This window comes from Proteiniphilum sp. X52, from assembly GCF_003712195.1.
Lineage (GTDB): Bacteria > Bacteroidota > Bacteroidia > Bacteroidales > Dysgonomonadaceae > Proteiniphilum.
This window is the reverse complement of record NZ_RDSD01000011.1, coordinates 1-57,671: the sequence shown is the minus strand read 5'-3', so window position 1 is coordinate 57,671 and position 57,671 is coordinate 1. Positions and strand designations below refer to the sequence as shown.

Here is a 57,671-nt window from a genome sequence, read left to right as displayed (position 1 = left end):
ATTGGTCACGTAAGCCCTTAAGAACAGGGTGCTTATATCGGCGATTTTAAAGAGGGGAGTGCCCATTGTAGCCAGTTCTCCTGCCTCCGCGTACCGGTTTAATACCGTGCCGGAGATGGGAGAGCTGATTCGTGTTTTCTCCAGTTGATCGTCCAGTTGAGCCACTTGGATATCCACGGTCGAGCTCTGTGCCGATATATTCTCACTGCTTTTCCGGAGGGTGGACGTTTGCGCCGAGAGTTGGTTCCGGAGCACCTCCATTTGGGCCTCGATGTCATCCAACTGTTTCCGGTTGGCGGCGTTGGCCGCGATCAGTCGTTCCATACGGACTTTCTCCCGTTCCAAGGTTTTTATCTGTTCTTGGATGGCCGCGGTCTGCTTCCGGATGTCGGGTTGCTGTGCACGAATCCCCTTCGCGTTGGCGAGAAGGCTCATCTTCTGGAGATAGAGCTGGGTGCTATCTATCCGGCCGACTATCTGGCCCGCTTGCAGTTGTTCCCCCTCGTTCACGTTCAATTCCAGTATGCGACCGGTTGCTTGTGACGACACGATGATTTCCGTGGCTTCAAACGATCCGGTGGCCTCGTAATCTTCGTCGCCATTGCTGCAAGAGAGGATGAACAGGGACGAGGATGCCATAATTGTCAGTAACAGGTGACGATTTGTCTTCATGCGATTTTTATTTCTATTCTTCATTTGATTCTGTTTCAGGGTTGATTCGTGGTGTGTTTGAGCGCGTAGACTGCCATGAGGTATTGAATTTCATGCAGTGTTTTGGCTTGCTTGGCTGCTTCTTCGGCATTGATCTCCTTCATCAGGTCGGAGACGGTTAAGGTGCCATTTTCCACCTTCACCTCGGCTGCTTCGCGTATCAATGTCTGGTGGCGAATAATCTCGTCATCGTCTTGCATCGTCTTTTTATACCGTTCAATCTCTGCCTGCTGTTGCGGTATCCGGACGGATAAGTTGTGCAGGAACGTTTCTCTTTGTATGTCCACCGATTGCTTTTGAAGGTCGATTTTCTTTCTATCGTTGCCCAGCGTGTATAGATTTCCAAAGTTCCATGAAAGGCGTATCCCGCCTAAGAAGTAAGCGGAAAAATCATTGTCGAACATGTTGAGTCCCGGTTTCCCGTAGCCGGCTTGCGCGAAGGCACCCAGTTTGGGCATGTTTCTTGCCTTCAACAGCGATTTTTGTATTTCAACCGCTGCCTGCTGTGCGTTAAACACCTTCAATTCGGGACGATTAATCACGGGAGAAATCAGCCCGTCATCGGGAGACGGTTTCACGAAAACCATGCTTTGGTCGAGCGATTCTCCTGCCAGTGTCGACAACATACGAATATACGCTTCCAACATGGATTCCAACTGAATACGTTTCTGTCCTGCTTTCAGTTGCTCTACCTTTACCGCGCTCAGATCGGCCTCGTTGGCCAGCCCGTTTTGCATGTAGGCGAGCACGTTGCGGTAGTTGCGTTGCAATTCATTCTCCAATATAGCCTGTTGCTGCAGGTTTTCCTTCATCAGCAGGATGCCGAAATAGAGGTTGTTTACCCGCTCCCGCAAGGCGTAGATCTCCGTCTCCAGCTCCCGTTTTTCCAGTTCCGCGTGAGCTTGCCGGCTCTTTTTGCCGGCAGAAATATTGCCCCCGTCCCAAATAAGCTGATTCAGTTCGGCGATGACCCGGTATTGATCCTGATCGGGTACCGGTATTTCAATGGACGGCATTCCTTCCGGGAAATCCAGGTCAATATGGGGTACGTCGGACTGCCATGTGGCCTGCATGGTGATGGATCCTTGCGGAAGATACGCTTTGTTGGCATTCACGATGTTGTAATTTTTTATTTTCTCGATGATGCCGTACCGGGCAATGGCAGGGTAATTGGCTTCCGCTTTCTGCTGTATTTCATCCAGCGTGACGATCTGCCCCACCGCGACCGTACTAAGCATCCAGATCATCCCTGCGAGTAACAAAAATGTTTTTAATCTCATACTTTCCATCATTCTTCTTCAGATAGCCTTTTTGTTTGTCCTGTCAGAGCTTTATCAATATGTTCAATATTCCGTTCTTTTTCTGCCAGTTCGAAATATTTTTTTGTTTCCCTGACTATTTCTCTTGTAGTTATTATCTTCATCTTTTTAATTTTTATCTCTGTACAAATGTGTGTACATTTTTTGATATGGCCAAATTATTCTCAATTCCATTCCGGTGTGGAATTGAGTTATGCAAAAATTAAGTGTCTGTATGGTTAAAGTTGATTAAATCTTATCTGTCGTTTTCTTTGGCTCCCGGTAAAAAGTAAAACCGCTGCAAGTCAATTGATTTGCAGCGGTTTTTAGTACACCCGGCGGGAATCGAACCCACATCGTCGGAACCGGAATCCGATATTCTATCCATTGAACTACGGGTGCGGGATTAACCTATTGCCTGAAAGCAGCGTTTTCCCATTTCAAAACAATGGTGTCGGCCTTGATGAAAGGCTTTATTTCTTCGATCTGATCATCGGTCAAAAGTGTTTTGTAATTGAATGTCAGTGTTAAATCGCTTCCGTTTTCACTGAACGCGGCCGAGATCGGATAAATATGGTGCAAAGATACTGCATATTTATAATTTTCCATCTCTTTTTTGGAAGAATCAAAGAAAATTTCTGAAGAAATTTCCGGCAGGAATCTGTCATTTTCAATTTTTCTCCATTCTGTTGTATAGAAAGAGATATGACTATCACAGGCTTCCGTGCAGACAGTCTTGATTATACATACAATGGAGGAGTCTCCCTCTATCGAAAGCAATTTCAATTGAGTGGTCCCGGCATCTGATGTTTTTATCTTCAAATAGTGGCTACTTTGCGTTAATTTCTTGATTTCACCCAATGGATAAGGGACTGTTGTCACGCCTGAGTCGACCAGTAACAGGGTTTTACTACTTTCCGCCACTCCCGGGAGAAGCTCTGATGGCATTGATTTGAATAACTCTCCGACATGCTGACTTACAGCATGCGTGGAAATGGAGAGCAAAAGTATCCATATAAAATTTCGCATAATCATATTATTCAATCTAATTCAATCTTTCTCAATTTGATCAGTGAACCTGATTCAGATGAGGCGCATGATAGGCCCCGACTTTTGAAATGTTGGCAATGTCGCGTGTTTCAGAAATAGTTACACGTAGTTTTGGGACGGAGACATCGTCGAACCTAAGCAGTCGTTTATAGCCGATGGTGGTGCCCTTGGCCAATTCCACCCATTCGTCGTTTATCCACCCTTCCACGGTGAATTCTTCCACACGTTGTCCTTTCCGGATATCTTCCCGGAGCATCACCGTATTGATTGTTTCCCCGGGTATCACATTGTATTCCCGACTTGCTCCCGTGGGGGCTTTCCATTCTATATTGCCATTTGTGAGTTTTTCGTTTTCAAAAGTCTGAGTGATATAGTCGCCGAATTGCTTGAGCCGCTCGGTGTCTGTCTCGTGTAATCTGCCTCGTTTATCCGGTGGAATATTCAACAGGAGTACCGAGTTCATCCCGACCGACCGGAAATAGATATCCACCAACTGGGGCAATGTTTTTACCGCCTGATCCTCTTCCGGATGATGGAACCAGCCCGGACGAATGGATACATCTACCTCGGAAGGATACCAATAGACTGTTTTTGCTTCGGCTATAAGCCGGCTGCTACCTAAATCGTCCGTAGTAGGGGAGATACCCAACCGTATATTTTCATTGATAATGGCGTCATTGATATTCGGCTGCAGTGGTGTGACGCTCCATTCAGTCTCCCTGCCCAATCCCTCTTCATTGCCAACCCAACGCGCATCGTTACCCATAATTGCTTTCACAGCCTTGGGCTGAAGACTGTCGACCACCTGATAGAAATTCGCCCAGTCGTATCTTTGCACTTTGCTGTCATGTTCGTCGCCATGAGCGCCGTCGAACCATACTTCGTGGATTTCACCGTAGTTTGCAAGCAATTCAACCAGTTGTTGGGTGAATAGCGCGTTATATCGCGGAGAATCGGCATGACTTTCGGCATTTCTGTCCCAAGGCGAGAGGTAAATACCGAATTTCATATTGTGACGGTCACATGCTTCCTTCACCTCTTTTACCACATCCCCAAAACCGTTTCTCCAGGGTGAGGAAGCCACCGAGTGACTGGTAGTCCGGGTAGGCCAAAGACAAAAACCGTCGTGATGCTTCGCCGTGAGAATGAGCATTTTAAAACCTGCTCCCTGTAGTGTGTTAACCCATTGTTCTGCATCAAAAGCGGTGGGGTTGAACAGTGCCGGATCTTCGGTTCCATCTCCCCATTCTTTCCCGGTAAAGGTGTTCATCCCAAAATGAATGAAGGCGGCTAACTCCATCCGCTGCCATTCATACTGGCTCTGTGTGGGAACGACGTATGCTGAGAGTTTGGCTTTCTGGTCGGAAGTAAGCAAATCGGGGAAAGCCAGTTTCTTCTCGAAATAGGTGTTGGCTCTCTGGTTACACCCCGAGAGTGTTGCGAGATACACCAACAAAGCGGTAAAAAGGATCTTTCTCATTTGCTGTCTTGATAAAATTCCATTTTAAAGAAAAACCTGTTGGGTTATCTTTTGGGGTTGTTCTCCCCTCTCTCCACACAACAGACAAACAAAGTTACTATTTTTGACAGAATATCAAAGAAGAAAGCCACCCTTTTGGGGTGGCCGCGCTTCAATTTCAACTTCACTCTCCGATTAGTTCACACCGGGAGTGGCCTCTTCAATCACTTGTTCCAGGGTGTCGGCGGCGGCTGCTTCAGCAGCTTCGATAGCTGCCCGGATACTGTCGGCCTGAACTTTGGCGATGCTGTCTAATCTGGCTGCTTCAGCGATACTGTCTTGCGTTGCCTTTTCAGCATTTTTTTGAGCATTGTTGCAAGAAATGAACCCCAACGTTGCCATAGTAGCAACTAATACAATTACTTTTTTCATTTTTTAGTGGTTTTAAACGATAAATATTGATGCTTTATCAAAAACGAAGCAAAATTACCTCAAAAACATGTTACAGAACATGTTTTGATGAAAAATTACAGTTAAATAATATTAAGTGTTTGTGGATCTTGATGATCTGAAAACAAGAAACCGGATTCCCTGCTGTTTATCACTGGTAGAGGAAGCGTTTGATGGTTTTCTTGGGTGTTTTTTCAAACTCGGTTTCCACTATTTCTATGGCACTGATCTGCTCATACTGGGCTACCGATTGATTGAGTATTCCCTTATTTTCCTCCATGATCTCTTTGAGTTTCTCTTCCGGGATATTGTTTTCCTTCATGGCGGGAATATCGGGCCAGACCATCGCGACGAGCTTTGTGTCGCGCATTATGACTAAACTTTCGGCGATGTATGGGAGGTTGTTCAACTGCGATTCAATCTCTTCGGGATAAATATTCTGCCCATTCGCTGAAAGGATCATGGTTTTGATCCTTCCTTTGATAAAAAGCCGCCTTCCCTTCATGATACCCTGGTCACCGGTTTTAAGCCAGCCGTCGGCTGTGAAGGCTGCCGCTGTCGCTTCGGGATTTTTATAATAGCCTTTCATCACATTTTCACCTCTGACCTGGATTTCTCCCGGAATATTTTCAGGATCGGGTGAATCAATACGTGCTTCCATGATCTTGTCCAATACCGAACCGCAGGATGTGGGTACGAAGTCGTAATGATGATCGTAAGAAATAAGCGGGGCACATTCAGTCATGCCATAGCCGACGGTGAAAGGGAATTTTATCTTATGGAAGAAAGCTTCCACTTCAGCATTGAGTGCTGCCCCACCGATGATTACTTCCCTGAAGTTTCCTCCCAATGATTTTGTCAACGAACTTTTTATTTTATTATGTATAAGTTTATTGATCCCAGGGATTTTTAAAAGCATCTTGACAGCCGGTTTTTCTATTACCGGCAGGATCCGTTTCTTGTATATCTTTTCAAAGACAAGAGGTACCGTGATGATAAGGTGTGGCTTCACCTCGTTCAGTGCAACGATAAGGTTTTGGGGGGTAGGGGAGATGCCCAGCAATGTGTTGTGGACACCCGCGGAAAGTGCATAGAGAAAGTCGAATGCGCAACCATACACATGGGCCATTGGTAAAAATGCCAGATTGCGGTCACCGGCAAAAAGCAGATTTAATTTTTTGCTGTAAGTGACGTTCCCCGCAAAATTATTTGCCGTAATCATCACCCCTTTAATGAATCCCGTTGTTCCGGATGTGTAATTAAGGCAAGCTACTTCTTCATTGCTTACGTCTGCATACCGGATATCGTCGCGTGAGAAATCGTCCGCATAGGTGCGATAAAATAGTTCTTCGAGTTTCGTCGCCTTTTCGGTTGTACTTTCATCATTACTTTTCAGAAGAGAGTATAAAGAGGATAATTCAAATACCGGCATCTTCAGATTATCCTTGTTGATGGATTTCCAGATAACCTCACTGATAAAAACCAGTTTTGAATCGGAATGATCGATAATATGTTCTATGCTCTCCGGATTGAATTCGTGTAAAATAGGGACAATCACCGCGCCGTAAGTGATAGTAGCCATAAAAACAATTGACCAGGAAGAGTGGTTTTTACCGATCAGCGAGATCTTGTCACCCTTTTCAATCTGTAATTCCGAGAAGAGAAGGTGAAGTTTGGCTATTTCACGGGCCAGTTGACCATAGGTGTATGAATTGCCGCCTTTATAATCAGTCAGTGCGGGCAGATCCCAGTTCTTTTTGAAACTCTCTTCGTATATTTTGATGAAGTTTTGTTCAATCATGATTGCCCATTATTGCTAAATATGAGCAAAAGTAATAGCTAAAAATGTATTATCAAAGAAAAAAAGGCTGTAAATTAGGAGTAAAATTGTAATTTTGTCCCTTCACTTATTCACAGTTAATTTATTGTCGCGCGAATTGTTTCTCCCATGGATTTGTTTTCCAGGAGAAGCGATATGAATATGACAAATCAGATATGATTGATAGGACTATTTTTCAAGATAAAACAGCCGCCTATTATACCTTGGGCTGCAAATTGAATTTTGCGGAGACCTCCGCCATAGGGCGGCAGTTGTTCAATTCCGGTGTGCGTCGTGCCCGGAAGGGGCAGCAAGCCGACATTTGCGTGATCAACACCTGTTCCGTCACTGAATTGGCCGATAAGAAAGGACGTCAGGCTATCCGGAAGGCGATTCAGGAGAACCCTTCGGCATTTGTGGTCGTCACGGGGTGTTACGCCCAGTTGAAACCCGAAGAGGTGGCCGGCATAGAAGGTGTGGACTTGGTATTGGGCGCAGAGCAAAAGCTCGACGTGGTGAAATATCTCGATGATCTGAAGAAAAAAGAGAAAGGGGAGGTTGTCACATCAAAGACACACCGCATCCGCTCGTTCGTCCCTTCCGTTTCCGCGGACGATCGTACCCGTTATTTTTTGAAGGTACAGGACGGATGTGACTATTTCTGTTCCTTTTGCACTATTCCTTTTGCGAGAGGCAGAAGCCGTAACGGTTCGATTGCTGATCTGGTAAGGCAGGCCGAACAGGTTGTGCGGGAAGGAGGTAGGGAGATTGTACTGACGGGAGTGAATATCGGCGATTTCGGACATACCACCAAAGAATCCTTTCTGGATCTTCTTAAAGAACTCGATCAGGTGGAAGGTGTGGAGCGTTACCGCATCTCGTCTATTGAGCCCAATTTGCTTTCGGATGAGATCATCGATTTTGTGGCCGGATCGCATCGTTTTGCTCCTCATTTCCACATGCCGTTGCAATCAGGAAGCGATGCCGTACTGAGTCTGATGAAGCGGAGGTATGATACATCACTGTTCCGTCATAAAGTGGAGAAGATCAAACAGATCCTTCCCCACGCTTTTATCGGAGTGGATGTGATTGTGGGGGTAAGGGGCGAAACCGATGATTATTTTGCAGAGGGAGAATCATTTATCCGTTCCATCGATTTCTCGCAACTGCATGTCTTTACCTATTCCGAACGTCCCGGCACGGCAGCGCTAAATATCGACTACGCAGTGGATCCGAGAACAAAACATATGCGCAGCAAAACCTTGTTGGATTTTTCTGACGTGCGCCTGAAGGAGTTTTACCTGTCGCAGCAGGGAAGCCGGAAAAAAGTATTGTTCGAGCACACAAGACGGGGTAAGAAAATGCATGGGTTTACCGAAAATTATGTGAAATTGTATGCCGATTATGACGCGTCGCTTGTGAACAGGGTTACAGAAGTGGAAGTGGGCGCGTATGACGAGGAAGAAATGGCAATGAAAGCGATTTTTTAATGGATGACGAAGCAAGTAAAAAGGGAATCGGAGCCTTACTGTTATATGCGGTAACTTATCTGCACGCACTGTTACCGTTTAGGGTGCTGTATATCCTCTCCGATATCCTATATCTGTGTGCGTATTATGTGGTAAGATACAGGAGGAAAATTGTAAGGAAAAATCTCAAGAATGCTTTTCCGGAGAAACCCATAAAGCGTATTGAGGAGATCGAGAGAAAATTCTATCGTCACCTGTGCGACTATTACGTGGAAACTATCAAAACTCTTCGTATTAGCGATGAGGAAGCACGAAAACGGATGAAGTTCGAAAATCCGGAGATAATTGACCGGCTGACTTCTGATGGAAAATCCTGCGTGATGAGCCTCGGCCATTATGGCAATTGGGAATGGGTTCCCTCCATCGGGTTGCATCTGACGTCGGATGTAATGTTGGGATTGGTTTACAAAAAGCTGCACTCCAATGCTTTTAATTATCTTTTCCTAAAGACGAGAAGCCACTTCCATCCCACACCCATCGAGATGCGAAGTGTTATGCGGCAGATGATCCGCACTCAGAATCAGGGGAAAACAATGGTAATCGGTTTCCTTAATGACCAGAGGCCATCACCGAGTCAAGATAAATATTGGACTACTTTCATGAATCAGCAGACTCCTGTGCAAACCGGCATGGAAAAGATAGCCCGGCGTCTGGGAAACTCTATTGTTTACTTGGACATGGAAAAAGTGAAAAGAGGACATTATGTTGGTAAATTTTTTGTCATCACACCCGACGCAAGTCAAGAGGCGGAAAACACTATCATGGAACGGTACATGAGGAAACTGGAAGAGACCATCATGAGGGAGCCGGCCTATTACTTATGGTCGCATGACCGCTGGAAATTTAAGAAACCTAATTAAGGTGGGAAAGTGGGATGCTGGGAAAGTGGTGTGCCCGGGTGAGATTCACTTTTTGTTTTTAGTTTTACTGTCATTGGTAATTGGTAATTTTTAATTAATGAAAACTTCTGTCGTCATATTGAACTGGAACGGGAGAAAATTGCTGGAGCAGTTTCTTCCTTCCGTGCTGGCGCATTCACTCAACGAGGAGTGCGATGTGATTGTGGCTGATAACCATTCAAGTGACGATTCACTGGAATTTCTCCGGACTCATTATCCCGACCTGCCGGTGATTGTGCTGGACAAAAATTGGGGATTCGCGGAGGGTTATAATAAGGCATTGCAACAAGTGGATTCCGAATATGTAGTATTACTTAATTCTGATGTGGAAACCACGCCGGATTGGGTGCGGCCTCTGGTATCCTATATGGATGCTCATCCCGAAGTGGCGGCGGCACAGCCGAAAATACTTGCTTACAATAATAAAAACCGGTTTGAATATGCCGGTGCCTCAGGAGGGTTTATTGATCGATATGGTTATCCTTTTTGCAGAGGGAGGATCCTGCATGTGGTGGAAGAAGACCGAGGACAGTATGATACCGCGATACCGGTTTTCTGGGCGACGGGAGCATGCCTTTGCATCAGGAGGAAAGATTACGCGGAAGCCGGAGGCTTGGATGGACGTTTCTTTGCGCATATGGAGGAAATAGACCTCTGCTGGCGGTTGAACGCGCGGGGCAGGCGGGTGATGTGTGTGCCTGAATCGGTAGTGTATCATGTAGGCGGGGCATCACTGAACCAGGATAATCCGAAAAAAATGTATCTGAATTTCCGCAATAACCTGCTGATGATCTATAAAAATATACCCCAACGGATATATCATTCCACGTTTACGATGCGACTTTTCTTTGATATCCTTGCTTGTTCGCGACTTTTACTGAATGCCAATATCCAAAGCGCGCGGGCGGTGATCGACGCGTATAGGGATTTCCTGAGGATGCGGCCTTCCTTCAGGCCGGCACGTCGTGAGAATCTGCGGAAAGCAGTCAAGGAGGTTATTCCCACACAATACCGGAAAAGCATTTTGATGGATTTTTATTTCAGGGGGAAAAAAACGTATGCATCCCTTTTTGAAGAAGGAAAATAGATTATGAACAAGGAAATAGACTATAGAGCCCGCCGCGGTGAGAGAAATTTTTATATCGGGTCGTCCTCGAAAATAGTATTACTCGAAGTGAAAACTGAGTGTGATCATCCGTTGGACGGCTTTCGACAGTGAATTGGCATATTTCCGGAGATCATCATCTTTCAGGTCATTCCTTTCCTTTTCCAGCATATCTACCAACCCGAAGCTGAATTTTAACTCTGGAGCCAGTTTAAAAAAAGGCAGATAAAAATCACACCCCACGCCGAACTCAATTCCTGCATCATAGGCTTTTAACAGTACAGCGCGGTTTTTAATAGAAGCCAGTTCCAGACTGCCATATCCTCCCACAAGGAGATACGGACGGAAATTATTGATCCTCTCGGCAGAGATTTTCAGATGTAACGGCAGAGTGATATAGTTGTTACGAATATGAGTGGCGAATTCTTCGCCTGATGATTGTTCCCTGAATACAAATTTTTTATCGCCCAGATAAAGCGAGGGTATGACCCGGAGATTCATGAACCTGTTGACGTACATATCCCCGATGATGCCGATTGTAAATCCTGGCGAATAAGCAGGGATTTCGGAAAACCAAACCTGGCCGTTTTCATTGATGAAACCCGATTGGGTGAGTATCAGGTCTTGCGTATGTAATCCCAGCGTAAACCCCATATGAAATAGCCGCTGATCGGCGTAGGGGCGGTGTTGCAACTTACGCTGCTGGCTATGAAGATTACCTGAAATCAGGATCAACAGAAGAAAATATGTCGTTTTTTTGATCATGCTCATATTAAACGTTTTTCTCTACCGGTTATTGTGTCTTGAATAGGTTGTGCCGGATTTTATCGGGATATGATGGACCTGATGAAGGGGAAATTTATACAGATTCTAAATAACGGACAATATTTTACACCTCTTTTGTATTAGAAAAAAACTGATTATCTTTGCATCAATATAAACGAATTACAATAACTAATTTTTTACTATTATTATGGCTTACGTGATTGACGATAGTTGCATTGCCTGTGGAACATGTATCGACGAATGTCCTGTTGAGGCGATCTCGGAAGGTGATATTTATGTAATTGACCCGGAGGTGTGTACCGACTGCGGTTCTTGCGCAGAAGTATGTCCCACAGAATCAATTCATCCGGAATAAATATAAACCGGGTATTTTTGATAAAAGAGTCGAACAGCTGTTGTCCGGCTTTTTTTTGTGCCTTGAAGCAAGGGGTGCCGGAGAGCAAAACAACCACAAAAAAAACGCCTCCGTGATTGAAGGCGTTTTCCGTCATTGTTATAACCACAACGGTGTATTAACCGTTTACTTTTGCCATGTGGGCAACCAAGTCGAGGACTTTGTTGGAATAACCCCACTCGTTGTCATACCAGCTGATTACCTTTACGAAAGTCGGACTTAACTGGATACCTGCCTTTTCATCGAAGATAGAAGTGCGCGCATCACCGATGAAGTCGCTCGATACCACATCTTCGTTGGTATATCCGAGAATGCCTTTCAGTTCGCCTTCAGAAGCTTCTTTCATAGCAGCGCAGATCTCTGCGTAAGTGGTTTCTTTTGCCAGACGTACAGTCAGGTCAACCACCGAAACGTTCAGAGTGGGAACGCGCATTGACATGCCGGTTAATTTACCGTTCAGTTCGGGAATTACTTTACCTACTGCTTTGGCAGCTCCTGTAGAAGAAGGGATGATGTTGGCAGATGCGGCGCGTCCACCCCTCCAGTCTTTTGCGGAAGGACCGTCCACGGTCTTCTGTGTGGCAGTGGTGGAGTGCACGGTAGTCATCAATCCTTCAAGTACGCCGAATTTGTCGTTCAACACCTTTGTGACGGGTGCGAGACAGTTGGTGGTGCAAGAAGCGTTAGAAACGAATTGTTCGCCTTTGGTGTAGGTATTTTCGTTTACTCCGACCACATACATACGGGTATCGTCTTTCGAAGGAGCAGACATCACCACATATTTCGCGCCGGCGTCAATGTGTCCCTGCGCTTTGTCCTTGGAAAGGAACAAACCGGTAGATTCAACTACGTATTCTGCACCTATGGCATCCCATTTCAGGTCGGCCGGGTTTCTTTCAGCAGATACGCGGATGGTGTTTCCGTTTACTACCAGGTTACCCTCTTTCACATCGATCGATCCGGTGAACTGACCATGGATGGTGTCGTATTTTAACATATAAGCGATGTAGTCAACATCGAGCAAGTCGTTGATACCCACGATCTGGATATCATTTCTGTTTTGTGCGGCACGGAATACCAGGCGTCCGATGCGGCCAAATCCGTTAATACCTACTTTAATCATAACTTTATTGAATTTTATTTGTTAAAAGAGTTCTTGTTAATCGTTGTTATTGTTATCTCTTTAGGCCTCATACCGGCTGTCATACCTTTCTTGAGCCTGTCCATCCTGATGAAGAACGTCCCTAAAAACCATCTTTTTAACAGGCTTACAAAAATAGCATATTTTTTCGGTTTGATAAAATTATTTGGGACAAAAAACTGAAAATTGGCACTATCCGATAAGCGGGCAGGGGCAAAGACCTGCCACTTTGGAGAAATATTTCTTGTACAGCCAGTCAGTTTCTTGAACAGGCATTTACCTGTGACGATACTCCTCAAACCAGTCGTGAAAATTCCTGATACCGGTCTCAACCGATGTGCGGGGTTTGTATCCAAACTTCTGTTCGAGTAATGATGTATCGGCATACGTAGATACCACATCTCCGGGTTGCATATCCGCCATCTCCTTGACAGCTTTCTTTCCGGTGGTTTTTTCGATAATGCGGATGAAATCCATCAGTTGTATGGGCGAGGCACAGCCCATGTTATATACAACATTGGGAACCTTGGCTTGCGGAGGAGCGGACATGATTTTGAGAACTCCTTCCACAATATCGTCGATATAGGTGAAATCACGTTGCATTTCCCCGTTATTGAAAACCTTGATAGGCCTTCCTTCCGTAATGGCCGATATAAACAACCATGGTGCCATGTCGGGACGTCCCCAGGGGCCATAGACCGTAAAAAAACGGATACCGGTTGCAGCTATTCCATAAAGTTTGCTGTAGGAATAGGCCAACAACTCGTTTGCTTTTTTAGTAGCCGCATACAGGCTTACGGGATGATCGGTCTGGGCCGATTCCTTGTAGGGAGAGGGAGTGTCGTCTCCGTAGATGCTGCTGGAACTGGCATAAAGCAAATGCCGGACCGGATAAGAACGGCATGCCTCCAGCAGGTGCGTAAAACCCACTATATTGGAATGGATGTATGAAAGAGGATTTTCAAGGGAGTATCTGACCCCGGCCTGTGCGGCGAAATGGAGGACATGTGTGAATTGTCCTTCACGGAAGAGAGTGAGAAGTCCTTTGGCATCAGTCAGCTCAAGCCGGATAAAACGGTAGGTCGGGTATTTATCGCTCTGTACCCATTCGCCCTCTTTTATTTTCTCCTGTGGTATGCCTGTTTCGGCCAGACGGGCATATTTTAGTTGTGTGTCATAATAAGCGTTGATGTTGTCGAGACCGGCCACATCATATCCCTGCCGGACTAATTGGCGCGCGACGTGAAAACCAATAAATCCGGCAGTGCCGGTAACCAATATTTTCATCTTCATCAGATTATAAAACAACAATGAGATAAGGGCCGGTTTTGTGTTGCTCTTTGTCGGATATGACAGATTGAATATGACTGTCATTCAATACTGCTTTTTCGGGTAGCAGTAAGAGTTGTCCGGAGAATGTATTTTTCAGTATATCTTCTTCGGATGCGACTATAACTTCTTTTCCAAGAAAAACATCCATACTTCCGGGCCGTGAAATCTTATATACATAATATTGGCAAGAGCCTTTCTCCTCCGCAATCCGCATAGCTTCCCTGCATAACGTTTTCCATCCCATATAAGGATTCAACTGAGGCAAGGCTAATCCGGCGATAAATATAGTGAATAAAAGGGAGAAAGTCATCACGCGGATAGATTTACGGAGCGCTTTTTTCCGGAAAAGAAGATATAAAACCATGAGTCCGCCCAGGGAGATGACAGTAGCCGCCGCATACACCAGCGGTACGGCGATATAAGAGAGTTCGTCGACTCCCTTTATATAATAAACAGCCGGCAGCACTACTGCGAAAAGGACGGCAGGCACTGCTATCGAAAGCCGTAACCAGATGTTTTTCTCATCGAATTTATCGAGTAACATGGCCGGCAGATAGATCAGAAAGGGTATCGCGGGAAGCAGGTAGACTGCCAACTTGGAACTGATCAGCGATAGCATGACGAAAGTCGTCAGGATAATAGTAAGAAAAAACTTTTCGGTCTCGGTTTCGATTTTTTTGCGAACCACTCCGGCAATGATTAGTCCCACGCATAAAAACATCCAGGGAGCCAGCAAGTACCAGATAGCAATAGCATAGTAATAGAACGGAGATCTATGGTGAAAAGCATTCACTCCTCTTCCCACTGTTTGATGTATTAACAGGTTATTGAGATAGGCATCTCCTCCTTCCACATAAACCCCGGCAAACCAGATACCACATCCCAGCAGTAGAACCAGCCAGCTTTTCCATCCCCAGTATTGGTGCCATGTACGGATTTTACCCCGATAGAGAAGAAATATCAGGGTGGAGAGCAACGGAACCAATAGGCCGACAGGGCCTTTTGAAAAAAGAGCCAGAAAGACGTAGAGCGGAAAAAGATAAGCATCCCGTTTCTTTCCCTCCCCCCGGTATAACTTAAAAAAAGTGTAGAGTGAAAGGGTGATAAACATCACCATCAGCATATCCATACGAATAGTAATGGTAAGAGCCAGAAAGAAACCGCCGGTCATCAGCATCAGCAAACCATCGGGTGGGTAGGCAAAAGATCTTTCTTTCCTCATCCATTTCTCCATAACCATCAGCACTACCAATGCGGGCAAAAACGATAAAAGCGACAGAAACCACATTTGGTGGGTGCCGAGCAATGATTTCCCTGCCATCATCAGCCAGAAGCTGAGAGGCGGCTTATCTGCATAGATCTCACCATCCAGCGTGAAAGTAAAAAAGTTGCCATTACGCAAAGCTTCATCAATAATGCTCAGGTAACGTAACTCATTGTTAGGGGTATAGTCCCGTAAAACCATAACCGGGAGCAGCGCTATAAACCAAAAGAGATAGAGGTACTTAGTTTTCATCCGAGTGGTCAATTTCTAATTTCCAATTCTCAATTTCCAATTCTCGTGCGAAGCACATATTGCCGAGGACTCTTTAACTACACTTCCGATTTCTTTTCTTCAAACATCATTCACATTGACTCTACACGCCCCAAGTTGGCGGGATTATTCATATTGGCACATTCGTTTTAGTCTGTAAGCCGATCATGATGTTACGTACATAAGCAATAAAACCTACCGATTGTCCCAGTATGAGGACGGGGTCTTGGCGAATGATCCCGTAAGCGACGATAGTACCTGATCCCAACAGGCTGATAATCCAGAAACCGATTGGCAGTACGGACCGGTGAAGATGGGCCGAATAGATCCATTGATAGATGAAACGGAATGTAAAGAGCACCTGACCGGCTGAACCGAAGATCAGTAACCAGATAGGTATATCCTTCTGCCGGAAAAAGAGGGTGGTAAAAGCATTCATGTCGCGCATCAGTAATACAAACGCTATCACCGGTGTCAACAGGAGGATGGCTTTCAGTCCGACATGTATTCGTTTCCAAATTCCCTGCATATTGAGGTTCCACAGATAGATATAATATGCAATGAATTGCCCGAATATAATGGCAAAATCGTTTCTGAGTACCCCGTAAATGAAAAGCAGGTAGGAACCGAAAATGCTCAGGATCCAAAATATAGGGGGCGAGATTATCTTCTTTGCTTTCTCGGTTACAATCCACTGGTAAAGTATTCGTGCCGAGAAGAAAATCTGGGCTAAAAAGCCAATTCCGTAAATCCAGATGGTTGCTCCCTGCATAGATCAATCTAAATTGGTTCCGCTGATTTGGTAATTGATATAGCGTTTTTTCATCCACCGGTAAGCAAAACAGTCGATAAAAGGGCCGGTAAGCCGGTTCCACAGATGATATTTCGATTTTCCCGCTATCCGGGGATAGTGGCGTACCGGGATTTGTTGTATCCTGCCGTTTTGCAACAGGATGAGCGCCGGAAGGAAGCGGTGCATTCCGTTGAACATTGGTACACGTTTGGCGCACCCGGTATGCAATACTTTTAGCGGACAGCCGGTATCAGAGACGCCGTCACCGGTCATCATCCGCCGGTATCCGTTGGCTATTTTTGATTGCAGGTTCTTGAAGAACGAGTCTTTGCGGTTAGCACGTATACCTGTCACCAATTCATACTCGGCCAGATGAGGGAGTAGCAGGTTGAAATCGTCGGCGTCAGTCTGCATGTCGGCATCCATATAGCCCACGAATTCTGAAAAGCAGTAATCGAATCCGGCTTTTAAAGCAGCACTCAGTCCACCATTTTTTTTCATGTCAAGATAGAAAAAATGGGGGTTCCGTTCGCAGATAGTATGTATTTTTTCCCGGCTGCCGTCGGTCGAACCGTCGTTGACAAACAGCACACAAGCAGGATAGAGCGAGTGAGGTAAGAAGTTTTGTAGTTTTTCTTCTAACCGGCGGATGCTCTCCGCTTCATTGTAAATCGGGATAATAATGGTAAAAATGTATTGATTTGTTTGGTTTCTTTCCATTTCTGCATCGATGATCAACTTCAAAAGAAGACAACATTTCAACTGATGGATTGGGCATCAAATGGAGCTGATTGTCTCCCGCGACAAAAGTAATAAAATTATTCAGATTTCAATTAATCCCCTCCCACCATTTGCTGAAAACCTGTGTGGTGTCGTTCAGATTGACAACTTCGCCGATCCTGGGAGTTACCAGTGGTATCCGGTCTCCTTGCTCATTCATTTCGGTGATGGTTTTTAACGGCTCGTCCCAGGGATGGTGAGATAATTTGAATTTAGAAGAATGGACGGGAAACAAGCGTTTTGCTTTTAGGTCTTTTGCTGCCTGTAATCCCTCCTCGGGCATTAGATGGATGGCCCGCCACGCCTGATTATACTGGCCGTTCTCCAGGATAGCCAGATCAAATCCACCGAATTTTTCCCCGATTTCAGCAAAATGGGCGTCATATCCGCCGTCGCCCCCGAGATATAATTTTAACTCTTTGGTTTGTAGAATAAATGCCAGCCAAAGAGTATTGTTCCTTGAAAAACTCCTGCCTGAAAAATGGCGTGCCGGTGCAGTATACAGGGTGATATTATCGGAAATGAACACACTTTCGTTCCAATCTTTCTCGGTAATCTTTCCCGGGTCGAATTTCCAGTACTCGAAATGCGCGCCTACACCCAGACCGCAGACAATGTGCCCGACCGTGGGTTTCAATGTCATTATTGTCGGATAATCAAGGTGGTCGTAATGATCATGAGTGATAAGCAGATAATCAATTTCAGGCATGTCATCGGCCGAATATACATCTGTCCCATTGAATGATTTATTGGAATTAGGTACCGGCGAAGCATTGCCGCTAAAAACCGGATCGATCAGAAACCGCTTTCCGTTGAGTTGGATAAAATAAGAGGAATGGCCGAACCATACCAGCACATTTTCATCGAGTGGCAGGTTTTTCAAATCTGTCTTCAGGGACGGGATCTGGTCAACCGGTTTTGTACGTGGAGCTTTCTTAAAAAGGAAATTGAAAAAGACCTTCGCAGGCGATTGATCCCCGCTGAAATTGGGTGTATGGCGGATATTGCGGAATTGTCCATCTTGGTAATTCGGGGATTGTTGTAATTGCTCGAGTCGTTCCCCGCTTGGAGCTTTGCCGAACTTCGGTTGCCGGATATAGAAAAATATCGTAATGCCCAACAGCAATACGATGCTTACAATGACTATCATTATTCTTTTTATCAATTTCATGTGGTAAAGTCGCTATTGTCCATCAAAGGTCTCGCTTTTTTAAAGAAAAATGGAGCGGAAAACTGTTGATACTCTTTGGTTCCCATTCCGTAGAGGGTGATCTTTCCTTCGCCGTTACTATATGGATTCCAAAGCACCCACTCTTTGCCGACGGTGAAGTGCGCATGCGGGGTGGAAATTTGTTGTATGAGTCTTCATATCTGTGCCTTGTTAGAGTCATCTATAATTTATTATAACAAAAAAAGGATTGAATGTTTCCTCCCTTTTACATAGATGTCCGTTAGCCTCGGCGAGTGGGAGTTATTGATATGATCTCATTGTAATTCAATTACAAGCATTGCTGTAGCTGCGGCTATGCCAAAACTGAGCAAGGTTCCGATCAAAATATATTCTGTTAATTTTCTGTCTTTTGATTCCCTTAAGTCCCCAAAACGGAAAACCGATTTCGCAGCCAGTAAAAATCCGATAGCTCCCCAATTACCGGTTAATATAAATGTGAAGACAAATAATCGCTCCAATATACGGATATACTTTCCCGCACTGGCCAGGGATGCGTCGTTATTGTCGTCCAACGATTTTGACCAGTTGGACATGAGAACCTGTATGATTATACTGCTTACTACCGTTAAAAAGAGTATTGCTGTAATGTAAATCCATACGTTTACATTATCGAACCATGCATGAAAATTGAAACTTGATCCGCTTTATGATCAGGGCTTTTTGGAGTGCTTCTTCCGGATGATCAATCTCTATCTGAAAAAAATCACCCCACACCAACTCCCATTGCTCGGGAGCCTTTCCCCATGTGCTCAACAGTTTCTTCAGGGGTGACTGCCATTTCTCCTGATCTGTCAGCTTCCTTGACGCGATGATATCTCCTTTTATAACTGCTATCATGTGCTGGTTGTTATAATTGAAGTGGCAAAGTTAAATATAATATTGCACATTATCGCAATGTGAAGTATTATTGCATGTTTAAGCAATAATGCGGGGTATTGCATAAATCCGCGATAATTTGAATTATCGCGGATGTTGTGACGGAAATATATGTTGTCATTTGATGTGTGCGTTTCAAAAATCCCTCATTGGCTGTTGTCTGCCGATGAGGGATCCAATCTTTAGTGAATGGTTGTTTCAGAGATTCAACGATTCCCTGTCAAATTTTTCATACCGGGGTGGGGATGGAGTATAGTGATCATCATCCCATAGGTTACTGGTGATCATGAGGTCGGCGCTGTACCGGTTGCAGGCTATAGGTATATTATGCACCCGGCACTGGCGAAGCAACATCATGATATCTGCTTCGTGGGGTTGCGGATTGAGGTCGTCTATCAGAAAAACGGCCAGGTCTATCTCCTTGCGAACCACCATGGCGGCAATCTCCGCATCGCCCCCCATCGGCCCTGAATTCATGATGGTGAATTCAGGATAGACTCCTTTTTCGTACAAAGCATCCCGCACCAGTGTGCCGGTGGTGCCGGTGCAAACGAGGTGATGCTTCGACAAAAAATCGGCATTAAAAACCACCCATTCCACCATATCGGCTTTGCGGTGGTCATGCGCCACCAAAGCTATTGTTAGTTTTCGTTTCATATTTGAAAGAGTTTTAGAATCAAGAGCCAAGAACCAAGATCCAAGAATCAAGAACCAGGATAATGTTTAATTGCGTTTCTCATCACCGCATCATCAAATCGGTGAATCATCCCATATTATATCCCTAGTTCCTCCCGAATAGCGCTGATCTTCTTGTTTGCCGCCTCTTCCGCTTCTTCCAGGGCTTCTCTCGTTTTTGCCGGTTCACCCTTCACTTCAATATAGAATTTGATCTTTGGTTCTGTGCCTGAAGGACGGATAGAGAGTTTTGTGCCTTCTTCTGTGAAGAATTGCAGCACGTTGGAGGTAGTTGGCATCTCCAGTGAAATATGTTCACCGTGAAGATGATCCACAGCCTCCAGTTTTGCGAAATCCTTCGCCAGGGTAACCGGGGATCCGCCCAGTGAAGTCAGAGGATTCACCCGGAAATTCTTCATCATAGCTTCTATCTCCTCGGCACCTTCCTTGCCTTTGCGTACCAGGGAGATACCCACTTCTTTGGAATAGCCGTATTCCAGATAGATATCCTGCAATAGTTCGTACATACTCTTCCCGTTGTCACGTGCCCATGCTGCTATCTCCGCGAACAGGGTGCAGGCCGATATGGAGTCTTTGTCGCGTACGAAGTCGCCGGCCAGAAAGCCGTAGCTTTCTTCTCCTCCTCCGATATATTTTTTTATTCCTTCGTTCTGGCGGATGATCTCGGCGATCCATTTGAAACCGGTGTAGCAATCGAAGAGCTCAATACCCCTCTTATCGGCAATTTCTTTTACCAGTTCGGTGGTGACGATTGTCTTTACTACATATTCCTTACCTGTAAGTAGTTGCAGTTCATCGCGACGGGTCATCAGGTAATAGAGGCAGATCAGCATCGTCTGGTTACCGTTGACTAAGATGAAATCCCCTTTATTGTCGCGGATAGCCGCACCGATACGGTCTGCGTCGGGATCGGTCGCCATCACCAGATCGGCATCGATTTCCATGGCCTTTTTGATGGCCAGGTCGAGTGCTGCCGGTTCTTCCGGGTTGGGGGACACCACAGTCGGGAAATCTCCGCTTATCACATCCTGTTCAGGAACGGAGATGATATTGGTGAAGCCTACCGCTCTCAAAGCGTCGGGCACGAGCGTGCTTCCGGCTCCATGGATCGGCGTGTAGACAATCTTCAGGTCGTTATGGCGGGTAATGGCCTGGGGCGAGAGCACCAGTTTTTTTACCTCTTCGATAAACGCTTTGTCCATATCCTTTCCAATAATCTCGATCAGCTCTTTGTTTCCCTCAAAACGGATATCATCTACCGATTTAATACGGTTCACTTCGGCGATGATATTTTTGTCGTGCGGGGCAAGCACCTGCGCGCCATCGTTCCAATAAGCTTTATAACCGTTGTATTCCTTGGGATTGTGTGAAGCGGTGATCATAATTCCGCTCTGGCATCCCAGCCTTCTGATAGCGAAAGACACTTCAGGGGTGGGACGCAGATTCTCAAAAAGATATACTTTAATGCCGTTCGCGCTGAAGATATCAGCTGAGATTTCAGCAAATTTACGGCTGTTATTACGGCAGTCGTGACCGATTACTACCTTGATCTCATCCAGGTCGCCAAATTCTTTTTTGAGGTAATTTGAAAGCCCTTGTGTGGCAGAACCTACCGTATAGATGTTCATTCGGTTACTGCCGGCACCCATGATGCCGCGCAGACCGCCGGTGCCGAATTCAAGATCCTTATAGAAAGCATCGATCAGTTTCGTTTTATCGTCGCTGTCGAGCATTTGTTGTACCTCTTCTTTCGTCTCAGCGTCGTAATTTCCTTTAATCCAAGATATAGCCTTGTCGGTGACTTGGGCTAATAATGTTTCTTCTTCCATGTTAAAACAGTCTTAATTTTTGTTTATTGAATAGGATGTACTTTGTATTTTTCGCCAGTCTGGTCGACTATCTTTCTGTAATATTCGTTCGAATATCCCGGGCGTAAAGGAGAAGCCGGTTTCCCGTATGGGTTGCGTTTAAATTGTCCGTTCTCCTCTCTTTTGATTACACCGTCCACATATTTCACCATAAGATATTCACCCAGTTTTTTCCATTCTGTTACCCCCTCTTTCACAAGGCTGTTGGTGTATTGTGTAAGATACTGAACAGCTTGTGAGGGAGATTGTTCACGAAGCCGTGCCGCTTCCTGTTCCACTTCGGGTTGTGCGGTTCGGAATTGGTTTTCGAGCTTCGATTGCACTTTTTTCATATCTACGCTCATATCGCTGTAACGGGTGTACGCCATATTGGAGACCCAATTGTGAATCCAGAAAGCGGATGTCCATGAGAAAGTCAGCAGGTCTCCATTACCCGCGGTCATTTCGGGAGGTGTTTCTGTGTGGCCGCAATAGAACGGATAGTACACCGTTTGTGCCGCATCGTCGATACCGAACCAAAGGATTCCACCTATTTCATCAGGCAGCCAGGAACGCATCTGTGCCACGAATGAGAAGGCTGTTTGCTGTGTGGCGATAGGGCGTTCGTTGCAATATTCCACGGAATCGACCTCAAAAGAGAGCGGACTCCAACGGTAGGGCGAGTTGAAGGGGCCCGCACCTACATCGAAGCGCCAATCGAGTTCGGTTCCTTCGTAGTGGTCGCGCATCATCTCCTGGATATCCTGTGCGCTCAACTTTCTGTCGGGTTTGATATAGAGCGGCATGGGATCCGTGGTTTTTCCCTGCGCGTAGGTGACGTACCGGGCCATATCCTTGTTCACTTTGTTGAAAAACGACCATACCCGCGCTTCACAGTAGCGGAGCGCGCCGAAATCAAGAGGAGCGTATGCTTTGGCAAAACTGAAATCGGTATCGTTACCTTCAAAATATCCTTTCTCACGGGCGAAGGAGATCACATCCGGAGAGTAGATGCAATTGTCGGGATCGTTCAAGGGGAATTGCTGGATGCGTGCCTGGTTGGCATGAGCTGACACACAATCGTCAGGGATGCGCACAGCCACCCAGACAGCCCCTTTGTTGCCGGGGCCTTTGCCGATCATCTCCATCACCCACACCTCTTCGGGGTCTGCTATTGAGAACGATTCGCCCGAACTGTGATAGCCATGTTCATTTACCAGTCCGGTCATCACGCTAATGGCTTCCCGGGCGTTTTTGGCACGCTGTAGCGTAATATAAATAAGGCTTCCGTAATCCATAATGCCTGTGGAATCGGACAGTTCGCTCCGTCCACCGAAAGTTGTCTCGCCAATGGCCAACTGGTGCTCGTTCATATTACCTATCACATTGTAGGTCTGTAATGCCTGAGGTATTTCTCCCAGATACTTTCCTGTATCCCACTCGTATACTTTGAGCATTTCTCCCGGACTATATTGTCTTGCGGGCCAGTGATACAGTTCTCCATACAGCGCGTAGGAATCGGCAGCATAGGAGATCAGTGTGGATCCGTCTGTGGAAGCTTTCTTCCCTACCAGCAAATTGGTACAGGGAAAGGAGCCAAGGGTTACGCACAACAACGCAATGACGGTAATAACTTTCTTCATATGATTATTTTATTTTTTTATTTCGGTATATCGAACTCGCTTTTAATCGTGTTCTTGTGTGAGAACAATTATCATGCTCGGTTCATACTTTTTTTTAATTTCTTAACTTGAGCGTAAAGGTACTTTATTTTGTTCAATTTCCCCAAAAGGTAGAATGGATATTTTATATTTATTTCGCTGCAATGGTTCGCACAATTCGAAAAAAGAAGCTATTTTTGTAGTGCTTAAAAGTTGTGTAACAATGAATAAAAATACAAAGAAATTCGGATCAGGAAGAATTCTGGGACTTACTGTCTATCAGATTATCATTCTTCTTGTGCTGATCGCGATGCTCTTTTTCTTCAGTGACAGTAGTGTTACCAAAAGAATGAAATATGAGGCTCAAATAAAAGACCTTGAATCCCAGATCGAATTTTACCGGGAACAGACAGAGACAGATACGGAAAAGCTGAATGAGCTTCAATCCAATAAAGAAGACCTTGAGAAATTTGCGCGGGAAAATTATCTCATGAAAAAGGAAAATGAAGAGATTTTTATCATTAAAGAAAATAAGTAAGAAGGGATTAAGGTGAATAATCAAAAAAAAGTAATATATTTGTAAGACCATAATCGGGTTCTGGTTGATATTTTACAAATAATTAGCGCATATACAATGCATCGCGTAAAAGATATTCTATTTTGGATTTCCGGTATTTTGATTTTATTATCAGCGGTATTCTATCTTTTCACACCTGCTGTGGCACCTTGGATAATGGCTTTGTCCGTGGCAGTTTTCTCTGCCATCACTTTCACAAACCCCTATCCGGGAAAAAGTATACGTGGTAAGAGGTTGTTTAATTTTCAGCTGTTTTCATGCATATCGATGATTGTGGCGACTTTTCTGATGTTCAGGGGACGTAATGAGTGGGTACTGGCAATGATCATAGCAGCAATATTTCTGCTCTATGCGGCTGTTATGATACCCCGGGAGTTGGAAAAGGAGAAAAATAAACTATAAAATCCCGGTATGTTGCATGTAATATTCTTCTATGGATAATGTAAACAGGAATATACTCGTTATTGACGACAATCTGACTGTTTGTCTGATGCTGAAATCTTGGTTAGTAAAGAAAGGGTTCAGCGTGGAAACAGCCATCAATGTTTTGGAAGCAAAGCAGAAGGTGAAGGAGCAACCGTTTGATTTGATCCTGAGCGATATAAGGATGCCCGATGCCGACGGCTTCAGTTTTCTTGCCTGGGTAAAGAAATATGATTCGGATATACTGGTGATCATGATGACCGGTTATGCTGACATAGAGTCGGCAGTCGAGTCGATGAAATCGGGCGCGGTAGATTATATTTCCAAGCCGATCGAACCGGAGCAACTTTTCAAAAAAATCGATGAAGCCATTCTTCGTCAGGAACGGATGTTGAAACAAAAAGGCTTTTCCGATGATTTCATCAAGTTCCCGGGTGCGGAATACAAGCAACTCTACAAACAACTCGACCATATTATAGAAAATGACCAACACCGGTTAATCCTTGGTGACCGGGGGACAGGAAAACTCTCTGCAGTAAAATATATCTACGAAAAAGGCACCCACTTGCCGAAACCATTGGTAATTCTCGATAATGATAAATCTGCCGATGTGGTAAATTCCTACCGTAAATTGTCTGATAGAAGTGATCACAAGTCACCCCTTATGCGGAAATTTCTTGAAGCAAAAGGGGGGCTGCTGTACATACGGCAAATAGCCTATCTCGATATCAACCAGCAGGATGAGTTGTTGAACATCCTCACCAGACAAAAAAAAGACGATGATTTTACCCAAGTGATCATGAGTTCGGAGATGCGGAAAGAGGAATTGCAGAAGCGCCTTATTCCAAAACTTTATAATCTGGTGATACAGGATTGTATCGTGTTGCCTACCCTGAAAGATAAAAAAGAGGTAATCATCTTCCTTGCCAATCATTTTCTCCGGTTTGCCAACGCTACACTCGACAAACAGATAGACACCATTGATCCGGCCGTGCTGGACCGGCTGGCCGGTTATGCTTGGCCGGAGAATATACAGGAATTGAAGAACTGTATCATAAAAGCCGCCTTGCTTACCGACGAGACAACCATTCCTCCATCCATTATTCCGGAGTTGTTCGGAAAGGGAGCAAAAAATAATAACCGCTCGCAACTATTGAACCCAATACAGGGCCTTCGCAAGGAATATTACGAAAAAGAAAAGATCATGGAGGCACTGGAACTGGCCAAAGGTAATAAAACTATGGCAGCCTCCATACTGAATATTGACAGGAAAACACTTTATAACAAGATGAAGCTGTATAACGTCATTATCAACAACTGAAGAACAATATGCGCTCATTACCTGAAAATAGAAAACAAAGTTCATTAAAGATCAAATTTACCGTTATTATCGGATATCTGCTGGTGGTGGCAGTCATGGCCTTAGGTCTTGTTTCTCTCTATAATAATCTGGTGAAATATTCCAATACCCGGATCAAAGGCGAAGAGATGCCGGAATTACTGATTGTGGGAAACACGCTTTCCATGCTTTATGAGATTGAGAGCGGGCAAAACCTGATGAACGCGGAAAACGCGGAACAGTATTTCCAGAAGTACGATTCTATAACTCCCAAGATCAGAACCAACCTTGATGAGTTGAAACAGGTGGCGGCCGATTCATCACGCATAGAGAAGTTGGATACCATACAATTGTTGGTGGACAGGAAAAGGGAAAACCTCCAGGAAATCGCTGTGTTGCTCGATTCCTTCCGCCGTGCTCCGAGAATCGTGATGCAATACGAAAGCAGTTATGTGCCGCTGAAATTGAATCAGGAGATAACCGATTATTTGGAGAGTAAGAATCTGAACAGCGCGGATGCCAATAAAAGTGACACAAGTGTGGTGGCCGGTAACCGGAGAGGTTTTATGGATCGTGTACGGGACGTATTTGTAGCCCGTGTCGACTCCACCGTGGTGATTGAAAAGAGGTCGATTGTTTCGGATCACGAGCTTAAACTGATCGTGGATACTATTGTCAACAAGGTGCGTTATTCGGAGAGGCTCGATCTGGAGCGGCAAAGACAATTTCAATTAGCCTATCTTGCCCGTCAGGAGTTGATGAGCCAGACCAACCAGATGCTTACTTCACGTATTGACGAATTGTTGAAGGGAATTGAACAAGAGGAGTTAGAAAGGTCGCTTCAGCTCCTTAAGGCGAAAGAACAGACTATCGCCGGCTCTCAACGTACCATGTTTATCGCTTTCTGTCTGGCGTTGCTTATCGCATTTGTTTTCGCCATACTCTTTCTGGTGGATATTAACAAAAGCCAGCGCTATAGAAGACAACTGGAAGCGTCTAATAAACGTATTTCCGATTTACTCGCCTCACGTGAAAAACTGATGCTCACCATATCGCACGATATCAAGGCGCCCATGAGTTCAATCCTCGGATTCATCGAGTTGATGGATATGCGCGGCGATCGGAAAAACGAGGCTTACCTTAACAATATGAAAAACTCGGGAGAACAAATCCTGGAGCTTGCATCCGCATTGCTGGACTATCATAAGTTGGAAGAAGGAAGCTGGCAGTTGAAGGAGTCGAATTTCAGCCTGTACGGTCTTATAGAAAATACGGCTTCAGGCTTCGGGCCGCTGGCTTCAAGGAAAGGCCTGGAATACCGTGTTGAAAATAATCTGCCTGAACAATTGGTTGTGTATGGTGATCTCTATATGATACGCCAGATTATGAATAATATTATCTCCAATGCGGTAAAATACACGTCGGAGGGTAGTGTCCGGGTCAGGGCCTGGTTAAAGGACGATGACTCCCTGAAACGTCTTCTGTTTTCAGTCACCGATACCGGTGAGGGAATCGATGACGCTGATCAACAGATTATCTTTCAGGAATTCAAGCAACTGGACAACCCTCTCGGTGAGGAGGGAAGTGGTCTGGGGTTGGCTATCACCAAAGGGTTTATTGAGGCATTGAATGGGACTATCCGTCTCAATTCCCGCAAAGGGGAAGGAGCTGAATTCATTGTGGAGATTCCTCTCAAAGATGCAAAAGGAGAGATACAGGTTGAAAGCGGTGGCAAGCCTGAGATACGCCAACAGGACCTTGAAGGTGTTTCTGTGCTTCTTGTGGATGATGACCCTGTTCAGTTGGCGATGACTTCGGAGATGCTTGCCAAGAAGAACATAAAGAGCGTGACGCAAATTAACCCCGATAAGGTGTTACCGCTTCTTCAATCGTCTTCCTTTGATATCCTGTTTATGGATATTCAGATGCCCGGGACCGACGGATTGACACTGGTGGAAAAGATTCGTCGTTTAGGGAGCGAGCAGGTGAAAAATATGCCTGTAATAGGGTTATCCGCCAGATCGGATATATCGAAAGAAAAGATGCAGTCTGCCGGATTTACCGATTTTCTTTTTAAACCGTTCACTTCCGACAGGTTATACAGTATTATCCGGCACTATGTGGGGAATGGAAATCCCGAAGAGGAGGACTTTATGCCGGAAGAAAACCAATCTTTCGACGAAGAAAAGGGAGCCAGGGCGTTGATCGAATTCGTGAGTGAAGACAAACAGGCTTCCGCGGCCATTTTGCAATTGTTTATCAATGAAACGGGAGAGTGTCGCGTTCAACTGGAAGAAGCTTTCCTGAAAAAAGAGAAAAAGGCCGCTCAGGGAATCATTCACAAGATATTGCCCCTGTTCCGGTTAATGGGAAATAAGCCCTTGATTGACCTGATGGTGAAATTGGAAAAAGGGGAGATCCTATCGGAAAATGAGGAATCTTTTGTGCTGAATAAAATCGAAGAACACCTCGAAGAGGCAACAACTCTCAGAAAAGAGATCGACGAAAAGTAAAATGAAGCTGGATCCGAAGATCGAAAAATATAAGCGCTATCTTCTGCTGGAGAAAGGATTGTCGGCCAATAGCATTGATGCCTACATGACCGATCTGGAGAAATTGCTTGATTTCATGGAAAACAAAGAGATCGATATAAAATCGGTTCAGACCGCTCATCTGGAAGAGTTTCTTTCCGAACTGCATGATAAGGACATTTCGCCCCGCTCCATAGCCCGTGTCATTTCGGGCTTGAAATCATTTTTCCGCTTTGTTTTGCTGGACAAGATCCGGAGGGATGATCCCGCCGAATTGCTGGAAGCACCCAAGATCGGCCTGAAGCTTCCGGTGGTTTTGTCAGTGGAGGAGATCGACGCGTTACTGGCAGCCATAGATGTGTCGTCAGCCGAAGGCACCCGAAACTACGCTATTATTGAAACATTGTACAGCTGCGGACTTCGTATATCAGAACTGACCAGCCTCCGCTTTTCGAATCTCTTTTTCAACGAAGGTTTTATCCGTGTGGAGGGAAAGGGAGGTAAACAGCGGCTGGTACCCATTTCCGATGTGGCCATACAGAAGATCCGTGACTGGCTTTACTATCGGAATCAGATTCCCATCCAGAAAGGAAATGAAGATATTCTCTTTGTCAGCTCACGTGGCAAAGCCATCTCCCGGGTCACGGTTTTTTATTATATCAAGCGGTATGCCGAAGAAGTGGGTTTGCAAAAAAAGATCAGCCCGCACGTTTTTCGTCATTCGTTTGCCACCCATCTGCTCGAGAGAGGCGCCAATATAAGGGTGATCCAGGAGATGTTGGGTCATGAGAAGATCACTACTACCGAGATCTATACTCATATCGACCGGCATTTTCTCCGACAGGAGATCATCGAACATCATCCGAGAAGTTGATGAGAATAATATGTCAATGAGAATAATGTATAATGTAATAATGTGGAATGGAGGGAAGGTTATTTTGTTAATTGAAAATTGAAAATGAAAACTAAATCATGAAATTTTGAAATATTGAATCTTGAATTTGGAATCCTGAATTTTGAACAGGTGTCGAAAATTTATCGGGAAAAGAGTCGATGCAGCGGGATAATTTTATATATTTGCTGAAAAATCAATAAACAAATGCAACGCTCCTGAGATACGAGTTCACACACACAGATATCAACAACGCTTGTGTCATGATTCTTGGCTCTTGGGTCTAATTTTTAATCATATGAAGTTTGTAGTATCAAGCGCCGCACTGTTGAGTCACTTGCAGGCCATAAGCAGAGTTATTAATTCCAAGAACACATTGCCTATTCTCGACTGCTTTTTGCTCGATCTGAAAGGTAACACACTCTCACTTACCGCAGCCGACAACGAAACCCGGTTGGAGACAACGGTGGAGGTGAATAGCGCGGAAGGTGAAGGAAACCTGGCCATCAATGCCCGGAACCTGCTCGACCCTTTGCGTGAATTGCCCGACCAGCCGCTCACGTTCGATATCAACGACGAAACACTGGAAATATTTCTCTATTATCATAACGGGAAATACAATTTTGTAGGCCTGAAAGGGGATGAATATCCGGAGCCGAAGCCGCTTAAAGATTCATTTATTACATTGACCGTGGAGGCCGATACACTCTTTTCAGGTATCAACCGGACCGTCTTTGCCACCGCCGACGATGAATTGCGTCCGGTGATGAACGGTATCTATTTTGATATTACAACCGACGACCTTACTTTCGTGGCTTCCGACGGGCACAAACTGGTTCGTGTGACCACTACTGAGACCAGGGGCGAAGGACGTTCATCATTTATCCTGCCAAAAAAGCCGGCGAACCTGCTCAAATCACTTCTTCCGAAAGAATCCGGCATGGTGGAGATTAAGTTCGATGAGAACAACGCTTATATCACCATGTCATCTTACAAGATGGTATGCCGCTTTGTGGAGGGGCGTTACCCCAATTATAACTCGGTAATCCCGCAGAACAATCCCAACACGTTTACACTGGATCGCCTGACACTACTCAACGCGCTCAAACGCGTGGCTGTATTCTCCAATCCGGCCAGCAACCTGGTGAAATTCCAACTCTCGGAAGATAAAATCGTGATTACCGCCCAGGATATCGATTTCCTGACCACTGCGGAAGAAACCATACCCTGCACTTACGAGGGGAATGTGATGAACATCGGATTTAAAGCCTCTTTCCTGATTGATATCCTTGATAATATACCCTCCTCGGATGTGCGCATAGAACTTTCCGATCCGTCACGGGCCGGGTTGATCCTTCCTGTCGAGAAAGAGGAAAACGAGGATATGCTGACGCTGTTGATGCCGATGATGTTGAATGACTAACGATAATCTGATGAAGTTAAATCTTAAGAATCCTCTGGTCTTCTTCGATTTGGAGACGACCGGGATTAACATCATACACGACCGCATTGTGGAGATATCATTCTTGAAAGTGTATCCCAACGGCAAGGAGGAGGTCAAATCACGCCGCATCAATCCCGAAAAGCCTATCCCTCCACAGGCTACCGCTATTCACGGCATCACCGATGATGACGTGAAAGATTGCCCTACTTTCAAACAGGTAGCACGGTCATTGGCCGACCAACTCGAAGGATGTGATCTGGCCGGCTTCAACTCGAGCCGGTTCGATGTGCCGCTGCTGGCGGAAGAATTCCTTCGCGCCGGCGTGGATTTCGATATGAGCAAACGTAAATTTATAGATGTGCAGATCATCTTCCATAAAAAAGAACAGCGTACCCTGGAAGCAGCTTATGCTTTTTATTGCAATAAAAAATTAGATAATGCGCATTCTGCCGAGGCTGATACCATAGCGACCTACGAAGTGTTGAAATCGCAACTCGACCGCTATCCCGATCTGGAAAATGATATTGAAAAGTTGTCGAAGGAGTATTCGAGTTTCAACAGTAATGTGGACTTTGCCGGACGATTTATCTATGACGAGAAAGGAGTGGAAGTTTTTAACTTCGGGAAACACAAGGGAAAACCGGTGGCAGAGGTACTCAAAAACGAACCGAGTTATTACGCATGGATGATGGATGGCGATTTTCCGCTCAATACCAAACAGGCGCTTACTAAAATCAGACTTCGTGGGATGAATGGTTAAACGTGCTGTTTGCACATTAAAATACTTCCCTATGATCTTAAAGAATGCCGTTTTATTTTTAATTGTCAGTCTGGGATTATTGACGTCCGGTTGTACGACCTACTATTATTCCACCGTTCAGTCGTACGAAAAGGAGTTACTGCGGAACCAGGATGGTTCGTTTCGTACCTCTCGTAATGATTTATCTGTAAACTATTCATTCAAGGATTTGGGCGGGAAAGTAGTGTATGAAATCCATAATGAGTCGGAGGATCCGGTTTTTGTAGATTGGTCGCGCTCAGTGATTATTGCTGAAGACTATGCTGTGCAGTTGAGAGATAATAACGCACGCTTTCACGGCGATGTAAGTACCACGACCTTTCATTTCTCAAATACCAATTACAGTGCTTCTTCGGGAAGTATTTCCGGGCGAGTTGTGTTACCTCAGAGTGATCTGTTTGTTCCTCCTCATTCTAAAGTTGTTTATTCGCCTATGGCGTTGTCGCGCATTTTGAATCTGGATATTCCTGCATATCTGTATCGGAAGCGGGACATAGGTCTCTCATCTGTTCGTTTTATCAATTTTACCGAAGAAGATACACCTTTAAAATTTCGAAGCTATTTAACCATTGTCAATGACAGGGATAAAAGTCAGACTGTTTTTGAAGATGTATTTTTTATTTCGGAAATAATAAAAACAGGTAGTAAAAACGACCTCTTATCCCGTGATGTTCAACAACGAGGTGACATATTTTATATAGAGATAGTCAATCGGAATGCTGTTACTGCCGGCTGGATTGTGGCAGGTGCAGCCGCTGTAGGAGGGTTAATCCTGCTTGCGCCGCACATGCCGGTGGAAGAACCCTCTACACCCGCGTTCTAAATTAATTGCTTCTTAATCTATAAACTTCGGATGCCCCGTTTTTTTATCACACTTTCCTATAACGGAAAAAATTATGTGGGTTGGCAAATCCAACCTAACGGAATGAGTGTGCAGCAGACGCTTCAGGATGCACTCTCTGTTATTTTAAGGAAAGAAGTGATGGTGGTAGGTGCCGGTAGGACCGATGCCGGTGTGCATGCCCGTGAAATGGTGGCCCATTTCGATTGGCAGGGAGATATTTTTTCTCCGGATGATCTGGTATACAGACTCAATAATTTCCTTCCGAAAGATATTTCCCTTTCCGCTATACGACAGGTGCGCCCCGACGCGCATGCCCGTTTCAGTGCTGTCTCACGCACTTATAAATACTATGTGACGACGGTGAAAGATCCGTTTCTCCATGAATATACTTACCGGTTGTTTTTTCAGCCTGACCTCGAAGTGATGAACACCCTCTGCGAAGTATTGAAGGAGTATAAAGACTTCACCAGTTTCAGTAAACTGCATACAGATGTGAAGACCAACAACTGCCGGATTGAATATGCCCGGTGGGAAAAAAAAGAAGAGTTGTACCAGTTTACCATTCGGGCCGATCGTTTTCTTAGGAATATGGTACGCGCTATTGTGGGAACACTGTTGCAAGCGGGTAGGGGACAGCTTGATGAGCAGGGGTTGCGACGCATTATTGAAGCCGGAAATCGCAATGTGGCAGGAGACTCTGCACCGGGACACGCCCTTTTCCTGGAAAAAGTGATCTATCCCGATGATATCTGGTTGTGATCCACTATATACTTTTTTAACGCATACCAGAAAAAGTCATGCCGGGTAAAACGCCCGGTGGCGCACCTGGTGATTGCCAGTTGCATATTGAGTTCAGGTCGCCCGCCCACAAAAAACGCAGCGAACCGCGAAGTCCGCTGCGTTTATTTTAGTATGCACTTCCCCTTTCGTGAGGAGTCGCTTTCTTAACAATCAATCATTCATTGAAATAAGGAATTCTTCATTGCTTGAAGTACGTCTCAGACGGGTCAGCAGGAATTCCATCGCTTCCACCGAGTTCATATCCGACAGGAAGTTGCGGAGTACCCACATCCGGCTAAGTGTTTCCTGAGACAGGAGCAGATCATCACGACGTGTGCTCGACGCAATGATATCCACAGAGGGGAATACCCGTTTGTTGGAGAGTTTCCGGTCGAGCTGCAACTCCATGTTACCGGTACCCTTGAACTCTTCGAAGATCACGTCGTCCATCTTGGAGCCGGTTTCGGTAAGTGCTGTGGCGATAATGGTGAGCGAACCGCCGTGTTCGATATTACGGGCGGCACCGAAGAAACGTTTCGGTTTATGCAATGCATTGGCGTCCACACCTCCTGAGAGTACTTTTCCCGAAGCCGGCTGTACGGTGTTATAAGCACGTGCCAGACGGGTAATGGAGTCGAGCAGTATCACCACGTCGTGTCCGCATTCCACCAGACGGCGTGCTTTGTTCAACACGATCTCGGCGATCTTTACATGACGGTCTGCCGGTTCATCGAAGGTAGAAGCGATCACTTCCGCATTTACGCTCCGTTCCATGTCGGTCACCTCTTCTGGCCGTTCGTCGATCAGCAATATGATCATATACACTTCCGGATGGTTGTCGGCAATGGCGTTGGCAATATCCTTCAAAAGCATTGTTTTTCCGGTCTTGGGTTGCGCTACGATCAGACCGCGCTGTCCTTTTCCGATAGGGGAGAACATGTCGACCACCCGACAGGAAAGATTATCGTTATGACCTTTGGTCAGGTTGAACTTTTCGTTGGGGAAGAGCGGCTTCAGATGATCGAAAGGCACACGGTCGCGTACATCATCCGGATTGCGTCCGTTGATATTGTCCACCTTTACCAGCGGGAAGAATTTTTCTCCCTCTTTCGGAGGACGGATAGGACCCTCCACCACATCGCCTGTTTTCAGTCCAAAGAGACGGATCTGCGACTGAGACACATAAATATCGTCGGGCGACGACATATAATTATAGTCGGAAGAGCGCAGGAATCCATAACCGTCCGGCATGATCTCCAGTACACCGGAGGCATTCAGTATGCCGTCGAAATCGTAACCAGGATCTTTTTCTTTGGCTTGCGGGCCTTGCGCCTGAACCTGGGGTTGCGCCTGAACCTGTTGTGTCTGCGACTGTTTGCCCTGCTGGGCGGCCGGCTGTTTGGGTTGCAGTGGCGAAGGTGATATAAGATCCATCATGGAAAGTTTGCCGCCGGAGATGGGAGGCTCTTTCACGGGCATGTCCGTTTTTTCTTCGGGCGCCTCTTCGGCCACTACCGGGGGTAAGGTGACGGGGGCAGGCGTACTCTTTTCCTCATTCCGGCGCTTGGAAGAACGGAAGACCAATTGGAGGGGTTTTCCGGGTGCCTTTGGAGTTGTCGCTTCCTCGGTTTTTTTCTCTGGGGTGTCGGCTTTTGTTTCGGAAGTCTCCACACTCTTTTCCGGAACTGTTGGGTTGGTTGCCGGTTTAGTTTCTGGCTGAGCGCTTGGTATACTATTTTGGGTCGCCGGCCCCTTTTCTTCGCTAGCAGCGGACTCTTTCCGCGCTAATTTGGGCTTCTCCGCACCCTGCGCGGGCTGTGATTGACTTTGAGGTTTCGTCTTGTCTTCTATTTTTTTCTCAGCCTCCTTTTCTTTGGGTTCCTCTTTCCTGTTGACAGTTTTATTTCTCTGGTTATTTGTTTTATTGTCGGAACCTCTCCTCGCTGTGTGAGCCTGTGGGTTTCCACCGTCTACACTCAGTTTCTTTGTTTCGGCAATTGCCTGTTCATCAAGAATTTTATAAATGAGTTCTTCTTTCTTGTATGCATCGGGGCGTCTTATGCCCATCTCTTTGGCAAGAACCCGTAATTCTGTGGTGAGCTTTTCATTAAGCTCAATAATGTTATAAGCCATGTAGGTGTATGAAATTCGTTATGGTTTTTGAATAAATATTGTTGTTGATAATATATGCTGTTGTGAGTGCTTTTTCCACTAAGTGGGAGCGGAGCAAATTTGGTTGCTTTGCCAAACGCTGAAATAGTCGAAAGCATTTGAAATAGTACAATAAAAACTGAAAATGACTAAGTTTACTTGACTATGTCGAGCACAGAAAAAGTCTAATAAGAAAAAGTCTAATGTTATTGAACAGCAGTTATGAGTAAAAATGCTGTTATAAGATTCGAGGACAAAGATAGTCTTTTTTTTGGAAACCGTAAACTAAGTTCGCAGTTTTTTTAGATTCAGATGAAATAAACCCGAAAAAAGGGAATTAAACCGCTTTTTTCAGGTGTTTGCTTGCTATATTCCTGTTAAAGATCATCCATGTTCAATTTGTGGGAGTTTTTGTTTCTCCTTTCAATTTCAATTTTGTAGAGCAGAGATCTTCTTCTCTCCAGCGAGTTGGGTGCTGTGGATTCAATGAACAGGTTATTGGAGAGGGTGGCCCATTCCAGTGCCCGGTCCATATCGTCGATCATTTCGTAGGCCAGTGCTATGTTGCCGGCTGCTTTAGCCTTGTCGGTTTTTTTAGAACTGTTGTTGTAAAACGCCTCCCATTTCTCAATAGCATTACTCCATTGCGATCCTTTGGCATAGGCTTCACCTTCCCGCATCAGTGAGTTGGGTAAGGTATAATACCATCGATCCTGCATCTCCCAATGTGGGGCAAATACATAGGTCATCTTTTCCGCAGCATGCACTGCCAATATTTTTATGGCCTCTTTACGGGAAGGGAGCATAATATCGGCATACGCCCTTCCGTCCTGTATGTCAAACCCTTCCCAACGGATGCTGTCGGTGTATTGCGCGGCGGGTATTTTTCCCTCCATGGTAGGCATATATACCCGGAGGACAGAATGTATTTTTCCTGTCATGTCCGCGTACGTATATCCCTGTTGTCTGAAATGGTCCCTCTTTTTAGTCTCAACGATCAGCTTGTCGAGAGAGATAATTGCGTCCGCGCCTGTTTCCCTCCTGATCCTGTGCATCGTTTCGGGATCTACTGGCTTCTCCTGGAAGAAATCATGGTCGCTCCTTAACGGTTGATTGTAATACATCACCCGTTGAAAATAATCCTCCTCATCCAGAAATTGTGCCAGTGCTTCAGTATAAAAGACAGCGACACTGTCGGATGAAACTTTACTCCTTTTCGCTTGGGTATGTCCTATCGGGATGCTGTCGTGTCCCACTTCATCGGGTTGTTGTACCACATTATTGACAATCGCTATTGAAAGCACATTTGAAGGAAGATTGACCTGTGCCGGTTCACGCGTTTCCACTGTCAGGTATTTAATTCCCGCACAACTGCTCATTAACAGAGCCAGGAGAAAAATTATCAGAGAGGATGTTGTTTTTTGCATACGATTAAAATTTACTACAAAGTTATCATATTTCCGATAAAATAAATATTTTCGTTAAGCTAATTGAGCAAAGTCAGGTTTACTTGAACTGTTTATCTGTTTTGTCAAATGATGTATAATGGGAGTTGATGTAGGAACTTAGAAGCTGTTTTGAATTTTTTCATCCATTGTTTTTAGCCATTTTTTGATGGATTTGGATTTTCATTGATTGAAATGTGGCGGGCCACTTAAATGAAATGAAAGTTCAAAGGCGCGAAAAAGGGCAAAAAAGAATATGATAGAGTGGAAAATAAGCGTGAAATAATTACTCGTAAAATTCAAAACAGTTTCTAAATCAGTTGATTAATTGAAACGCCGGTGAAAGCGGAATACAGACCACTCATATAAGATAGCTTTCTGCCGGTTTGGTTTAATGGCTGATTTCATTTTTCAGGAAATTGGTAATGACGCGGCAGGCAAGGCGAATTTTTGGCATATTAAAAAAATATAAGACGCGCCTCGGAAAACCTCCAACAAGTTTGGCTTATCTCTCGGCTTTTCACTATATTTGTGGCTTCCAAAATATTTAAAACATCTATAAGAGATAAGCTAATCTAAAGAGTATGACATTTAACATTATTGTGTTGGCTAAGCAGGTTCCCGATACGCGGAATGTGGGAAAAGATGCTATGAAAGCCGACGGAACTGTAAACAGGGCGGCACTGCCCGCCATCTTTAATCCGGAGGATTTGAATGCGATGGAGCAGGCGTTGGGTATCAAGGACCGCTTTCCCGGTTCGAAGATCACGGTACTGACTATGGGGCCGGGACGTGCTGCGGAGATTTTACGTGAAGGATTATTCCGCGGAGCAGATGATGGAGTGTTGTTAACCGACAGGGCGTTCGCCGGTGCCGATACATTGGCCACCTCATACGCATTGTCGATGGCGATCCGTAAGCTCGGAAAGTTCGACATAATTGTATCAGGGCGTCAGGCTATTGACGGGGATACTGCGCAGGTGGGGCCTCAGGTGGCTGAAAAGTTGGGAATTCCTCAAATCACCTATGCCGAGAATATCGAAAAGATCGAAAACGGAACAATAACTGTTAAGCGCCGTTTGGAAAACGGGGTGGAAGTGGTGGAATGTCCCCTTCCCGTAGTCGTTACGGTAAACGGTTCCGCCCGGGCATGCCGTCCCCGTAACGCGAAACTGTTGTTAAAGTATAAACATGCCAAGACCATAACTGAGCGTCAGGCTGAGAATATCGACTACATAGATATCTATAGCAGCCGTCCCTATCTGAACCTAACCGAATGGAGCGTGGACGATGTGGAAGCTGACAAGGTGCAGTGCGGGCTCTCCGGTTCCCCCACTAAAGTGAAAAAGATAGAGAATGTGGTGTTTCAGGCCAAAGAGAGCCGGCGTCTTAGCGACGACGACGCCGATATTGAAGAGCTGATAAAAGAACTGATAGATAGTCACACGATTGGATAACACAACAAGAAACAAAATGAACAACTTATTTGTATATTTGGAGATCGAGGAGGGGATAGTGGCCGACGTGAGCCTGGAACTGCTGACCAAAGGACGCTCGCTTGCCAGCCAGTTGGGTTGTAAACTCGAAGCTGTTGCCGCCGGTGCCGTCGCCGCCCTCGAAAAGATCGAGGGACAGGTATTCCCCTATGGCGTAGATGTGCTGCATCTTTTCAAAGACGATCGCCTCTCGCCATACACTACCCTTCCGCATACTTCCCTCATGGCGGAACTTTTCAGAAAAGAGCAACCGCAGATATGCCTGATGGGTGCTACAATTATCGGCCGTGACCTGGGACCGCGCCTGTCATCCCTTCTGGGCAGTGGGCTTACGGCGGATTGTACCTCACTCGAAATAGGCGACCACGAGGATAGAAAAGCAGGTAAGAACTACAAAAATCTGCTCTACCAGATACGTCCCGCCTTTGGTGGTAATATCGTGGCGTGGATCATCAATCCCGATTGCCGCCCGCAGATGGCTACTGTACGTGAAGGGGTGATGAAGAAAGAGATCTTTGATCCTTATTATAAAGGTGAAACGGTGGAGCACAATGTGGCTGACTACGTGAAAGAAGAAGACTTTGTGGTTAGCATTATCGACCGACATATTGAAAAGTCGAAGGTGAACATCAAGAACTCGCCTATTATCGTCTCCGGAGGATATGGTGTGGGATCGAAAGAGAACTTCCAGTTGCTCTATCAACTCGCCGACGTGCTGGGAGCTGAAGTGGGCGCCTCCCGTGCGGCGGTCGATGCCGGTTTCGCGGAACATGAACGCCAAGTGGGACAAACAGGGATCACTGTCCGCCCCAAGGTCTATATAGCCTGTGGTATATCGGGGCAGATACAACACATCGCCGGTATGCAGGACAGTTCCATCATCATTTCTATTAACAACGATCCCAACGCGCCTATCAACTCCATCGCCGATTATGTGATCACCGGCGAAATAGAAAATGTGATTCCGAAGATGATTAAGTATTATAAGAAGAATTCGAAATGATTTATCAATTAGAAATTAGAAATTAGAACTAAGAACTTAGAATATAGAATATAGAATATAGAATATAGAACCTGGAACCCGGAACCTGGAATTTAGAATTTAGAAATTGGAATTTGAGAATGAAAAGTGCGGAGGTATTATCATTTCAATCGCTTATTGTTTGGCAGAAAGGTCATCAATTTGTTTTGGATATCTATCGAATAACAAGAAGATTTCCAGAAGAGGAGAGATTTGGTATTGTCTCGCAAATGAGAAGAGCAGCGATCTCTATTACTGCAAATATTGCGGAAGGTTATCGTAAATTTGGAAAGAAAGATAAGCTAAGGTTCTTCAATATATCTCAAGGTTCATTGGCAGAGATTTATAATTATCTTATTCTATCTAAAGACTTACAATATATTTCGCGGAATGACTACGATTTATTTCAAGTTCAATGGATTGAGTTGGATAAACTTATAAGGGCTTATTGTGCCAAAATATCTAAGGATATTCAACCTTCAAATTCCTAATTTCCCAGTTCTCAGTTCCCAGTTCTCAGTTCTCAGTTCTCAGTTCTCAGTTCTAATTTCCCAAAAAATAAAAAAGAAATGGCAAACTTTTATACAGATACACCGCAATTCCGTCACTATCTTCAGCACCCGCTGATGAAACGTATTGTGGAATTGAAAGAGAGAAGCTATGCGGACCGTGAGACATACGACTACGCTCCCATGGATTTTGAGGATGCAATGGACAGCTATGAAAAAGTGCTGGAAGTGGTAGGAGAGATCTGCGGCGATATCATTGATCCGAATGCGGAAAAAGTAGATCATACCGGGCCGACGGTAAATGACGGACGGGTTACCTATGCCGCACCCACCCAGGAAAACCTCGATGCACTCAACAAGGCGGAATTGATGGGTATGGGTCTTGCCCGTAAATATGGCGGACTCAACTTTCCGATGGTGCCCTATATGATGAGCGCCGATATTGTCAGCCGTGCCGATGCCAGCTTCCAGAACATCTGGATGCTGCAGGATTGCGGTGAAACCATCTATGAATTCGCCGATGAAAAGCAGAGAGAGAAATATTTGCCGCGCATTGTCAAGGGTGAGACCATGTCGATGGACCTTACTGAACCCGATGCCGGATCGGACCTGCAGGCGGTCATGCTGAAAGCAACCTATCACGAGAAAGAGGATCAGTGGTATCTGAACGGCGTGAAACGTTTCATCACCAATGGCGATGCTGATATTCACCTGGTGCTGGCTCGTTCCGAAGAAGGCACCAAAGATGCCCGTGGCTTGTCGATGTTCGTTTACGACAAGAAAAATGGCGGTGTGGATGTGCGCCGTATTGAAAACAAGATGGGGATCAAGGGAGCACCTACCTGCGAACTGGTATTCAAGAATGCGAAGGCAGAGCTGGTTGGATCACGCCGGATGGGGCTGATCAAATATGTGATGTCGCTGATGAACGGTGCCCGCCTGGGAATTATGGCCCAGTCGGTAGGTATTTCGGAAGCAGCTACCCGCGAAGCTTACAACTATGCTATTGAGCGTCGTCAGTTCGGTAAAGCCATTATCGAGTTCCCGCCGGTGTATGAAATGCTGGCCAATATGCGTGCCAAAACCGACGCGTCGCGTGCTTTGCTGTATGAAACCTGCCGATTTGTGGATATGTACAAAACGCTGGAAGATATCAGCCGCGAACGTAAACTGACTCCCGAAGAGCGGAACGAGATGAAGCATTTCTCCCGTCTGGCCGATGCTTTCACTCCGCTTGGAAAAGGAATGAGCAGCGAGTATGCTAATCAGAATGCTTATGATGCTATTCAGATCCACGGCGGTTCGGGATATATGAAAGATTACAAATGTGAGCGTCTTTATCGCGACGCGCGTATCACCAACATCTATGAAGGGACTACCCAGTTACAGGTGGTGGCTGCTATCCGCCACGTCACCACCGGCACCTATCTGCAGCAGATCAAGGAATATGCCGCGATGCCGGTCGCACCTGAATTGGAGCCGTTGAAGCGTGTGCTGGCGGATATGGCGGAAATGTATGAGAAACAGACAGAAGTGGTTACTTCACCCAAAGATGAGGATTACCTCGATTTTCATGCCCGCAGGCTTGTGGAAAGTGCCGGACATGTTATCATGGGACACCTTCTCTTGCAGGATGCCAATGAAGATCAGGAGCTTTTCCGTCGCAGTGCTGAAGTATATATCCATTACGGTCGTATAGAAGTAGAGAAGAATTACAACTTCATTACCAAGTCGGGTATTGACGATTTGGGTTATTACAAACCGGTCTTCGGCGAGTAGAGATTGGCCGTTTTCAGATATTTGAGAGGCGGAGGAATTAATTTTCTTCCGCTTTTTTTAGTTATGGGATCCGCGAAGTTTTCGTTTAATGCTTTCATGATAAGCAATTAAACAATGGGTTTTTTAAATCTGCTGATAATCAAATGTTTATCTGTGAATCTATGAGCGATGTATGACCATTGTATTGAAAAAGCGCAATGGCAATGAATCAATGTGATTTTGGGACAGATTGACTATTTATCAATCTTCGAGAATTTCTTACGGTAACCGGAAGGGCTATAACCGGTGTTTTTCTTGAAAATCCGATAGGCGTTTCTCACATCGTTAAAACCGGCCTCGATAGCGATATCCAACGAGCTTTCCCGAGTTGTCAATAATTTGTTGGAAAAAAACTCTATTTTCTTGTCTATTATAAATTGATAAAGGGTGGTGCCCATGGCTTCCTTGAATTTTTTCTCAAGGCTTCTTCGGCCCAGCGGAACCATTTGTGTCAGTTCATCGATGGAGAGATCAGAAGTAAAATTTTTTTCAAGATGTTCAATTATCTTTGAGATATATTTGTTCGCGATATCGTATTTTTCCGTGGATTGCCGTTGTTCAATACGTATGGGCTTTTTGATGATGTTGAAGGGGATGTTTTTTTTGTTTATGATCAGGGTGTGAAGTTTCCTGCCCGTGACATACCCGATGTTTTCGTCGTCGGTCACTATCGAGGAGATGGACGGATAGGATAGGTTACAGATAAGCTCGTCATTATCCACCCCCAGTAAGGATATCTCATCCGGGATGTCGATATGGTTTATTTTACACATCTCGGCCACCTGCAGGGCGAAATAGTCGTCACAAGCAAAAACGGCCACCGGCTTGGGAAGCGAGGACAACCATTCGTCCAATTGCATGTGGCTTCGGCTCCATTGACTGTTGGTCAGGTATTCCGATTCAAAATAGTAATAGTTCCCTCCCAGTTTTTCCACTTCGATACGGTATCCCTCCGCCCTGCCTTTTGACCACAAAAAATTTTTGTTGCCGTAAAAAGCAAAATTCTTAAACCTTTTCCGGGCGAAAAAATTGGCGGCTATCGCGCCCACTTCCCGATAATCGCCGGAAATCTTTGAAAACCAGTCGGCATTGTCTTCATAGTTTTGAAGGAATACGGGAATATCCAGTTGTTTTAAAAATTTAATCTCATGGTATTCCCATTGGACAATAACCGCGTCGATCCCCCATTCTTTAATTTGCGCCACGACTCCCTCCTCGCCGTACAACATTTTATAATACAACGGCAACCGGTAAAAGATCCAGGGGCCGTTTTCATGGGCATAACGAATCAGCCCGGACAGGAAACGACGGCTGAACTCAGTCGCGGAGTCTATGAGGACAAGTATTTTGATCATCGCGTTTAAATCCATCTTCCCGTTTATTAACAATAAAGAACGTGGAATGTTCCCCTGTTTCGCGATAAGCCACTTTCGGTTCGCTAATTATGTCATGAGATGTCGTACCGGAGACTATCTTTGCGAATGCAACAACAAATTTAAATACATACCTATGGAACGAATGATTCGGAAATTGTTTTTGGTAAGCACGTGTCTTTTACTTTTATCAATCCCCTTGTTTGGTCAGGACACTTCTGTCAGGCAGGGAATTGTTGTCGATAAGGTCACGAGAGAAACCTTGCCCGGGGTTCAGGTCATTGTAAAGGGCACATTCAGGGGAGGGGTGACCGACGTGGATGGGGTTTTCAAGATTGAAGCGGATGAGGGCGACTATTTGGCATTTAGCATGTTGGGATATGAGCCCGAAGAGGTTCATGTAGGGAGCAGCGCGTCGTTCAATGTTGAATTGACACCTACTGCATATGACCTTGGAGAAGTAGTGGTCACCGCGTTAGGTATCGAAAGAAAAACCCGGACCTTGGCCTATTCAACCCAAAAAATTGACGGCTCCATAGGGGAGATAAAGGACAATAGTTCTAATATCTTGAGCAGTTTGTCGGGGAAAATATCGGGAGCGGTGATCACTACCGCTGCCACGGGTCCTGGCGCGGCGGCGCGTGTCGTGCTCCGGGGCAACCGTTCCATCAGTGGAAACAATACGGCATTGATTGTGATTGACGGCGTTCCGTATGATAATACTTCCTACGGACAAGCTACGGGTACCACCTACAACTACGGAGGAAGCGATGGGGCGGTGAATATTAATCCCGACGACGTGGCCTCGATAAATGTGCTGAAAGGACCTTCTGCCGCCGCCTTGTACGGTAGCAGGGCCGCTAACGGTGCAATCATAATCACCACGAAAAAAGGGAAAGAGGGACGATTGAAAATAGACTTTAATAGTGGCATGTCTGTGGACAACCCTCATTTATTGATCGACTTTCAGAATAAGTACGGCAGGGGTAACGGCGGTGTTGCCGCACAGGGAGTGGGCGAAAGCTGGGGTGAGGAGGCCCCGACCTATTCCTCCAACGTGAAAGATTTTTTTGAAACCGCTTATTCTTTTAACAATACGGTGAGCCTGTATGGCGGAACGGAGATGTTACAAGGGTTCGCCTCCTATACCAATAATTCTGTGGAAGGCATGATTCCCGGTAACAAACTGGAGAGGAACACCATGAACCTGAGAGTAAACACCCGGTTCCATTCCAAGCTCACCACCGATGCCAAGATTACCTACGTCAATCAGAAAGTGAAGAACCGCCCGCGTCTGGGGGATGCGGGCACACCCATAGAGGCCTATATCATGCCGAGGGACATGAGCGGGCAGGAGTTGATGGATTACGAGACGATCAACCCTAACAACGGTCAACCCGTACGGAAATACTGGACCACCTCCTCTATCTACGATAATCCCTATTGGAGTGTCCACAGGACCTCGGTGAACGAGGAGCGCAACCGTGTGACATTGCTCGGTTCGGCCAAATACCAGGTGCTCTACTGGCTCAGCGTTTTAGCACGGGTGAGCTATGACCGGTATGACGATAAGGTGGACGGTTCTTTTTACGATGGTACGGTTTCGCTGGGAGACGTGAAGCCGGGAGGTAAATATTACGAGACCAATTCCCGGTACTGGGAAAGGAACTTCGATTTTCTTCTGTCAGGGGAAAATGCTATTGCAGGGCATATAAGCCTTAACTATAATCTGGGAGCCAGCCTCTTAAAGAGAGAATACGCCACAGTGACGGATATGGCTAACGGGCTTTCCATTCCAAACAAATTCAGCCTGGCTGCGGCGACCACTCCGGCTTTTCAGGATGTGGGGGGATATACCCGGGCTTTGAATTCAGTATATGGCAACCTGCAAATGGGGTTTAAATCCTATTTATTCGTGGATGTGACCGGAAGAAACGACTGGTCGTCCACCTTGCCCTCTCCTCACAGTTATTTTTATCCTTCCGCCGGCCTGTCCGCCATAGTCTCGGATATGGTAAAGATGCCCTCGTGGATTGATTTCGGAAAAATAAGGGCTTCTTATACCGTGGTGGGTAACGATCCTGACCCATATTTGTTGAAACAACGATTCAAATTTGCCTTGGGAGCCGGGCAGGGTTTTATCTCCCGTGATCAAATAAAATCCATTCAGGGGTTGAAGCCGGAAAAAACAAAATCGTATGAGGCCGGCATGGAGTGGCGTTTTTTCCGCGGACGGTTGGATTTGGATATTACCTTGTACAAAAGCAATACCGTCAATCAGTTGCTCTATGTGGGCTTACCCATGGCCAGTGGCTTCAACCGCCGCTATATCAATGCGGGAAATATCGAAAACAGAGGCTTGGAAATTCAATTGAATGCCATGCCCATTGATCATGAATTCTTCAAGTGGAACACCGGGGTCAATTTTTCAAGGAATATCAATAAAGTCATTGAGCTGGCGCCGAATACCTCGCAGGTAAACATCACTGACAATACCAAATACGCTACCGTAATTGTGAAAGAGGGAAGCGCTTACGGAGATCTGTACGGACGGGCATGGAAAAAGCATGAGACAACCGGTAAGCCTGTCGTTGATGACAGGGGATTGCCGGTGATCGAGTCCAATCAAAAGCTGGGGAATTTTAACCCCGATGCTATGTTGGGGTGGAGCAACACATTGAAGTATAAAGCATTCAAGCTCTCATTCCTTGTCGACGCCCGTATCGGAGGAGAGATGGTTTCCGGCACCGATGCATATCTGGCAGCCTATGGGGTTGCCGGTTACACGGAAAAATTCAGGGAGGGAAGCTGGGTGCTTGACGCGGTAAAGGCCGATGGCTCTGCCAATACTACCGCCATTACCTCTCAACAATTGTGGACTACCGTTTCCCAGAACGGGCGTGATGCCTGGGGCGATTTTTTCACCTATGACATGACCAATGTGCGCCTCAGGGACTTGTCGGTCGGATATGATTTCAAATTAAACGAAAAGGCTTTTATTGAAGCGGCATCGCTCTCTCTCACGGGCAGAAACTTGTTATTCTTCTACAGGGGAAAATCGGTAATGAACATTCACGGTATCGGAAAAAGAGATAATCCTGCTGATCCGGACGCCTCTCTGGGCGCCGGAAATTATCAGGGAGTGGAACTGGGTTTGCCGCCACTCTCAAGGTCAATCGGTCTTAATCTTAAATTAACTTTTTAATAATCAATATGATGAAAAGATATATTCTCAGTTGTGTAATCTTCTCGGCCCTATGTATGGCTGGCTGTACGGGAGACTTTGAAAAAATGAATACCGACCCGAATAACCTGACGGAAGTGGGCGCGCGCGAAATGCCGTTCATGTTCGCCAAAGCACAATCAGCATCGGCCTTGAACCGCAGCTTTTACCAGACCGTGCAGAATCTTGGAGCAGACTTGTATGCCCAGTATTTTGCACTGGCAAGTACCTCCTTCTCCACCGACCGTTATGTGCTTGTGCCCGACTGGCAGCGACGTTTCTGGACTGTGATGTACGTGGATACCGCGCCGCAGTTAAAAGCAATTAAGGAAAATGCCGGGCCGGGCTCTGGAGAAGCCGCTTTGGCTGATATCCTGTGGGTGTATGCTTTTCACCGGTTAACCGATCATTTTGGCCCTGTTCCCTATTTTCAGGCTGCCGAACCGGTGGAAATTATCCCTTACGATTCTCAGGAAAAGATATACGATGATTTTTTTATCCGCTTGGAATCGGCTGTTGGCATCCTGAAAGGATTGCCCGCCGGGACAACAATCTTCAAAGGTTACGAACTGATGTACGAGGGAGACATGAAGAAGTGGATGGCCTTTGCCAATACACTGCGTCTGCGCCTGGCATTGCGCATATCGGGAATAGATCCGGCAAGGGCTAAAGCCGAGGCGGAGGCCGCAGTCGCAGCCGGCGTGTTGTGGGACAATTCCCAAAATGCATTCCTGAAAAAGGCAGAATCGGGCAACGACACCAATGGTTTGTCACAAGTGGCGGCGTGGAATGAATTTGCGATGAGCTCTACCATGGCTTCTTACCTGAAAGGCTATGCGGATCCGCGCCTGAATGTCTATTTTCAACCCAATGTGACCACCGGAACATATACCAGTGTAAGAAACGGGTTGCCGGCAACCCTGTTGGGAAAAGACAGGAATAAACCTTCACGAAACTCCAATGTGGGCGTTTATTGGGTTACCCCCAGGAATGACAAAACTTTTAGCCCGAATCTCACAGCTCCGTTTCATGTGATGTGTGCGGCCGAGGCCTACTTCTTAAGGGCGGAGGGGGCTTTGAACGGATGGAGCATGGGTGGAACGGCCGAGGAATTATACAATAAAGGTATCGAGACAAGCATGAAACAATGGGGGATCGGTTCGGACGATATTGCCGGATACATTCATTCCGTGAAACAACCTGTGGCTCCGGGTGACGATCAGGATTCACCCGCCGTGGCATCCATTCCCGTGAAATTCAGCCACAATATCGCTGAACAGCGTCAACAAATTGGCACCCAGAAGTGGCTGGCCCTCTTTCCTGACGGGATGGAAGCCTGGGCGGAGTTCAGGAGAACGGGCTATCCGGTTATGTATCCGGTATATCAATCTGACAACCCCCTGCTTCCGCAAGGGAGTTTTATCAAGAGGCTGCCTTTCCCGTTGACCGAAGAGGCGAACAATAAAACCGAACTGGAAAAAGGGAAAGCGCTGTTGGGCGGGCCCGACAATGTTGCAACCAACCTTTGGTGGGATGTGGATTAAAGCAAGAAAAACCGGTGACAAAAATGAACATATAATCAAAATAAGAAATGACAACTGAAATTAAACAATTGAAAAAAGAGAATCTCATCGTGCGTATCTTTGAGGATGAAATTGCGGCCGGGGAGGCCGGCGCGCAATTCGTTGCCGAACAGTTGAACAATGCTATCCGGGCGAAAGGCTTTGCCAATCTGATTTTGGCTACGGGAGCTTCGCAGTTTGCCTTTATCCACGCGCTCAAAAAACAGGAGATAGATTGGGCTAAGATTACCGTATTCCATTTGGATGAGTACAAGGATTTGCCCGAAACCCATCCGGCCAGTTTCCGCAAATACCTGAAAGAGAGGATCCTCGATGAGGTGAAACCCTGTCAGGTTCATTACATTCATGGCGATGCCGGCGATATTGAAGGCGAAATAGCCCGGTATGAGGAACTGCTCAGGGCTGCCGAGATCGACGTGGCGTGCATAGGTATTGGGGAGAATGGGCATATAGCCTTTAATGATCCCGACGTGGCCGATTTTGATGACACGCGCCTGGTTAAGGTCGTGCAATTGGATGATGCTTGCCGCCGGCAGCAATTGGGGGAGGGGTGGTTCTCTACCCTCGAAGAGGTGCCGGGAGAGGCTGTCAGCCTGACCATTCCCGCCATCATGCGTTGTAAAGTCATCAGTTGCATGGTGCCGGATAAGCGGAAAGCCAATGCTGTTCACGATACGCTGAATGCGGAAATATCGACGGCATGCCCGGCGACGATTTTAAGGAGGCATCCCGATACGGTACTGTTCTTGGATGAAAACTCCGCCTCGCGGTTAACATAAGAATAGATTTTGTCATGCAAATCAACAGAAGAAAATTCATCAAAGCGGCAGGAGTTGCAACCGTGTCGGCCATGCTGCCGGCCAAAGGGCTAAGTGGGGGAATGCCTGCCGAGAACCAACCATCGGGCAAGTCTTTAAAAAAGATATACCGTGAAGCCTATAAGAAACATCCGCAAAAATTTAATATGTGCGGGTATGCCGCGCCCAAACTGGAAACAGTGAGAGTGGGGTTTGTAGGCGTGGGGAACCGGGGAAGTGCGGCCGTGGAAAGGATCAGCCGCATCGAGGGAGTTCAAATTGTGGCCATTTGCGATGAGCTCACCGGGCATGCGGAGAAAGCCAAAGCGCGTATCCAGACACCGGGACATCCGGCCCTGGTTTATTCGGGAAAGGAAGATAGCTGGATGGAGATGTGCCGCAGAGAGGACATTGATCTTGTATATGTGGCCACCCCCTGGGAATGGCACGCGCCGGTCGGGATCTATTCCATGAGGCAAGGCAAGCACGTGGCGCTGGAAATCCCGGCCGCGACCACCGTGGAGGATTGTTGGCGATTAGTGGAAACGTCGGAGGAAACCAAAAAGCATTGTGTGATTCTGGAGAACTGCTGTTACGATTTTTTTGAATTGCTGACCTTGAACCTCGCGCGCCACGGGTTTTTCGGAGAGATAGTGCATGCCGAGGGAGGATATATACATGAAATAGGGGAGAGCTTGTTCTTCAGGGGAAAGCCCGGACGCAGCTGGCGGTTGAACGAGAACATGAGAAGGAACGGAAACCTCTATCCCACGCACGGATTGGGGCCTGTGGCGCAAATCATGAATATCAACCGGGGAAACCGGATGGAATACATGGTGTCGATGTCGTCCGATGATTTCCTGATGAACCAATATGCCAAGGAGTTGTCGCGAAAAGAGGATTACTTTAGACAATTCGAAGGGGCCTCGTTCCGCGGAAACATGAACAGCTCGATCATCAAAACAATCCAGGGGCAAACTATTCTCATCCAGCACGATATCACCACACCCCGGCCTTACTCCCGGTTGCATGCCATAAGCGGGACAAAAGCCACGGCGCAGAAATATCCCCTTCCTCCCCGCCTGTCCGTGGCCGAAGACCACAAGGAGTGGCTGTCTGAAGAGAAATTCAGGGAAATTGAACAGCAGTATAATCCACCCATCATCAGGAAGATGCAAGCTATCGCCCAAGAGATCGGCGGGCACGGGGGAATGGACTTTTTGATGGACTGGAGGTTGATGGATTGTTTAAGGAATGGCCTGCCTGTTGATATGGACGTGTACGATGCGGCGTCGTGGAGCGTGATAGGTCCGTTAAGCGAATGGTCGGTCGCCAACCGGTCGGCACCCATCGATATCCCCGATTTCACGAATGGAGCTTGGAAAGAGAATCAACCCCTTGACATTTCCCTGAAGGATGGGGGAACTACGGGCGTGGTCACCCTATAATACTTCCTTGATGAACAAAAAAGTTTTCTATATCTCGATGGGTATTTTGGCCGTGATGTATTTTGTCATCGGCCTGGTGTCATGGGTTAACGCCATCCTTATCCCCTACTTCAAGATTGCCCTTGAACTGACGCACTTTCAGTCCTATTTCGTCACGTTTGCCTTTTATATCGCCTATTTCGTGATGGCCGTCCCCTCGGGTTTGTTATTGAACCGGACGGGCTATAAGAAAGGAATCATGTGGGGGTTCTTGTTCCTGTCGTTAGGTGCCCTTATCTTTGTCCCGGCGGCACTGATGCGGCAATATGCGGTTTTTCTCGCGGGATTGTATTGCCTGGGCACGGGGCTGGCCATTCTTCAGACGGCGGCAAACCCTTACGTCACCATGATTGGCCCGATCGACAGTGCCGCGCGGCGAATGAGCGTGATGGGCATTTTTAACAAATCAGCCGGCATTATTGCTCCCCTGCTCTTTGCGGCGGTAGTGTTCAAATCGACCGATGAGGGAACTTTTGCGTTACTTGAATCAGGCGCGCTTTCCGAAACGGAGAAAAACATCATTCTGCAGGAACTCATCCGCAGGGTAATCACGCCCTATTCCATCCTTGCCCTTCTTCTGGTATTGCTGGGTTTGGGCATAAGGTATTCGGTACTTCCGGAGATAGAAGAAAAAGGAGATGAGGCCAAAGAGGAGAATGGCGCTTTGACGGTTGTAAATACCTCAAAAAAGTCTCTTTTGGATTATCCCTACCTCGTTTTTGGCGCCATCGCCATTTTTCTCCATGTGGGCACGCAGGTGGTGGCAATAGACACGATCATCAATTATGCCGGATCGATGGGGATCGGCCTGCTCGATGCGAAGTTTTTCCCGTCGTATACGCTGCTGTGTACCATTATCGGCTATTTGCTGGGCATCTTGCTTATCCCCCGCTTTGTTCCGCAAAAGCGGGCATTGCAGTTTTGCGCGACCCTTGGGCTGCTCCTCTCCTTCGGGGTGGTGCTTGCCAACCAGCCCGTTACGCTGTTCGGGCATACGGCAAACATCTCGATATGGTTCCTGGCCTCGATAGGGTTTCCCAATGCGTTGATCTATGCCGGTATCTGGCCCTTGTCGATCCATGACCTGGGGAAATTGACCAAGACGGGCTCTTCCCTTTTGATCATGGGATTAAGCGGGAATGCCATCCTGCCACTGATCTATGGGGCGATAGGAGACCACCGCGGTTTGAGGGCCGGGTATTGGGTATTGGTCCCATGCTTCATCTATCTGGTGTGGTTCGCTTTTCATGGGCATACCATCAACGATTGGAAAAGAGGAAAAAGACGGTGAAATTATACCTTCGGCCACTACCCTGACCGGTTGAGACGAACTATGGTGGACTCGGCTGAAGTGCCATTGACCGACGCGGTAAAGACGATGACAGGGAATTTTACCTCTTATTTTTTGGTAATTATAATTTTTTTATTTTCCTTTGTTTTGATAAATTTAATCATGAGTCTGCTCCGACCCCGCCAAAGCCGATTTCAGCGGTTTACAACTCGTTGAAAATCAATAGGCGTCTTGGGGCTTTTTAACAAAAAAGACTTATCGGAGGGGACTCCATCATAGAAGATGAAATAAACGCTAAAATCATTTGCCTATAAGCCTTCTTTACTCAATTGACATTACATAACAATTAAGAAGTAAAGCAATGGACACTTTCTGCACGATGACCGATGAGGAATTGGTCGTTTCGTATGCCCAGGGCAATGACTCCGCGTTTGATCTGCTCCTTAGCCGGCATAAGCAATCCCTTTACACTTATATCTTCTATACTCTCCGCGACCGGGGATTGGCCGAAGATGTCTTCCAGGAGACTTTTATCAAGGCCATTACCACTATCAGACAAGGACGATACACCGAAACAGGCAAATTTAAAGCATGGATTATGCGTATCGCGCATAATCTGATAATTGATTATTTCCGACAGAGAAAAAATGAAAATACTATCTCTAATGATGATTATGAGATCGATTTGTGGAACAATCCTTCCCTGTGTGACGATACCGTGGAGATGAAAATGGTGAAAATGCAGGTGCTCGATGATGTGAAGAGACTGATCGATTTTTTACCTGATGAACAGCGTGAAGTGCTGCAGATGCGATATTACGGCGATTTAAGTTTCAAGGAGATTGCCGATATCACCGGGGTGAGTATCAATACTGCTCTTGGCCGCATGCGCTATGCCATTCTCAATATGCGTAAACTGGTAACTGATCACAAGATGATCTTAACCATCAATTGAAATCGTGTATCTTCTATCTTCCCGGCCTGAAGAGTAGTTCCAGTTTGGGTTGAGGGCGCATTTTTCCGGAGAACATATCGCGCATCCAAATCATACCGGCTTCCACACCCATGGTGGGTTTGAACCAGTGCTCCACAGAACCCCCGTAGTAAGGAGTGTTCATCATTGGTGACATCGGCATGTCTGGCCGATTATTGTTTTGTAATACAGGCATCCCTCCATAAGCGTTGAGATACCAGTCATCGTTAAGCCGGTAGCGGCCGTGAAGGTCGATCATTACAGCCGATTGGTTGACAGAGAAATCATTTCTAGCCGTCTTCATATAGGTCAACCCTCCATCGAGCATCAGGTTGCTGTTCACTTGGTAACGGCCATCAATTCCTGCATTCCAGAGAGGCATTACACCGAAATTGGAGTTATAGCCACCGCTGACGCCCATCGTCAACGCGGGATTGATCGCATAGCGGGCCCCCGCATCCAATATATAGTAATAGCCTTTACCAAAAAAAGGAGTCTCCACCATGCCGATGGTAGCCGATGAATGTAATAGCATGTTCGAAGTGGGCATTGTTGTGGCAATGGCGGTGCGACTTTTGGTATTGAGGAAATCAGACGCGGCTCCGTTCCAGTGAATCCGGGGGAAGATAGTTTCTTTCTCCGAATGTGGTGGCTCCAAGGTGTACCGTTGGTAAGGAGTAAATTGCGGCAGAAGATTTTCTGCCGGATTCAATCGGGGTAATCTTAACGGAAGCTGTCCGGATCTGAGAGAGTCGGACTGTTTGGGCAATCCACCAACGACTCCGGTTTTCAAATCCAGGCTATCCCTCTTCACCGGGATATCCTGCGCGGAACTTTTCGTCTGAACGATGAAAAGGATCATCAGAAACGGAATATAAAAATGTTTCATATCGCTTGCGGGGTTAAGGGTTATCCTATTGGAACAAAGATAATAAAAAATTCAGGAAATCTTACTTTCAAATTTATTCCTCTCCTTCATTTTATTATTCACATAAATATATGCCGAGTGCTGTTGCCCTCGGGCGCACTCATCCTTGACGATCGTCATTCTATTGCTACAATCATTGCCTTATTCCGGACGGCTGTTTAATAGGAGAAAAAGGTGTCGGGTAATTGAAAGGGTGAGTCCTTTGCTGTGACGAAACAAAAAAGCCGGCTGTAAAACCGGCTTTTTGGTAAATGGTAGGAGTCCAAATCGTTCTGTGCCGAACGGTGCGAAAACTGAAAATGCGTTCAATTACGTGGGAAAATCCCAAACTCTGTAAAAACTGAAACTGACTTGGATAGTCAAGTTTATAATCCCTACAGGGGCTAATACTTCAGAATGCGGATACTTCAAAAAACCTCTGAAGCAGTGTTTGAAGCTGCTAAAGCTGTCCTGAGAAGTCTTGTATATCATTCAATTCGATAACATTCAATCGTTTGATACATAATTTTTCCGGATTGTGAAGCAGAATCAGTCCTACGAATGTAATCATGTATTTCAACCCTTGAATTCTTACCGTCGGATTTTTTCCTGTTTGGAAAAGGCCGATGTAGTAGAAAATCAATGTTTGAGACTGGATTTTCACCCCTATCCCCGTTATTTACAAACTCTTGCATCTGTTTCCGGCGAGTTGGCTTGCCCGTGAAGGTTTACCTTTCAACCCGAATAGGATACAAAAGCAGTCGCAAATTCCGCCTATGCATGAAGATGGTTCATTCAGTCCGAGTCGGTCGCTATTTTGCAATCACTTCCTTCAATATACAGGTAAACTGCTATCAAGGGGATCGCATAGCGAAAAACTTATGGTTCATCCGATAGAAACATTTTATCAATGTCTCACTTTGGATGAGCAAAGAGAAAAACAAACGGATTTGCCGATCTCTTGAATGAAACTCTTCCCGTCGTCTACAAAATGTCAATGAACTCCCATGTATCTCATGTGTACGAAACTCGTACTTTATCTCTGATTGTTGTCCTGCAAATATAACATACCGGCCAAATAAATTGCAAATATTTCGGGTCGTTTTTATGAACAACTTCTCAACAGGTTATCAACAAGTTGTTAACAACAGTGTGCTGGATTGACAAAGAGTGGGAAAAAGAGAGTGGAAGAGTGGGAGAGAGTGTGTGGAAAAGTGGGAAAGAGGGAGCGAGGGGAGTGGGAAAGGAGGAGGTTGGGAAGGTGAAAAGGTTGATGGGCTTGGCCGGATGATCCCGGCAAGTCGGTCGAACCGGTTCCGATTTTCCGGGAGACGGGTTGTTGAAATCAATGGTGCGCGGAAGTGAACTGCAATCCAACGATCGAGATAATTAGCGTGCCAAGGAAAAACATTCTCCAGAAGGTGACCGGTTCCCTGAAAACGAGAATGCCAATTACAACCGTACCCACGGCACCAATACCGGCCCAGACGGCATAGGCGGTTCCCGTCGGAATCGGGTGGGAGCCTCCCATCGATTTGAACAGTAAAAACATGCTAAGGCTCACACTGGCAAGAAATACCGCAAGCCACAACCACATCTCTTTGCCTGACGTTTGTTGCATCTTTCCCAGGCTCATCGCGAAAATGGATTCGAAAATTCCTCCAATAATCAGGATTATCCAGTTCATGTTCATTTTATACCACTATAATTATTTCTGCCCAAAGGTAGGAAAAAACTCCCATCGATAATTGTTATCGCATTCAAAATAACTCATGCGTAGCCATTCGGCATTATCGGCAATATACCGGAAAACTACTCAAACCGGATGGACTTGGCGGGAGTGATTCTGGCGACCAGATAGGAGGGGCCGATCATCATCAGTAAGGAGACAACGAGCGTGCCGATATTAAGAAGAATAACATACAGCGGGTTGAGGTCTACCGGCACCGCGGAGAGGTAATAGGTGGACGGATCGAGTTTGAGTAACTGAAATTTATCCTGGATAAGGCAAAAAGCCAGCGCAATTATATTTCCCCATAACATTCCCTGTCCGATAAGAAAGGCTGAAAGATACAGGAAAACCCGGCGGATACTCAAATCTTTTGCTCCCATCGATTTCAGCATGCCGATCATATTGGTACGTTCCAGGATTATGATGAGCAAACCGGAGATCATGGTGAAGCCCGAGACCACTAACATAAGGATGATGATAACCCACACATTCATGTCGAGAAGGTTTAACCAGTTAAATATCATGGGGTTGATATCCTTGATGGAGCGGGTGTAAAGGGCGTTGCCGAGGCGGTCTTTATAGGATGCCATATCGAAGAAGAGGTCCTGCGCGATCCTGTCGAGATTATTATAATCGCGTACCAGCACTTCTATCCCGCTCACCATGTCGGTATCCCATCCATTCAGGGAAGAAAGCACATCGTTCCCGACAATGACATAGAGCTTGTCGTAATCTTCAAAATTGGTGCTGTAAATACCGCTGATATGAAACCGACGGGCACGGACAGGCTCCTGTACGAAATAACAGGTGAAACTGTCGCCCGTCTTGAGTCGTAGTTTGTCGGCAACCTGTTTTGAGATGATAGCTTGGTTACCCGCGACCGTATCGTTAGACTGGAGGATAGTTCCTTCCAGTAAGTTTTTCCTGAAAAACGTCCAGTCATACTTTTGCGATACACCCTTCAATACCACGCCCATGAAATCATCGTCGGTCTTGATAATACCCGGTTTGGTGATAAATTCCTGGAAGTGTAGGATGTCAGGGTTGGCGGTAAGTATGGCCGCCAACGTGTCGGAGATGGCAATGGGGGTGTGTTCGTAGGATGAGTTGCTCTCAAAGGCTGTGATCTGGATGTGGGACCCGAAACCCACCACCTTGGCACGTACCTCTTTTTTGAAACCTACAATGATGCATACAGCCACGATCATCACCGCCAAACCCAGCGCGATGCCGGCAATGGCTATTTTGATGGCGGGGGATGAGACCCGTTTGTCATTCTTTTTATCGCCTTTATAGATCCGCCTCGCTATGAAGAGCTCCGCATTCATGCCTGTGGGTATGTGGGTATGCCTCCAGCGCTTTTTCAAGCACGATGAGGGCATTATTTAATTCGTTTTTATTAAGGACATAGGCGATACGTACTTCGTTCCCGCCCAAGCCAGGAGTGACATAGAAACCGGATGCGGGGGCCATGAAAATGGTTTGGCCCTGATAACGGAAATCGGAGAGGCACCATGCGCAGAAAGCGTCGGCATCATCGAGAGGAAGCCGTGCCAAGGTATAGAAAGCGCCTTGCGGCATGGGCGAATAGATCCCGGGGATGTGGTTCAGCCGCTCTATAAGGAAGTCGCGACGGCTCTTGTACTCTTCGAAGTTATGCCGCATGTATGCGCCATTTTCCTGTAACGACGCATTGGCCGCGATTTGACCGATAAGGGGGGGGCTCAGACGTGCCTGGCAGAACTTCATCACTGTGTCGTGTACCTTCCGGTTTTTAGTGATAAGCGCACCGATACGGATACCGCATTCACTATATCTTTTGGAAACCGAATCGATCAGTACCACATTCTCTTCCACCTCTTTCAGGTGACAGGCGGAAACATAAGGAGTATCGTTGTAGATAAATTCGCGGTATACCTCATCGGAAAAGAGGTAAAGATCATATTTTTTGACAAGTTGCCTTATCTGTTCCATTTCGCGGGGTGTGTAGACATAACCTGTGGGGTTATTGGGGTTGCAGATAAGGATTCCTTTGGTACGCTCATTGATCAGTTTTTCAAATTCCTCTACCGGGGGAAGGGCGAATCCTGATTCCATGGTCGAAGGTATAGTGCGGATGACCGCTCCGGCAGAGATGGCAAAAGCCATGTAATTGGCATAGGCCGGTTCGGGGACGATGATCTCGTCGTCCGGGTTAAGACAGGCCATGAATGCATAGAGTACCGCTTCCGATCCGCCGGCAGTGACGATGATCTCTTCAGCCGTGAGGTCGATATTAAATTCTTTATAATAACGAACCAGGTTCTCCCGATAGAACCGGTATCCGTCGCTGGGACTGTATTCCAACGTGGTACGGTCGATGCCGCGGATAGCATCCAATGCCGAGACGGGGGAAGGCAGATCGGGCTGGCCGATATTGAGATGATACACCTTTACCCCTTCAGCTTTAGCTGCATCGGAAAGCGGTGCCAGTTTTCGTATGGGTGAGGGGGGCATTTGTATGCCCCGCTGGGATATATGCGGCATAATATTCGCGTTACTTGTAACCTTTATAAATCTTTTTCCCTTCTATCAGATAGGACGGCAAAGGTAATAAAAAAGTTGGAGTATACTCTACAAGGGAGAGATAAAGGTGGAAGGGTGGAAAGGCTGGTGAAAAATGATAAAGAATGAAGAGTGAAGAATGAAGAGTGAAGAGTGAAGAATGAAGAGTGAAGAATGAAGAGTGAAGAATGAAGAGTGAAGAGTGAAGAGTGAAGAATGAAGAGTGAAGAATGAAGAGTGAAGAATGAAGAGTGAAGAATGAAGAGTGAAGTATGAAGATTGAAGAATGAAGAATGAATAA

The 57,671-nt window shown here is 46.1% G+C and carries 50 protein-coding genes and 1 tRNA gene (1 of these 51 running past the window's edge); 24 read left to right on the top strand and 27 right to left on the bottom strand.

Annotated elements, in window-relative coordinates; genetic code table 11:
- From D7D25_RS10235 to D7D25_RS10205, 8 genes are all read right to left on the bottom strand, one after another.
- Nucleotides 1-672 carry the 5' portion of an HlyD family secretion protein gene (locus D7D25_RS10235; protein WP_122968859.1) on the bottom strand. It extends 246 nt beyond the left edge of the window, so only the first 672 of its 918 coding nucleotides appear in the window; the start codon lies at nucleotides 670-672; its stop codon lies beyond the left edge, outside the window.
- A gap of 35 nt (nucleotides 673-707) precedes the next feature.
- Nucleotides 708-1,991 carry a TolC family protein gene (locus tag D7D25_RS10230; RefSeq protein WP_255417258.1) on the bottom strand — a complete coding sequence of 428 codons (1,284 nt, stop codon included), beginning with the start codon at nucleotides 1,989-1,991 and terminating at the stop codon, nucleotides 708-710.
- An 8-nt stretch (nucleotides 1,992-1,999) separates the two neighbouring features.
- The gene (locus D7D25_RS18535) at nucleotides 2,000-2,134 is read right to left on the bottom strand and encodes a hypothetical protein (RefSeq protein ID WP_255417257.1); all 135 of its coding nucleotides are present in this window, start codon (nucleotides 2,132-2,134) and stop codon (nucleotides 2,000-2,002) included.
- 205 nt (nucleotides 2,135-2,339) lie between these two features.
- Nucleotides 2,340-2,411 (bottom strand) — tRNA-Arg (locus tag D7D25_RS10225).
- A 9-nt stretch (nucleotides 2,412-2,420) separates the two neighbouring features.
- The gene (locus D7D25_RS10220) at nucleotides 2,421-3,038 is read right to left on the bottom strand and encodes a DUF3256 family protein (RefSeq protein ID WP_158602593.1); all 618 of its coding nucleotides are present in this window, start codon (nucleotides 3,036-3,038) and stop codon (nucleotides 2,421-2,423) included.
- A 40-nt stretch (nucleotides 3,039-3,078) separates the two neighbouring features.
- Nucleotides 3,079-4,539 (bottom strand): alpha-L-fucosidase, encoded by a 1,461-nt coding sequence (locus D7D25_RS10215; protein ID WP_122968857.1) that lies wholly within the window; start codon nucleotides 4,537-4,539, stop codon nucleotides 3,079-3,081.
- Nucleotides 4,540-4,713: 174 nt separating this feature from the next.
- On the bottom strand, nucleotides 4,714-4,950 hold the full coding sequence (locus D7D25_RS10210; RefSeq protein WP_122968856.1) for a hypothetical protein: 237 nt from the start codon (nucleotides 4,948-4,950) through the stop codon (nucleotides 4,714-4,716).
- 169 nt (nucleotides 4,951-5,119) lie between these two features.
- Nucleotides 5,120-6,769: an AMP-binding protein gene (locus D7D25_RS10205; protein ID WP_122968855.1), complete on the bottom strand. Its 1,650-nt coding sequence runs from the start codon at nucleotides 6,767-6,769 to the stop codon at nucleotides 5,120-5,122.
- A gap of 194 nt (nucleotides 6,770-6,963) precedes the next feature.
- Here D7D25_RS10205 and mtaB point away from each other — a divergent pair, with 194 nt between their 5' ends.
- The 3 genes from mtaB (at nucleotide 6,964) to D7D25_RS10190 (ending at nucleotide 10,302) form a co-directional block, all read left to right on the top strand.
- Nucleotides 6,964-8,277: a tRNA (N(6)-L-threonylcarbamoyladenosine(37)-C(2))-methylthiotransferase MtaB gene (gene mtaB, locus D7D25_RS10200; RefSeq protein ID WP_122968854.1), complete on the top strand. Its 1,314-nt coding sequence runs from the start codon at nucleotides 6,964-6,966 to the stop codon at nucleotides 8,275-8,277.
- Nucleotides 8,277-9,176, top strand: coding sequence for a lysophospholipid acyltransferase family protein (locus D7D25_RS10195; protein WP_122968853.1), 900 nt, complete (start codon nucleotides 8,277-8,279; stop codon nucleotides 9,174-9,176). Before mtaB ends, D7D25_RS10195 begins: the two co-directional genes overlap by 1 nt.
- Before the next feature lie 97 nt (nucleotides 9,177-9,273).
- Nucleotides 9,274-10,302 carry a glycosyltransferase family 2 protein gene (locus D7D25_RS10190; protein WP_122968852.1) on the top strand — a complete coding sequence of 343 codons (1,029 nt, stop codon included), beginning with the start codon at nucleotides 9,274-9,276 and terminating at the stop codon, nucleotides 10,300-10,302.
- A 78-nt stretch (nucleotides 10,303-10,380) separates the two neighbouring features.
- Here the strand turns inward: D7D25_RS10190 and D7D25_RS10185 are convergent, their stop codons facing one another.
- Nucleotides 10,381-11,085, bottom strand: coding sequence for a porin family protein (locus D7D25_RS10185; protein ID WP_122968924.1), 705 nt, complete (start codon nucleotides 11,083-11,085; stop codon nucleotides 10,381-10,383).
- 208 nt (nucleotides 11,086-11,293) lie between these two features.
- On the opposite strand from D7D25_RS10185, the gene D7D25_RS10180 reads away from it, so the two are divergent.
- Nucleotides 11,294-11,461 (top strand): DUF362 domain-containing protein, encoded by a 168-nt coding sequence (locus tag D7D25_RS10180; RefSeq protein ID WP_122968851.1) that lies wholly within the window; start codon nucleotides 11,294-11,296, stop codon nucleotides 11,459-11,461.
- Between the two features lie 157 nt (nucleotides 11,462-11,618).
- On the opposite strand, the gene gap is transcribed toward D7D25_RS10180, so the two are convergent.
- The 11 genes from gap to D7D25_RS10120 all read right to left on the bottom strand — a co-directional run bounded on the left by gap (nucleotide 11,619) and on the right by D7D25_RS10120 (nucleotide 23,373).
- Nucleotides 11,619-12,623 carry a type I glyceraldehyde-3-phosphate dehydrogenase gene (gap, locus tag D7D25_RS10175; protein ID WP_122968850.1) on the bottom strand — a complete coding sequence of 335 codons (1,005 nt, stop codon included), beginning with the start codon at nucleotides 12,621-12,623 and terminating at the stop codon, nucleotides 11,619-11,621.
- Nucleotides 12,624-12,917: 294 nt separating this feature from the next.
- Nucleotides 12,918-13,928, bottom strand: a complete 1,011-nt coding sequence (locus tag D7D25_RS10165; protein WP_185140248.1) for an NAD-dependent epimerase/dehydratase family protein — start codon at nucleotides 13,926-13,928, stop codon at nucleotides 12,918-12,920.
- Between the two features lie 10 nt (nucleotides 13,929-13,938).
- Nucleotides 13,939-15,489 (bottom strand): glycosyltransferase family 39 protein, encoded by a 1,551-nt coding sequence (locus D7D25_RS10160; RefSeq protein ID WP_122968847.1) that lies wholly within the window; start codon nucleotides 15,487-15,489, stop codon nucleotides 13,939-13,941.
- A 148-nt stretch (nucleotides 15,490-15,637) separates the two neighbouring features.
- Nucleotides 15,638-16,279: a lipid-A-disaccharide synthase N-terminal domain-containing protein gene (locus D7D25_RS10155; RefSeq protein WP_122968846.1), complete on the bottom strand. Its 642-nt coding sequence runs from the start codon at nucleotides 16,277-16,279 to the stop codon at nucleotides 15,638-15,640.
- Between the two features lie 3 nt (nucleotides 16,280-16,282).
- Nucleotides 16,283-17,020, bottom strand: a complete 738-nt coding sequence (locus tag D7D25_RS10150; protein WP_122968923.1) for a glycosyltransferase family 2 protein — start codon at nucleotides 17,018-17,020, stop codon at nucleotides 16,283-16,285.
- Nucleotides 17,021-17,129: 109 nt separating this feature from the next.
- A complete protein-coding gene (locus D7D25_RS10145) occupies nucleotides 17,130-18,230 on the bottom strand; it encodes an MBL fold metallo-hydrolase (protein ID WP_122968845.1) in 1,101 nt (366 codons plus the stop codon).
- 335 nt (nucleotides 18,231-18,565) lie between these two features.
- Entirely contained in the window at nucleotides 18,566-18,844 is a 279-nt protein-coding gene (locus tag D7D25_RS10140) for a hypothetical protein (protein ID WP_221407999.1), read from the bottom strand.
- A gap of 73 nt (nucleotides 18,845-18,917) precedes the next feature.
- Nucleotides 18,918-19,148, bottom strand: a complete 231-nt coding sequence (locus tag D7D25_RS10135) for a hypothetical protein (protein ID WP_221407998.1) — start codon at nucleotides 19,146-19,148, stop codon at nucleotides 18,918-18,920.
- 237 nt (nucleotides 19,149-19,385) lie between these two features.
- Nucleotides 19,386-19,844 (bottom strand): methylglyoxal synthase, encoded by a 459-nt coding sequence (locus D7D25_RS10130; protein ID WP_122968844.1) that lies wholly within the window; start codon nucleotides 19,842-19,844, stop codon nucleotides 19,386-19,388.
- Between the two features lie 116 nt (nucleotides 19,845-19,960).
- Entirely contained in the window at nucleotides 19,961-21,712 is a 1,752-nt protein-coding gene (locus D7D25_RS10125; protein WP_122968843.1) for a phospho-sugar mutase, read from the bottom strand.
- Nucleotides 21,713-21,735: 23 nt separating this feature from the next.
- Nucleotides 21,736-23,373, bottom strand: a complete 1,638-nt coding sequence (locus D7D25_RS10120; protein WP_122968842.1) for a C69 family dipeptidase — start codon at nucleotides 23,371-23,373, stop codon at nucleotides 21,736-21,738.
- Nucleotides 23,374-23,614: 241 nt separating this feature from the next.
- On the opposite strand from D7D25_RS10120, the gene D7D25_RS10115 reads away from it, so the two are divergent.
- From D7D25_RS10115 to truA, 9 genes are all read left to right on the top strand, one after another.
- Nucleotides 23,615-23,929 carry a septum formation initiator family protein gene (locus D7D25_RS10115; RefSeq protein ID WP_122968841.1) on the top strand — a complete coding sequence of 105 codons (315 nt, stop codon included), beginning with the start codon at nucleotides 23,615-23,617 and terminating at the stop codon, nucleotides 23,927-23,929.
- 96 nt (nucleotides 23,930-24,025) lie between these two features.
- On the top strand, nucleotides 24,026-24,370 hold the full coding sequence (locus D7D25_RS10110; RefSeq protein ID WP_122968840.1) for a hypothetical protein: 345 nt from the start codon (nucleotides 24,026-24,028) through the stop codon (nucleotides 24,368-24,370).
- Between the two features lie 31 nt (nucleotides 24,371-24,401).
- Nucleotides 24,402-25,712 (top strand): sigma-54 dependent transcriptional regulator, encoded by a 1,311-nt coding sequence (locus D7D25_RS10105; protein WP_122968839.1) that lies wholly within the window; start codon nucleotides 24,402-24,404, stop codon nucleotides 25,710-25,712.
- An 8-nt stretch (nucleotides 25,713-25,720) separates the two neighbouring features.
- Nucleotides 25,721-28,243 (top strand): ATP-binding protein, encoded by a 2,523-nt coding sequence (locus D7D25_RS10100; RefSeq protein ID WP_122968838.1) that lies wholly within the window; start codon nucleotides 25,721-25,723, stop codon nucleotides 28,241-28,243.
- Between the two features lies 1 nt (nucleotide 28,244).
- Nucleotides 28,245-29,135, top strand: a complete 891-nt coding sequence (xerD, locus tag D7D25_RS10095) for a site-specific tyrosine recombinase XerD (RefSeq protein ID WP_122968837.1) — start codon at nucleotides 28,245-28,247, stop codon at nucleotides 29,133-29,135.
- A 316-nt stretch (nucleotides 29,136-29,451) separates the two neighbouring features.
- Nucleotides 29,452-30,576 (top strand): DNA polymerase III subunit beta, encoded by a 1,125-nt coding sequence (dnaN, locus tag D7D25_RS10090; protein WP_122968836.1) that lies wholly within the window; start codon nucleotides 29,452-29,454, stop codon nucleotides 30,574-30,576.
- Between the two features lie 10 nt (nucleotides 30,577-30,586).
- Complete coding sequence (locus D7D25_RS10085) at nucleotides 30,587-31,357, top strand: 3'-5' exonuclease (RefSeq protein ID WP_122968922.1); 771 nt, start codon at nucleotides 30,587-30,589, stop codon at nucleotides 31,355-31,357.
- A 31-nt stretch (nucleotides 31,358-31,388) separates the two neighbouring features.
- Nucleotides 31,389-32,219: a hypothetical protein gene (locus D7D25_RS10080; protein ID WP_122968835.1), complete on the top strand. Its 831-nt coding sequence runs from the start codon at nucleotides 31,389-31,391 to the stop codon at nucleotides 32,217-32,219.
- Nucleotides 32,220-32,249: 30 nt separating this feature from the next.
- Entirely contained in the window at nucleotides 32,250-32,999 is a 750-nt protein-coding gene (gene truA, locus D7D25_RS10075; protein WP_122968834.1) for a tRNA pseudouridine(38-40) synthase TruA, read from the top strand.
- Between the two features lie 192 nt (nucleotides 33,000-33,191).
- Here truA and rho read toward each other — a convergent pair whose 3' ends face one another.
- Together rho and D7D25_RS10065 are read right to left on the bottom strand one after the other, a co-directional pair.
- On the bottom strand, nucleotides 33,192-35,153 hold the full coding sequence (rho, locus tag D7D25_RS10070) for a transcription termination factor Rho (RefSeq protein WP_122968833.1): 1,962 nt from the start codon (nucleotides 35,151-35,153) through the stop codon (nucleotides 33,192-33,194).
- 395 nt (nucleotides 35,154-35,548) lie between these two features.
- Nucleotides 35,549-36,598 carry a DUF6340 family protein gene (locus tag D7D25_RS10065; RefSeq protein ID WP_122968832.1) on the bottom strand — a complete coding sequence of 350 codons (1,050 nt, stop codon included), beginning with the start codon at nucleotides 36,596-36,598 and terminating at the stop codon, nucleotides 35,549-35,551.
- A gap of 602 nt (nucleotides 36,599-37,200) precedes the next feature.
- Between D7D25_RS10065 and D7D25_RS10060 the strand changes: the two genes are divergently transcribed.
- From D7D25_RS10060 to D7D25_RS10045, 4 genes are all read left to right on the top strand, one after another.
- Nucleotides 37,201-38,073, top strand: a complete 873-nt coding sequence (locus D7D25_RS10060; protein WP_122968831.1) for an electron transfer flavoprotein subunit beta/FixA family protein — start codon at nucleotides 37,201-37,203, stop codon at nucleotides 38,071-38,073.
- Nucleotides 38,074-38,089: 16 nt separating this feature from the next.
- Nucleotides 38,090-39,115 carry an electron transfer flavoprotein subunit alpha/FixB family protein gene (locus D7D25_RS10055; protein ID WP_122968921.1) on the top strand — a complete coding sequence of 342 codons (1,026 nt, stop codon included), beginning with the start codon at nucleotides 38,090-38,092 and terminating at the stop codon, nucleotides 39,113-39,115.
- Nucleotides 39,116-39,234: 119 nt separating this feature from the next.
- On the top strand, nucleotides 39,235-39,624 hold the full coding sequence (locus D7D25_RS10050; RefSeq protein ID WP_122968830.1) for a four helix bundle protein: 390 nt from the start codon (nucleotides 39,235-39,237) through the stop codon (nucleotides 39,622-39,624).
- 78 nt (nucleotides 39,625-39,702) lie between these two features.
- Nucleotides 39,703-41,421, top strand: coding sequence for an acyl-CoA dehydrogenase family protein (locus D7D25_RS10045; protein ID WP_122968829.1), 1,719 nt, complete (start codon nucleotides 39,703-39,705; stop codon nucleotides 41,419-41,421).
- A 233-nt stretch (nucleotides 41,422-41,654) separates the two neighbouring features.
- Here D7D25_RS10045 and D7D25_RS10040 read toward each other — a convergent pair whose 3' ends face one another.
- Nucleotides 41,655-42,830, bottom strand: a complete 1,176-nt coding sequence (locus tag D7D25_RS10040) for a DNA-binding transcriptional regulator (RefSeq protein ID WP_255417256.1) — start codon at nucleotides 42,828-42,830, stop codon at nucleotides 41,655-41,657.
- 139 nt (nucleotides 42,831-42,969) lie between these two features.
- Here D7D25_RS10040 and D7D25_RS10035 point away from each other — a divergent pair, with 139 nt between their 5' ends.
- The 6 genes from D7D25_RS10035 to D7D25_RS10010 all read left to right on the top strand — a co-directional run bounded on the left by D7D25_RS10035 (nucleotide 42,970) and on the right by D7D25_RS10010 (nucleotide 52,169).
- Entirely contained in the window at nucleotides 42,970-46,038 is a 3,069-nt protein-coding gene (locus D7D25_RS10035; protein ID WP_122968828.1) for a SusC/RagA family TonB-linked outer membrane protein, read from the top strand.
- An 8-nt stretch (nucleotides 46,039-46,046) separates the two neighbouring features.
- A complete protein-coding gene (locus tag D7D25_RS10030) occupies nucleotides 46,047-47,600 on the top strand; it encodes a SusD/RagB family nutrient-binding outer membrane lipoprotein (protein WP_122968827.1) in 1,554 nt (517 codons plus the stop codon).
- A gap of 47 nt (nucleotides 47,601-47,647) precedes the next feature.
- Nucleotides 47,648-48,418, top strand: coding sequence for a glucosamine-6-phosphate deaminase (locus tag D7D25_RS10025; protein WP_122968826.1), 771 nt, complete (start codon nucleotides 47,648-47,650; stop codon nucleotides 48,416-48,418).
- Between the two features lie 14 nt (nucleotides 48,419-48,432).
- Nucleotides 48,433-49,884 carry a Gfo/Idh/MocA family protein gene (locus D7D25_RS10020; RefSeq protein WP_122968825.1) on the top strand — a complete coding sequence of 484 codons (1,452 nt, stop codon included), beginning with the start codon at nucleotides 48,433-48,435 and terminating at the stop codon, nucleotides 49,882-49,884.
- A 10-nt stretch (nucleotides 49,885-49,894) separates the two neighbouring features.
- Nucleotides 49,895-51,214, top strand: a complete 1,320-nt coding sequence (locus D7D25_RS10015) for a sugar MFS transporter (RefSeq protein ID WP_122968824.1) — start codon at nucleotides 49,895-49,897, stop codon at nucleotides 51,212-51,214.
- A 361-nt stretch (nucleotides 51,215-51,575) separates the two neighbouring features.
- Nucleotides 51,576-52,169, top strand: a complete 594-nt coding sequence (locus D7D25_RS10010; RefSeq protein ID WP_122968823.1) for a sigma-70 family RNA polymerase sigma factor — start codon at nucleotides 51,576-51,578, stop codon at nucleotides 52,167-52,169.
- A gap of 13 nt (nucleotides 52,170-52,182) precedes the next feature.
- Here D7D25_RS10010 and D7D25_RS10005 read toward each other — a convergent pair whose 3' ends face one another.
- On the bottom strand, nucleotides 52,183-53,076 hold the full coding sequence (locus D7D25_RS10005) for a porin family protein (protein ID WP_122968822.1): 894 nt from the start codon (nucleotides 53,074-53,076) through the stop codon (nucleotides 52,183-52,185).
- A gap of 1,156 nt (nucleotides 53,077-54,232) precedes the next feature.
- Here D7D25_RS10005 and D7D25_RS18015 point away from each other — a divergent pair.
- Nucleotides 54,233-54,385 (top strand): hypothetical protein, encoded by a 153-nt coding sequence (locus D7D25_RS18015; RefSeq protein ID WP_221407997.1) that lies wholly within the window; start codon nucleotides 54,233-54,235, stop codon nucleotides 54,383-54,385.
- Between the two features lie 54 nt (nucleotides 54,386-54,439).
- Here the strand turns inward: D7D25_RS18015 and D7D25_RS09990 are convergent, their stop codons facing one another.
- The 3 genes from D7D25_RS09990 to D7D25_RS09980 all read right to left on the bottom strand — a co-directional run bounded on the left by D7D25_RS09990 (nucleotide 54,440) and on the right by D7D25_RS09980 (nucleotide 57,352).
- Nucleotides 54,440-54,781 (bottom strand): multidrug efflux SMR transporter, encoded by a 342-nt coding sequence (locus D7D25_RS09990; RefSeq protein ID WP_122968919.1) that lies wholly within the window; start codon nucleotides 54,779-54,781, stop codon nucleotides 54,440-54,442.
- Between the two features lie 125 nt (nucleotides 54,782-54,906).
- On the bottom strand, nucleotides 54,907-56,154 hold the full coding sequence (locus D7D25_RS09985; RefSeq protein ID WP_122968819.1) for an ABC transporter permease: 1,248 nt from the start codon (nucleotides 56,152-56,154) through the stop codon (nucleotides 54,907-54,909).
- Nucleotides 56,117-57,352: a pyridoxal phosphate-dependent aminotransferase gene (locus tag D7D25_RS09980; protein ID WP_122968818.1), complete on the bottom strand. Its 1,236-nt coding sequence runs from the start codon at nucleotides 57,350-57,352 to the stop codon at nucleotides 56,117-56,119. Before D7D25_RS09980 ends, D7D25_RS09985 begins: the two co-directional genes overlap by 38 nt.
- Nucleotides 57,353-57,671: the final 319 nt, after the last annotated feature.

Excerpts from the sequence above, each read along its gene's own strand:
- D7D25_RS10230 (WP_255417258.1), bottom strand. The coding sequence starts at position 1,991 with ATGAGATTAAAAACATTTTTGTTACTCGCAGGGATGATCTGGATGCTT.
- D7D25_RS18535 (WP_255417257.1), bottom strand. The coding sequence starts at position 2,134 with ATGAAGATAATAACTACAAGAGAAATAGTCAGGGAAACAAAAAAATAT.
- D7D25_RS10220 (WP_158602593.1), bottom strand. The coding sequence starts at position 3,038 with ATGCGAAATTTTATATGGATACTTTTGCTCTCCATTTCCACGCATGCT.
- D7D25_RS10215 (WP_122968857.1), bottom strand. The coding sequence starts at position 4,539 with ATGAGAAAGATCCTTTTTACCGCTTTGTTGGTGTATCTCGCAACACTC.
- D7D25_RS10210 (WP_122968856.1), bottom strand. The coding sequence starts at position 4,950 with ATGAAAAAAGTAATTGTATTAGTTGCTACTATGGCAACGTTGGGGTTC.
- D7D25_RS10205 (WP_122968855.1), bottom strand. The coding sequence starts at position 6,769 with ATGATTGAACAAAACTTCATCAAAATATACGAAGAGAGTTTCAAAAAG.
- mtaB (WP_122968854.1), top strand. The coding sequence starts at position 6,964 with ATGATTGATAGGACTATTTTTCAAGATAAAACAGCCGCCTATTATACC.
- D7D25_RS10195 (WP_122968853.1), top strand. The coding sequence starts at position 8,277 with ATGGATGACGAAGCAAGTAAAAAGGGAATCGGAGCCTTACTGTTATAT.
- D7D25_RS10190 (WP_122968852.1), top strand. The coding sequence starts at position 9,274 with ATGAAAACTTCTGTCGTCATATTGAACTGGAACGGGAGAAAATTGCTG.
- D7D25_RS10185 (WP_122968924.1), bottom strand. The coding sequence starts at position 11,085 with ATGATCAAAAAAACGACATATTTTCTTCTGTTGATCCTGATTTCAGGT.
- D7D25_RS10180 (WP_122968851.1), top strand. The coding sequence starts at position 11,294 with ATGGCTTACGTGATTGACGATAGTTGCATTGCCTGTGGAACATGTATC.
- gap (WP_122968850.1), bottom strand. The coding sequence starts at position 12,623 with ATGATTAAAGTAGGTATTAACGGATTTGGCCGCATCGGACGCCTGGTA.
- D7D25_RS10165 (WP_185140248.1), bottom strand. The coding sequence starts at position 13,928 with ATGAAAATATTGGTTACCGGCACTGCCGGATTTATTGGTTTTCACGTC.
- D7D25_RS10160 (WP_122968847.1), bottom strand. The coding sequence starts at position 15,489 with ATGAAAACTAAGTACCTCTATCTCTTTTGGTTTATAGCGCTGCTCCCG.
- D7D25_RS10155 (WP_122968846.1), bottom strand. The coding sequence starts at position 16,279 with ATGCAGGGAGCAACCATCTGGATTTACGGAATTGGCTTTTTAGCCCAG.
- D7D25_RS10150 (WP_122968923.1), bottom strand. The coding sequence starts at position 17,020 with ATGGAAAGAAACCAAACAAATCAATACATTTTTACCATTATTATCCCG.
- D7D25_RS10145 (WP_122968845.1), bottom strand. The coding sequence starts at position 18,230 with ATGATAGTCATTGTAAGCATCGTATTGCTGTTGGGCATTACGATATTT.
- D7D25_RS10140 (WP_221407999.1), bottom strand. The coding sequence starts at position 18,844 with ATGTCCAACTGGTCAAAATCGTTGGACGACAATAACGACGCATCCCTG.
- D7D25_RS10135 (WP_221407998.1), bottom strand. The coding sequence starts at position 19,148 with ATGATAGCAGTTATAAAAGGAGATATCATCGCGTCAAGGAAGCTGACA.
- D7D25_RS10130 (WP_122968844.1), bottom strand. The coding sequence starts at position 19,844 with ATGAAACGAAAACTAACAATAGCTTTGGTGGCGCATGACCACCGCAAA.
- D7D25_RS10125 (WP_122968843.1), bottom strand. The coding sequence starts at position 21,712 with ATGGAAGAAGAAACATTATTAGCCCAAGTCACCGACAAGGCTATATCT.
- D7D25_RS10120 (WP_122968842.1), bottom strand. The coding sequence starts at position 23,373 with ATGAAGAAAGTTATTACCGTCATTGCGTTGTTGTGCGTAACCCTTGGC.
- D7D25_RS10115 (WP_122968841.1), top strand. The coding sequence starts at position 23,615 with ATGAATAAAAATACAAAGAAATTCGGATCAGGAAGAATTCTGGGACTT.
- D7D25_RS10110 (WP_122968840.1), top strand. The coding sequence starts at position 24,026 with ATGCATCGCGTAAAAGATATTCTATTTTGGATTTCCGGTATTTTGATT.
- D7D25_RS10105 (WP_122968839.1), top strand. The coding sequence starts at position 24,402 with ATGGATAATGTAAACAGGAATATACTCGTTATTGACGACAATCTGACT.
- D7D25_RS10100 (WP_122968838.1), top strand. The coding sequence starts at position 25,721 with ATGCGCTCATTACCTGAAAATAGAAAACAAAGTTCATTAAAGATCAAA.
- xerD (WP_122968837.1), top strand. The coding sequence starts at position 28,245 with ATGAAGCTGGATCCGAAGATCGAAAAATATAAGCGCTATCTTCTGCTG.
- dnaN (WP_122968836.1), top strand. The coding sequence starts at position 29,452 with ATGAAGTTTGTAGTATCAAGCGCCGCACTGTTGAGTCACTTGCAGGCC.
- D7D25_RS10085 (WP_122968922.1), top strand. The coding sequence starts at position 30,587 with ATGAAGTTAAATCTTAAGAATCCTCTGGTCTTCTTCGATTTGGAGACG.
- D7D25_RS10080 (WP_122968835.1), top strand. The coding sequence starts at position 31,389 with ATGATCTTAAAGAATGCCGTTTTATTTTTAATTGTCAGTCTGGGATTA.
- truA (WP_122968834.1), top strand. The coding sequence starts at position 32,250 with ATGCCCCGTTTTTTTATCACACTTTCCTATAACGGAAAAAATTATGTG.
- rho (WP_122968833.1), bottom strand. The coding sequence starts at position 35,153 with ATGGCTTATAACATTATTGAGCTTAATGAAAAGCTCACCACAGAATTA.
- D7D25_RS10065 (WP_122968832.1), bottom strand. The coding sequence starts at position 36,598 with ATGCAAAAAACAACATCCTCTCTGATAATTTTTCTCCTGGCTCTGTTA.
- D7D25_RS10060 (WP_122968831.1), top strand. The coding sequence starts at position 37,201 with ATGACATTTAACATTATTGTGTTGGCTAAGCAGGTTCCCGATACGCGG.
- D7D25_RS10055 (WP_122968921.1), top strand. The coding sequence starts at position 38,090 with ATGAACAACTTATTTGTATATTTGGAGATCGAGGAGGGGATAGTGGCC.
- D7D25_RS10050 (WP_122968830.1), top strand. The coding sequence starts at position 39,235 with ATGAAAAGTGCGGAGGTATTATCATTTCAATCGCTTATTGTTTGGCAG.
- D7D25_RS10045 (WP_122968829.1), top strand. The coding sequence starts at position 39,703 with ATGGCAAACTTTTATACAGATACACCGCAATTCCGTCACTATCTTCAG.
- D7D25_RS10040 (WP_255417256.1), bottom strand. The coding sequence starts at position 42,830 with ATGGATTTAAACGCGATGATCAAAATACTTGTCCTCATAGACTCCGCG.
- D7D25_RS10035 (WP_122968828.1), top strand. The coding sequence starts at position 42,970 with ATGGAACGAATGATTCGGAAATTGTTTTTGGTAAGCACGTGTCTTTTA.
- D7D25_RS10030 (WP_122968827.1), top strand. The coding sequence starts at position 46,047 with ATGATGAAAAGATATATTCTCAGTTGTGTAATCTTCTCGGCCCTATGT.
- D7D25_RS10025 (WP_122968826.1), top strand. The coding sequence starts at position 47,648 with ATGACAACTGAAATTAAACAATTGAAAAAAGAGAATCTCATCGTGCGT.
- D7D25_RS10020 (WP_122968825.1), top strand. The coding sequence starts at position 48,433 with ATGCAAATCAACAGAAGAAAATTCATCAAAGCGGCAGGAGTTGCAACC.
- D7D25_RS10015 (WP_122968824.1), top strand. The coding sequence starts at position 49,895 with ATGAACAAAAAAGTTTTCTATATCTCGATGGGTATTTTGGCCGTGATG.
- D7D25_RS10010 (WP_122968823.1), top strand. The coding sequence starts at position 51,576 with ATGGACACTTTCTGCACGATGACCGATGAGGAATTGGTCGTTTCGTAT.
- D7D25_RS10005 (WP_122968822.1), bottom strand. The coding sequence starts at position 53,076 with ATGAAACATTTTTATATTCCGTTTCTGATGATCCTTTTCATCGTTCAG.
- D7D25_RS09990 (WP_122968919.1), bottom strand. The coding sequence starts at position 54,781 with ATGAACTGGATAATCCTGATTATTGGAGGAATTTTCGAATCCATTTTC.
- D7D25_RS09985 (WP_122968819.1), bottom strand. The coding sequence starts at position 56,154 with ATGAATGCGGAGCTCTTCATAGCGAGGCGGATCTATAAAGGCGATAAA.
- D7D25_RS09980 (WP_122968818.1), bottom strand. The coding sequence starts at position 57,352 with ATGCCGCATATATCCCAGCGGGGCATACAAATGCCCCCCTCACCCATA.